Genomic DNA, 56,408 nt, shown 5'->3' with positions numbered 1-56,408 from the left:
GCTGCCGGCTGCGGCGTACGTACCAGTTGGTGAGCATGTCCAGGTAGCTGCGGAGCTCGTCGCAGGCGCCGGAGATGTCGTAGCTGTCCAGCTGGGCGGTCATGTTCCGGACGAGGTCCCCGGTGTTGGCCATCAGGTACTGGTCCAGGGTGTCGGCGTAGCCGTCGTAGCGGAGCTTCGCGTCGTAACCACGCGCTTGCCCTCCAACTGCGTTGGAGGCGTTCGTGTAGAGCGTGAAGAAGCTGTACACGTTCCACAGCGGCAGGATGACCTGGCGGACGCCGTCGCGGATTCCCTGCTCGGTGACCACGAGGTTGCCGCCGCGCAGGATGGGGCTGGACATCAGGAACCACCGCATGGCGTCGGAGCCGTCGCGGTCCAGGACCTCGGAGACGTCCGGGTAGTTCTGCAGGCTCTTGGACATCTTCTGCCCGTCCGAGCCCAGCACGATGCCGTGGCTGATGACGTTGCGGAAGGCCGGGCGGTCGAACAGCGCGGTGGAGAGGATGTGGAGCATGTAAAACCAGCCGCGGGTCTGGCCGATGTACTCGACGATGAAGTCCGCCGGGTTGTGGGTGTCGAACCACTCCTCGTTCTCGAACGGGTAGTGCACCTGGCCGTAGGGCATGGAACCCGAGTCGAACCAGACGTCCAGGACGTCCTCGACCCGGCGCATGACGGACTGGCCCTCCTCCGGAGTGCGGGGGTCATCCGGGTTCGGGCGCGTGAGCTCGTCGATGAACGGCCGGTGCAGGTCCACCTGGCCGTCGTTGTTCAGCGGCAGGCGGCCGAAATCGGCCTCGATCTCGGCCAGGGAGCCGTAGACGTCTGTGCGCGGGTAGTCCGGGTCCGTGGACTGCCAGACCGGGATGGGGCTGCCCCAGTAGCGGTTCCGGCTGATGGACCAGTCGCGGGCATTGGCGAGCCACTTGCCGAACTGGCCGTCCTTGACGTTGCCCGGGATCCAGTTGATGTCCTGGTTGAGCTCGGACATGCGGTCCTTGAACTTGGTGACCTCGACGTACCAGGAGGACACGGCACGGTAGATCAGCGGGTTGCGGCAGCGCCAGCAGTGCGGGTAGCTGTGCTCGTAGCTGGCCTGGCGGACCAGGCGGCCCTGGGCGCGGAGCACTTGGGTGATGGGCTTGTTGGCCTCGAACACCTGCAGTCCGGCGATTTCGGCGAGGTCTCCGTGGCCGAAGAGCGGGAGGAACTTTGCGCCTTCGTCGACCGAGAGTACCACCGGAATGCCGGCCTCTTCACAGATTTTCTGGTCGTCTTCGCCGTAGGCGGGGGCCTGGTGGACGATGCCGGTGCCGTCGGTGGTGGTGACGTAGTCGGCCTCGAGGAAGCGCCAGGCGTTCTCGGTGCCGTACTTTTCGGCATCGTGGAAGTAGTCCCAGAGCGGCTCGTAGCTCAGGCCGTCCAGCTCGGCGCCGGCGTGGCGGGAGGTGATGGCGGCTTCCGCGGCGGCGGCGCCTTCGGCCCCGTCACCGTAGCCGAGGTCCTTGGCGTAGGCGCCCAGGAGGTCCGCGGCGAGCAGGAAGCTGCCTGTGACGGGGGCTTCGGCCGACGCGGCCTTGATCCCGTGCGGGCCGGCCGGCAGGACCACATAGGTGATGGCAGGCCCGACGGCGAGCGCCAGGTTGGTGGGCAGCGTCCACGGCGTGGTGGTCCAGGCGAGCGCCTGCACCCCGGCGAGCTGCCTGGACAGCTCCGACTCCCCCGCCGTGATGGGGAAGGTGACCGTGACAGTCTGGTCCTGGCGGTTCTTGTAGACGTCGTCGTCCATACGCAGCTCATGGTTGGACAGCGGCGTCTCGTCCTTCCAGCAGTACGGCAGGACGCGGTAGCCGTTGTAGGTGAGGCCCTTTTCGTGCAGCTGCTTGAAGGCCCACAGCACGGACTCCATGTACTCGACGTTGAGCGTCTTATAGTCGTTCTCGAAGTCCACCCAGCGCGCCTGGCGGGTGACGTAGCTCTTCCACTCGTCGGCGTACTTCATGACGGAGGCACGGCAGGCGTCGTTGAACTTGTCGATGCCCATGGCCTCGATCTGGGTCTTGTCCGTCATGCCCAGCTGCTTCATGGCTTCCAGCTCGGCAGGGAGGCCGTGGGTGTCCCAGCCGAAGCGGCGCTCCACCCGGCGCCCGCGCTGGGTCTGGTAGCGGCCCACGAGGTCTTTGGCGTAGCCGGTCAGGAGGTGGCCGTAGTGCGGCAGGCCATTGGCGAAGGGCGGACCGTCGTAGAAGACGAATTCGTTGCTGCCGTCCTGGCCGGCGCTACGCTGGTCGATGCTGGCCTGGAAGGTGCCGTCCTGGTCCCAGTACTTGAGGATGCGCTCTTCGATCTCCGGGAACTTCACGGAGGCCGGCACACCAGCGGTGTTGGAAGCCGCGTTGGAGGCGGCGGTGGTGGAACCGGCGGCTGCGGGTGCGGCGGAGGCCTTGGGGTAGTAAGTCATCTCGACATCCTGGGTTGAGCGGCGAACAAATGTATTCATTCAGGATGCGAGGACGGCCCCTGCACTGTCTTTCGACAACACCGGCACCGCGGTACCACCTCACTTACCGCCACCGGTCTGCACCCTTTCGAGAAAGGGCCTGCACCGGCATCGGCCGCTCATTACTGCTGTGACGGGCTTACCCGTCCGGTTCTACTGGCCCTGGCACGCCCGGTGGCGACTGAGTCTCCACCGCACGCGAGGGTGTTCTTCCGGAAGCTCACCGGTGATGGCCGGGTCAAAGCTGATACCACGATGTTACCGGACTTTACGGACGGGGGTTCGTAAAGCCCGGTAACACGCGGAACGCCCGGCCGGGTTAGCCCAAGGTCAGCGTCCGGGCTGCAGTTGGAAGCCCTGCGGCAGCTTCATGCCGGACTCGGTCATGACGTCGCGGAGCTTGTCCGGGTAGTCGGTGATCAGGCCATCGACGCCCATTCCGATCAACGCGCGCATGGTGGGCTTGTCATCGACGGTCCACGGGATAACCTGTATGCCGGCCGCGTGGGCCCGCCGCACCATGTCCGCGGTGACGTACGGGACGTAGTTTGCGTCCGTCACGGTGCCGTTCTGCGGGGTGCCGTGCACAGGGGAAATGGCATTGAAGCCGAGGGAGGCTGCGGCCGCGACAAGGTCGCCGCCGAAGTCGTCGGCGTCGATTCCGCCGAGCCACGGCGACTTGCCGGGCTGGCCGACCTGCAGGAAGTCCTTGTTGGTCAGGGCAACGGTCGGGATTTGCGGCTGACGCTCCCGGACCAGGCGCAGCGAGCCCCAGTCGAAGCTCTCGATCGAGACGCGGCTCTGCATGTGCGCTGCATTGATCTCGCGGAGTGCGACATCCACGAACTGCTCGCGCGGGGCGGTTTCCTGCGGGGCGCCGGCCTCGACCTTTGTTTCGATATTGAACTTCACCTGGCTGGCGCGGTAGGAGTCCGCGAGGGCGAAGACCTCGGCCAGGGTGGGCATCTTGGCGCCCGGCGACGCCTGCTGGCCGGGGAACTCCGGTTGGGTGAGCGAACCGCAGTCCAGGCTGCGGACCTGGGCGAATGTCAGGTCCTTGATGTACTTGCCGACGTAGGGGAACTGGGGGTCGTTCGGAGTGACAGGAGCCGTGTCGAGGCATTTTTTGTCGCTGATCTTGCGGTCGTGGGTGATGACTTCGCGACCGTCTTTGGTGATCTGGAGATCAAGCTCGAGGGTTGAGACGCCGGTCTCGATCCCCTTGGCAAAGGACGCCAGCGTGGACTCGACGGTGAGGCCGATGCCGCCGCGGTGGGCCTGGAGGTCGAAATGGTTGCGGTTGCCTTCGCCGTTGGCGCCGGCGTTGGTGTCCGCCGCCTGGGCCTGGGCAGAGGTGGTGAGCAGCAGGGCTGCGCTGAGTACGGCAGCGCCGAGCTTCATCGGGGTTCGCATGGGGAAGGTTCTCCACTCTGGTGGTGTGCAGTTGCACCAGCCACCGTGCCCCTTCACAGCCAATTCGAGGCTACCGTGGCCTGACCGCTGGGCCACGCCCCGGTGAACGTCCGGCGACGGCGCCCGAAGCTTCTCCGTCAGTCAAGGGCGCCTCAAGGTTTCCCCGCTTAGACTCGGGAGCATGGCAGGACCTACCTTCGGCCGCAATGCGCGGTTGCCGCGGCCTCCCCGTCGCGCCCGTGCGTGGCTCGTCGCGGCCGTGCTGGCCGCGGCACCGGCCGCCGCGCTCTCCGTTTTCCGGGCGGTTCCGGTCGCGTGGCCAAGGCCCGTGGTGCAGGCGCTGTCCTTTACTCCGTGGCTGGTGCTTCCCGCTGCCGTCGGGGTCGCGTGTGCGTCGTTGAGCCGGCGCGCCTGGCTATTCGCGACGACGACGGCGTTGCTGGCCCTGCAGCTGTTCTGGCTCTTCCCGCCGGGCTTCGCCCGCCCGGCGCAGGCCACCGGGACCCGGCGGGTGGAGCTGAAGGTGATGAATATCAATGCCAAGCATGGCGAGGCAGATGCGGCCGAAATTGTCCGGCTGGTCCGTGACAACGGCATCGAGCTCCTTGCAGTTGAGGAATACACGCCCGCCCTGGAGGACCGGCTAGCGGACGAGGGGCTGGCCGGCCTCCTGCCCAACCGGATCAGCCGTCCGGACGCGCGCGCCTCCGGCGCCGCGGTCTACTCCCTGCACCCGATGACGCTCACGGGCGCCGTGCCGGACACGCAGTTCCTGATGCCGACGGTCGGGCTGAATCTGGACTCCGGCAGCCAGTCCGTCTCCCTCGAGGTGACAATCGTGCACGCGAAACCGCCAGTGGATGCCGGTGTTGCGCAGTGGCGGCAGGATCTTGCAGCGCTCGGCAAGGTGGCGGCACGCCCCGGGAACGTGGTCCTGATCGGCGACTTCAACGCCACCTACGATCACGCCGAATTCCGCCAGCTCCTGGCCGGAGCCGGCGGACGGCAGACGGTGGACGTTGGCGTTGCGGCCGGATCGCGGCTGATCCCCACTTGGCCCATGGACGGACTGCCGCTGCCCGGAATCGTGATCGACCACATCGTGACCAACCCGGAGATCACCGGCGGCGCCTACGCGGTCCATCGGGTGCCGGGATCGGATCACGCCGCCGTCGTCGCGACCCTCGGCATCCCGGTGGAGCGCTAGCGGTACTGTCCCGGCAGCTTTGGCCCGGGAGGGCGGGAGCGTGCGGCTAGCCCTTGCGGATCACCTTGAAGTTGGAGGCCTGGGCCACCGGGCGGATCACGATCTCATCCAGGTTGACGTGGTGCGGCACGGCGACGGCGTAGCGGACCACGTCGGCGACGTCGGCGGCCGTCAGCGGCTTCTCGACTCCCTGGTACACCTTGGCGGCCGCGTCCTGATCGCCCAGCCGGTTCAGGGCGAACTCCTCGGTGTAGACCATGCCGGGGGCCACCTCGATCACACGAACGTTGTGCTCGGCCTCTTCGAGCCGCAGGGCGCCGGTCAGGGCGTGCTGGGCGAACTTAGCCGCGTTATAGCCGCCGCCGCCCTCATATGCCGAGAGCCCTGCGGTGGAGGTCAGGTTCAGCACGGTGCCCTCGCCGCAGGCACGCAGCATGGGCAGGAACGCGCGGATCAGCTTCATGCTGCCCAGCACGTTAACCTGGAACATCCATTCCCAGTCCTCGGTCTTTGCCCCGGCAACCTTGTCGGCGCCGCGGGCGCCGCCCGCGATGTTGATCAGCGTGTCGATGCCGCCGGCCCGGGTCACCTCGTCGAGCAGCCGGGCCACATCGGCGTCGTCGGTCACGTCGGCGGGAAGGGCAACGGCGCCGGTTTCGGCGGCGAGCGCCTCGAGCCGGTCGGCGCGGCGGGCGACGGCGAACACGGTCCAGCCTTCTTTGCGGAGTGCACGCACGGTGGCCTCTCCGATTCCGGTGCTGGCACCGGTGACTACTGCTGCTTTGGCTGCAGTGAATTCTTGTGTGCTGTTGTCGATTCCTTCAGTCATGGCACCACAGTAACGGCTATGCCGGGCTCATTTCCCGCTGTACCTGTCTCGCTCCAGGAACTCCTGCAGCACCCGGGCATGGTTGGTCTCCGGGTCCCGGGCGCCGAAGAGCAGCGTCACTTTCCCGTGCTCCGCCGCGAGGTCACGGAGCGTCTGCACGGCCGGATTGGTTTCCAGCTCGGCTTCGTAGGCCTCCCGGAACTGCGCGAACCGCTCCTGCATGTGCGCGAATTCCTTGCGCAGCGGCGGGGAGGGCGCCACGTCCTTGAGCCAGAGCTCCAGCTGGGCCCGTTCCTTGCCGACTCCCCGCGGCCAGAGCCGGTCCACCAGGACTCGGCAGCGGTCGTCGTCAGAAGGGTCGTCGTATATGCGCTTGATCGCGAAGATTCCGGCAGGACCTCCCTGAGAATTCTCCATCTGCGCATGCTACTTCACGTTACTTCCGCTGCTTCCACACCCAGAGAACCCGCCGCCGGCCCCTTCCCGTACATCAGGGGATGTCAGTTAGTGGAAGAATTGGCCCATGGCTGAAGACAATCAGGGTACAGACACGCCCACCACCGCCCCCATCAACGTTCCGGACAAGCCCGCCCTGGAGGGGCTGGAAGACGCGCTCACGCAGCGCTGGCTTGACGAAGGGACCTACAAGTTCAACCCGGACACCACCCGGGAGCAGGTCTACTCGATCGACACTCCCCCGCCCACGGCGTCGGGATCCCTCCACGTCGGACACATGTTCTCCTACACGCAGACCGACGTCCTGGCGCGCTACCAGCGCATGACCGGCAAGAACGTCTTCTACCCCATGGGCTGGGACGACAACGGCCTGCCCACCGAGCGCCGCGTGCAGAACTACTATGGCGTGCGCTGCGACCCCACCGTCACCTACGACGCCGGCTACCGCCCCCCGGCCGAGCCCGCCAAGAACCAGCGCGACTTCGACGTCATCTCGCGCCGGAACTTCATCGAGCTGTGCGAAGAGCTCGCGGTCGAGGACGAGAAGGTCTTCGAGCACCTCTTCCAGACCCTGGGCCTGTCCGTGGACTGGGACCTGACCTACCGGACCATCGATGACAAGTCCCGCGCGATCTCGCAGCGGGCCTTCCTGGCCAACCTGGCCGCCGGCGACGCGTACATGGCCGAGGCGCCCACCCTGTGGGATGTCACCTTCCGCACCGCGGTGGCCCAGGCCGAGCTGGAGGACCGTGAAGTCGCGGGCGCCTACTACCGCTACCCGTTCTTCACCGAAGACGGCGAGAAGATCTTCATCGAGACCACCCGCCCTGAGCTGCTGGCCGCCTGCGCCGCGCTCGTGGCGAACCCCGACGACGAGCGCTACAAGCCGCTGTTCGGCAAGAAGGTCACCTCTCCCCTGTTTGGTGTCGAGGTGGAGGTCAAGGCCCACCCGCTCGCCAAGGCGGACAAGGGCTCCGGCGCCGCCATGGTTTGCACCTTCGGCGACCTTACCGACGTCACCTGGTGGCGCGAACTGCAGCTGCCCACCCGCGCAATCGTGGGCCGCGACGGCCGCATCATCGGCGAGACCCCGGAGTGGATCACCACCGAAGAAGGCCGCGCCAACTTCGCGGCCATCGCCGGCAAGACAGTGTTCAGCGCCAAGGAAGGCGTGGTGGAGCTCCTGGCCGCCGCGGAACTGCTCGACGGCGAGCCCAAGAAGATCATGCACCCAGTGAACTTCTTCGAAAAGGGCGACAAGCCCCTCGAAGTCGTCACCTCGCGCCAGTGGTACATCCGCAACGGCGGCCGCGACGAGGACCGCCGCGAACGCCTGATCGGCCGCGGCAACGAGATCGAGTTCCACCCCGCCTTCATGCGCTCCCGCTACGAGAACTGGATCTCGGGGCTGAACGGTGACTGGCTCGTGTCCCGCCAACGCTTCTTCGGCGTGCCGGTACCGGTCTGGTACCCCCTCGATGCCGACGGCAACCCCGAATACGACGCCCCGATCGTCCCGTCCGACGCCCAACTCCCCGTGGACCCGGCCGCCGACGCCGCCCCCGGCTACGAGGAAGCCCAGCGCGATGTGCCGGGCGGTTTCACCGGCGACGCGGACGTCCTCGACACCTGGGCCACCTCCTCGCTGACGCCTCAGATTGTGGGCGGCTGGAGCACCGACGAGGCGCTCTTCGCCAAGGTCTACCCCTTCGACGTGCGCCCGCAGGGGCACGACATCATCCGGACCTGGCTCTTCTCCTCCGCCGTGCGCGCCGACGCGCTGCAGAAGACCGCACCGTGGAAGCACGCGGCCATCTCCGGCTGGATCCTGGATCCGGACCGGAAGAAGATGTCCAAGTCCAAGGGCAACGTCATTGTGCCCACCGATGTCCTCGAGGAGTACGGCTCGGACGCTGTGCGCTACTGGGCGGCCTCGGCCAAACTCGGTGCGGACACCGCCTACGAGATCGCGCAGATGAAGATCGGCCGCCGCCTGGCCATCAAACTGCTCAACGCCTCCAAGTTTGTCCTGAACCTGGGCGCCACCGAGGACTCCGTCGTTTCCGGCGAAGTATCGGTGCTGAGCAACCCGCTGGACCGCGCCGTCCTTGCCCAGCTCGCCGACGTTGTCGCACAGGCCACCAAGGCGTTCGAGGGCTACGACTACGCCCGGGCCCTGCAGATCACCGAGAGCTTCTTCTGGAACTTCACGGACGACTACGTTGAGCTCATCAAGGACCGCGCCTATGGTGCGGCCGGCGAGGAGCAGCAGGCATCCGTGCTGGCCGCGCTCGCGACGAGCCTGGACACCCTCCTGCGGCTCTTCGCTCCGTTCCTGCCGTTCGCCACGGAGGAGGTCTGGAGCTGGTGGCGCACCGGTTCCGTGCACCGGGCCCAGTGGCCGTCCGCCGTCGCGGTCGACGGCGACACCACCCTCCTGGCCACGGTCGGCACCGCCCTCAGCGGCATCCGCAAGGCCAAGTCCGAGGCCAAGGTCAAGCAGCGCACCGAGGTGCTGTCCGCGACGATCACGGCCTCGGAATCCCTGACGACGCAGCTGAAGGCCGGCCTCGCCGACCTCAAGGCCGCGGCCAACGCGCGTGAACTGGCGCTGGTCGCCGGCGAGGGCGAACTGGCCGTGAGCGACGTCGTACTGGCTCCGGCCGAGGCGCCTGCCCAGGCGTAAGGCCTGCGGCCACGTCGATACCGAGGAAGAGGGCCCTCAGCCCGGCCCAGGCCGGGCCGGGGGTCCTTTTGTCTACCGGGTCTTTGCCGTCCGGGCGCCTCAGATTTTGAAGGACGTCTCGAAGCGCGTCAGCACCGGCGGTGCGGCCAGCAGGGCCCCGTCCAGTGAAGTGCACAGTGAAGGACCTTTCTCCGACACGCAGTGAACCAGTAAGTCGTCCAAGACACCGCGGTGCGTGCAAACGTTAAAGGGTCACACCGCCTTCTGCGGGCTATCCCCCCGATGCAGCAAAGAATCCGGTCATGGATCCCATTTCTCCGGAGGCGGGTGGATTTGCTCCCTGCCGGGAGCATGTGATCGCAGCGGCCTTGTTCGCGTATGAGGCCAAGGCGTGCAGTTCGTCCGGGTTGAGGTCCTGCAGGCGTGATCTGGATGCGCCCCCGAGTACGTCCAGTTGCGCGAGTCCGGAGATCAGTGCGGCCATGAAGGAGTCCCCTGCCCCGACGGTGTCGGTCACGGTGACGGACTCTCCGGGCATCTCCACACGGCAGCGCCGGGTGAGGATCACGGGGCCCTCGGCGCCACGAGTCAGTGCCACCAACGATGGTCCGAGCTCCAGCCAGGCTGCCATCGACTCGTCCTGGGTCCGATCGGGGTAGAGCCAGCGGAGGTCTTCGTCGCTGGCTTTGACGATGTCGGCGACGGCAACGAAGTCTTCTGCCATTTGGCGGGCGACCGCCGGTTCGGGGCTGATGGCGGGCCGGCAGTTGGGGTCGAAGCTGATGGTGGCGTGGGGCCGGGCCGCCTCGATCAGTCCCCGTACCAACGTGCTGCCCGGGGGGAGCGCCGTCGCGATGGAGCCGGTGTGGACATGGAGTGAGCTCTCCACTGCTGACAAGGCCGGGATGGAGGCTCCGTTGATATCCCAGGTGACGGCGAACGAATATTGCGCGGCTCCGGTGGCGTCCAGGGATGCCAGCGCGGTTGATGTCGGCAGCGAACCGCCGACGATGGGACGGACGCCGTTGCTTTCCAGATGCTCGGCGATCATCCGGCCATGGCGGTCTTCGGCGAAGTGGGTGATGAGGCTGGTTCGGAGGTCCAGGCGGGCGCAGCCGACGGCAACGTTCAGGGGACTGCCTCCGGGGTGGGTTTCGGGGGTGGTGGTTCCTCGGCGCGGGTCATCGATGATGTCGACGAGTGATTCGCCGATGACGGTGATCAGGGAGACGTTGTCAGATAGGTCTGGGTGTGGACCGTTCTCGGGTGGTGGCATGTCTGCTTCCTTGCAGGTTTGTGCTGAGCGTGGTTGATGATGTCCCGGAACTGCGGGGCCTAGCGGCCCGGGTAGACGACGGCTTTGAGCTGTCCGGCCTGTTTGCCTGCTTTGAGGGCTTCTTCGGATTCGGCCAGGGCAAACTTGCCGGTGACCAGGATGTCCAGGTCCACCTTCCCGTCCGCGATGAGCTGGATGGCAAGGGGCCAGGTGTTGGTGTAGCGGAAGACGCCGGAGAGCCAGATTTCGCGGTTCTGGATGTAGGAGACGGGGAGTTCGACGTCGTCGGCTCCGAGCCCGACCAGGATGACCCTGCCCGCGGGGCCTACGGCTTTGATTCCGGAACGGACGGCCTGCGGGGCGCCGGAGGCGTCGATGAACGCATCGACGTCGAGTCCTTCGACGGTGTCGGTCCTGGCGTTGAGGGCGTGGGTGGCGCCGTGTTCCAGGGCAAACGCGAGCCGGTCTTCGGCGATGTCGCTGATGTAGATTTCGCTGGCGCCGTAGGCGCGGGCTGCCTGGGCGGCGATGATGCCGATGGGGCCGGCTCCGGCGATCAGGACCCTGCTGCCGGGCTTGATCTGGGCGCGTTCGCAGGCCCAGAGGCCGACGGAGAGCGGTTCGATGAGGGCTGCCGCCTCGTCGCTGACGCTGTCCGGGATGTCGTAGGCGAAGTCGCTCTGGATGGTGACGTATTCGGCGAAGGCCCCGTCGATCGGCGGGGTGGCGTAGAACTCGATGTCGGGGCAGAGGTTGTACCGGCCGGCTTTGCACTGTTTGCATTTGCGGCACGGCCGCTGGGGTTCGACGGCGACCCGCTGGCCGATGCGGGCGCGGTCCACGGCGCTTCCGACGGCGGCGATCCGGCCGGAGAGCTCGTGGCCGAGGATCAGCGGGTGGTCCACGACGTAGTCGCCGATCCGGCCGTGCTCGTAGTAGTGGACGTCGCTGCCGCAGACCCCGACGGCGGCGACCTGCACGAGGACCTGGTCCGGGTCCAGTTGCGGGACGGGCAGGGTTTCCATGGCCATATCGCCCTGGCGCTGGAGGACGGCGGCGCGCATGGTGGCCGGTACTTCGGGATGTCCGGGGGTGCGGGACTGTGCGGTTGATGTTGTCATCGAAGTATTCCTTTTTTCCTGTGCAGATCGAAGGGGAGATGGTCGGTTACTTGACTGCGCCGAGGGACAGTCCCTGGACGAGTTTGTCCTGGGCGGCGAAGCCGGCGAAGAGAACGGGCAGGGAGATCACGACGGCGGCGGCGCAGACCTTCGCGAGGAAGAGGCCCTGGCCGGAGACGAAGCCGGTGAGGAAGACCGGGGCGGTGCCGGCCACGACGCCGGTGAGGACCCGGGCGAGGAGGAGTTCGTTCCAGCTGAAGATGAAGCAGATCAGGGCGGTGGCGGCGATGCCGGGCATCGCCACAGGGGCGATGACCTTCCGGAGCGTCAGCAGCAGGCCGGCCCCGTCGATCTGGGCGGCTTCGAGCATTTCGACCGGCACTTCGGCGAGGAAGGAGCGCATCATCCACACGGCGATGGGCAGGTTCATCGACGTGTACATCAGGGCCAGGAACCAGATGTTGTCCAGCGCGCCGACATTTTTGGCGAAGAGGTAGAGCGGCAGGACGGCGGCGACCACGGGCATCATCTTGGTGGAGAGGAAGAAGAACAGAACGTCAGTCCACTTCTTCACCGGCCTAATCGACAGGGCGTAGGCGGCCGGGATGGCCAGCAGCAGGACCAGGAGGGTGGAGAAGATCGAAGCGGTGGCGGAGTTGATCAGCGACGGCCAGGGGCTGACGCCGGAAGTTGCTCCGAAGAACTCCTTGTAGGCGTCCAGGTTAAGGCCGGCAGTGATGGAGGGCGGGTTCGTCGCGGCGTCAACTTCGGAGTGGAACGAGGTCAGGAACATCCACAGGACCGGCACGGCGAACAGCAGGGCCAGCAGCCAGGCCGCGATGCCGGCGGCTGTGTTGTTGCGCGTGGGGTCCATACGTGACTTGCCCCGGCGCCGGGAACCCGTATTCGGAACGGGCGGGACGGGGACTGATGACCTGGGCTCGGCCGGGGTGAGTGTGCTCATCGTGCTGCCTCCTTCTTGAAGAGCGAGAATACGGTGCGGAGTGCGAAGGTCGCCACGATGATGGTGCCGATGACCACCACGACGCCGGCGGCGGAGGCCAGGCCGTATTCGTTGGCGTAGTAGAACGTCTCATAGATGGCGTAGGGCAGGTTGGCCGTGCCCAGGCCGCCGGACGTGATGACGAAGGTAGCGTCGAAGTTCTGCACGATGTAGATGGCGCCGAGCAATCCGGCGAGCTCCAGGTATTGGCGCAGGTGCGGCAGGGTGAGGTGGCGGAAAATTGCCCAGGGGGTGGCACCGTCCATTTGGGCCGCTTCCACGGTGTCCATCGGGCGGGACTGCAGACCGGCCAGCAGGATGAGCATCATGAACGGGGTCCACTGCCAGACCAGCGACAGAATGATGGCCATCAGCGGCGCCGAGGACAGCAGGTCCGGCTGGGGCGGGGTGTCGGAGCCGAAGAGCGACCAGACCCAGGTGAGGGTGCCGTTGATCAGGCCGTAGACGGGGTTGAGGATGGCGTGCTTCCAGATCAGCGCCGCGGCCACCGGAACGATGAGGAAGGGTGCGATCAGCAGGGTCCGGGCCAGCCCGCGGCCCATGAACTTCTTGTCCAGGAGCAGGGCCAGGCCGAGGCCGAGGAGCAGGCTGGCCAGGACCACCGAGACGGTCTCGATGATGGTGGTGACAATGGCCTGCAGAAAGTAGGGGTCGGTGAGGACCTGGACGTAGTTCTCGAACCCGGCGAATCCGGTCTTGGCCGGGCTCAGGCTGTTCCAGTTCAGGAACGAAATGATCAGGGTCACCACGAACGGGAGCTGGGTGACGATGATGAGGAAAATCAGGGCCGGCAGCAGCGGTCCGCGCCGTGCCCAGGCCACGGCGCGTTCCCGCGCTCTGGCGTTCTTGGAAGGTTTGGCTGTGCTGCTCCCGTGCCGGGAGACGCGCGCCGTTGCGGTAGTCATGATGTTCTCCTGCGGTTCGGTGGTGATTATTCGGAGGTGATTACTTGTACTTGTCGCCGACTTTTTGTGCGGCTTCCTGCCCCTTGGCTACCGCGTCGGCGACCGTGCCCTGGCCGGCAATGGCGGAGCTCACCCCCTGGGACACCCTGGTGCCCAGGGCGGCGAACTCGGGAATGCCGACAAACTGGATGCCGGAAGCCGGACGCGGCTGCACGCCGGGGTTCTTCGGGTCGGCGTTTTCAATGGCAAAGCGTTCGGCCTTGAAGAACGGTGCGGCCTTCTGGAAGTCGGCGTTCTCGTAGGTGGAGATGCGCTTGCCGGACGGGACCTTGGACCAGCCGAGCTTGGCTGCGACCAGTTCCTCATACTTCTTCGAACTGGCCCAGGCGATGAACTTAGCGGCGGCGTCCTGTTTCTTGGAGGCCGCCTGCATGGCCCAGGACCAGGTCCACAGCCAGCCCGAGGACTTGGTCTCCTTTACCGGGGCCTGGGCGTAACCGATCTTTCCTTTCACCGGTGAGTCTTCGGCTTCCAGGGATCCGGCGGCGGAGGTGGCGTCGTACCACATCGCGGTTTTGCTCTGGCTCATGTTGGTCAGGCACTCGGTGAACCCGGCCTGGGCCGCTCCCGCTTCACCGTGGTCGCGCACCAGTTTGGTGTAGAAATCAACTGCCGCGGTGAATTCCGGAGCGTTGACTTTCGCGTTCCAGTCCTTGTCGAACCAGGTCCCGCCAAAAGTGTTCACCACGGTCGTCAGGGGTGCGAAGACCTGGCCCCAGCCGGGCTCGCCGCGCAGGCAGATGCTCTTCATCCCGGGAACCGCGCCGTCAACCTTGGCAGCAAGATCGGCGACCTGGTCCCAGGTGGGCTTCTCCGGCATGGTCAAGCCCTTGGCCGCGAAAATGTCCTTCCGGTACATCAGGAAGGACGATTCTCCGTAGAACGGTTCGCCGTAGAGTTTGCCGTCCTTGCCGGTCAGCGACGCCGTGTAGGCCGGCAGGATGTCCGCCTGGTTGAACTCGGGGTCCTTGGCCAGGGCATCCAGGGGTGCCAGCCAGCCGTTGGCGGAATAGAACGGGATCTCGTAGTTCGACAGCGAGGCAACGTCGTACAGGCCGGCCTGGCTCGAGAACTCCTGGCTGATCTTGGCGCGGACGTCGTTTTCCGGCAGGACGGTGAAGTTGACCCTGATTCCGGTTTCCTTGGTGAAGTTATCAGCGGTGAGCCGCTGCAAGTCCTCCATCTGGGGGTTGTTCACCATCAGGACATTGATACTGTTCGGGTCAGCGGAATTGCCGCCGCCGGCACCCGCACAGGCCGAGGCGCTGAGCGCCACGCACAGGGCGCCTGCCGCCAGGGCGACGCGTATTTTTGCGCGCATTAAGGACTCCTTTGTTCTTCAGGGGGTGCAGTGCGACCTGCGCTCCGACTGCTGTGTCGGGGTGCGGCGCCGAAAGCGGGACCTGGCCTGGAAGCCCGGGTACCTCGCTGATGTTTCCTCAACTTTAGGCCTGTGGGGTAGCACACAACTAGCGCCGTCGTTGCCATTTTCTGATACTTATTTTCCTGACTGGCCCGAAGCCAGGCGCTACCCTAGGTAGAAGACGACCAAAGACGCTGTCCATTTTTCATAAACCCAAGGAGGAACAGGATGAGCGCGGCCGAGCCCAGCGACGGTGCAGACCCCATTGACGGCGCTTCGGCCCGGCTTGCAGAAAGGCTGCTGGGCATGCGTGCGAACCGGGAGGTCATTCCGGAGGACCCGAACCATTCGGTCCGGTGGCATGAGCACGACTATCCCAGTCCGGTGGCGCGCTGGAACTATCACCCTGAGTACGAGATCCACCTGATCCGGAAGGGCAGCGGAAAGTTCATCGTGGGAGACCATATCGGCACGTTCGAGGCCGGACATGTGGCGCTGGTGGGGTCGGGGCTGCCGCATGACTGGGTCAGCGACCTTGAGCCCGGCGAAGTATTGGAGAACCGGGACGCCATCATTCAGTTTGACGGAAAATGGGTCGAGCAGACCGCTTCCCTCGTCCCTGAAATGGCCGAGCTCAAACCCCTGCTCGAACAGTCCGCACGGGGCGTCGAGTTCCTGGGCCGTTCAGCCGCGTCGGCCGCAACGTCCATCGAGGCGATGGGCACCTCCACGGGCTTGGAGCGGCTCCACCACCTCCTGGAGCTATTTACAATTCTGGCGCGGGCGCCCCAAGAGGAACGGCGCTACCTGGCCGACGAATGGTTCCGGCCCCAGCTGGACGGCCAGGCCGCGGCCGTGGTGGACCTCGTCTTGGAGTACGTCTTCACCAATCACGCCGGCAGCGTCAAGATGTCCGAGGCTGCAGCGCTGGTGGGAATGTCGGAGCCGACGTTTTCGAAATACTTCAAGCGCGCCACCGGCCAGAACTTCAGTGACCTGGTCCGCAAACTTCGGCTCGCCCATGCGCGGCGCCTGCTGGAGCACAGCGACACAGCGATCTCCGACATTTGCTATGAAGTGGGCTTCTCGAACCTGTCCAACTTCAACCGGCACTTCCTCAACGACGCCGGCGAAACACCCCGGCAGTACCGGCAGCGCGTCCAAAGCTGACCACACCGCGCCATTCCAAGCTGCGATTAAACCTCCATTCTCGACTAACAGTCCTACCAAACAGGGATACTGATACCTTCAAATCGAGCCCGTTGCGACGTTTGTGAGAAACCGCCCAACACCGTTGCCACAGGGCTTGTTCCTTCGGTCCCGGTCCGCGGGTCGGCCTCAACTGCTATACGCCGAACTCCCGGCTTTGCCGTTCCGCTTGGCTGATCGCCCAGGCCGCGTTGACGAGGCCGATGTGGCTGAACGCCTGCGGGAAGTTGCCCAGGAGTTCACCGCTGTCCGGGGCGACCTCTTCGGCCATCAGGCCAAGGTCCGTGGCGAACGCGGCGGCCCGTTCGAAGACGGCACGGGCCTGTTGGGTGCGTCCGGCCAGGGCAAGGGCGTGCGCCAGCCAGAAGGTGCACAGCAGGAACGTACCCTCCTCCCCCGCCATGCCGTCGTCGGCCAGGTAGCGATACACGAGCCCGCGAGGGTCCGTGAGCCGCTCCTCGATCGCCTCAATCGTGGCGATCATGCCCGGATCGTCCGCCGGCAGGAATCCCACGATGGCCAGCATCAGGGCCGAAGCATCGAGGTCCTCGGAGCCGTACGCCTGGGTGTAGGCGTTCGCCGCCCCGCTCCATCCCTCGGTGCGGATGGAGGCCGCAATCGCGTCCCGCGCCTGGGTCCAGCGCGGAATCTTTTCGGTTGACTGCAGGATTCCGGCGAGCGAAATGGCGCGATCCACGGCGACCCAGCACATCAACTTGGAGTGCACGTAGTGGCGCGGCTCCCCGCGGACTTCCCAGATGCCGTGATCGGCGGACCGCCAGCGCGCGGCGGCCGTGTCCGCGGCGTCGGCCAGGAACCTCCGTGTCTCCGGTGCCAGCTCCGCGAGATATTCCGGCAAGGTCGCGGCGGCGTCGAGAAGCTCGCCGTAGACGTCGAGCTGGCGCTGGTTCCAGGCGCCGTTGCCCACCCGGACCGGGGAACTGGCGCTCCAGCCCGGCAGGTGGCCGAGTTCGCGTTCGGGGAGTTCCCGCTCCCCGCCGATGCCGAACATGATCTGCAGTTCCTCGCCGGCGGCCAGCTGGGAGGCGGCCGCGGTGGCCAGGAACTGGAAGAACTTTCCGGCCTCGTCCGGGCAGGCCGCCACCCAGAGCGCCTGCAGGGTCATGCTGGCGTCCCGGATCCAGCTGTAGCGGTAGTCCCAGTTGCGTGTGCCGCCGGCCACCTCCGGCAGCGACGTGGTCGGGGCGGCCACAATGGCGCCGCTCGGGTAGTAGGTCAGCGCCTGCAGAATCCTACCGCTGCCTGCGACGAGCTCCTGCCACGGGCCGCGGTAGTTCTGGTGCATCGCGGACCAGCTGGTCCAGCCCTGCACGGTGTCCTCGAGCCTGCGTCCAATCTCAGCCTGGCTCCAGAACACCGGGGCGCCGCTCCCGCCGGCGTCTCCGGAGCTGAAGTCGAGGGCAAAGCCTGCGATGTCGCCGGCGCGGAGGGTGAGGCGTGCGTGTGCGGTGTCGGAGCTGAGCTGGAACGCTGCCGGCGTCGAGAACGACAGGACCACATCTCCGGCGCGAACCAGCATGCCGCCGTCGGCGACGCTGACACGGGGCGTGGCGAGGCCGTAGTCGGGTCGGGCGCTGAGGACAATATCGACGTCGACGGTGCCCTGCGTGCAGGACACCTGGCGCAGGAGGGTGCCCGGGGAGTCCGCACCGAGCTCGTGGCCGCGGTGGCCCTCCCCTAGGGCGAGGGCATCCGTGACGGTCACGGACCCCCCGGCGGTGGTGTGGGTGGTTTCCAGGACCAACGTTGGTCCGAGGTAGCGCCGGGTCGAGGAGTGGGCGCCGGCGGGCCGGATCGACCAGAATCCCGCCTCCGGGCCGAGGATCCGTCCGAACACCGAGGGGCTGTCGAAGCGGGGGAAGCAGAGCCAGTCCACGGAGCCGGCGGCACTGACCAGCGCACCGGAGCAGCAGTCGGACAAGAGGGCGTACTCCGCGATGGGTTCACTGCCCTGGACACTCGTCTGCACACTGCGCTGAACACCACTCATGGGGCACACTCTGACGAGTTTTTGGGCAAAGGGGAAGCCCCATCAGCGTTTAGCCGTTGGTGGGGCTTCGACTTTTCGATTGTCACGTGACGTCTTAGACAATCTGGCGGGATCCTTAGACTTTCAGGTCTTCCTACCTCGTCACTGGTAGCCATCATCTGACTTTGCCGAAGGCTGCGTCGGATGAGTGTCACTGAATCTTTGGTTCCTGCGTCCCTCTTCTTTCGAAGTGGGTAAGTTCCATTGTTGTCCCCCGGATGGGCATGCACAAGAGCCCCGGTCGAACTACATCGGAGTAGTTCTACGGGGGCTCTTGGCAGGCCGGGCAGGGTGCGCGGCGTGGTGTCTCCGGGCCTAGTTGAAGACCGGGCTTTCAGTCCGGCTGCGCTTGATTTCGAAGAAGTACGGGAAGGATGCCAGGGTCACCGTGGCGTCCCAGATCTGTCCGGCTTCCTCGCCGCGCGGGATGCGGGTCAGGACCGGGCCGAAGAAGGCCGTGCCGTTGAAGGCGACGACGGGTGTGCCCACGTCCTGGCCGACCAGGGAGATGCCTGCCTCGTGGCTGGTGCGCAGCTGCGCATCGAATTCGTCGCTCTGGCCGGCGGCCGCGAGCTCGGCCGGCAGTCCCGCCTCGGCCAGCGACTTGGCGATGACCTCGTCGATATCCTTGTTGCCTTCGTTGTGGATCTTGGTGCCCATGGAGTCGTAGAGCGGCTTGATGTACTGCGCACCGTGCTGTTCAGCGGCGGCAGTGATGACGCGGACAGGAGCCCACGCCTTCTTCATGAACTCCCGGTACTGCTCGGGCAGTTCTTCGCGGCCCTCATTGAGCACGGCCAGGCTCATCACATGCCACTCGGTCTTGATGTCGCGGACTTCTTCCACTTCGCCGATCCAGCGGGAGGTGACCCAGGCGAAGGGGCACATCGGGTCGAACCAGAAGTCGGCTTTGTTGGTCATGGTTTCAGGCACAGGTGTTCTCCTTAGGGAAGTCTGCTTAGGACAGCGCGCTGACGCAGGTCCAGCGTTGCGGTATTTCCGGCGCTACGGTATTTCCGGCGCTGCGGTCCATCACATGCTGCGGTACACAAAATACAGGCGCGTTTAAAGCCACAGCGACCTGTACGGCTGATTTATTCCGAGTGAGCTTGTTCCGGATGAGGCAGGGCGATCAGGCGGACTTGCGGCGCTTGACGTCGTGGGCGATCATCGTGGGCGCTGCCTTCTTGGTCACGACCTCTTCCGTGATCACGACGCTCGCGACGTCGTCGCGGCTGGGGAGGTCGAACATGACCGGGAGCAGGACTTCCTCCATGATGGCGCGGAGCCCTCGGGCGCCGGTGCCGCGCTCCAGCGCCTGGTCGGCAATGGTGTTGAGTGCCTCGTCCTCGAAAATGAGCTCGACGCCGTCGAGCTGGAACATCTTCTGGTACTGCTTGACGAGGGCATTCTTCGGCGTCGACAGGATCTGGATGAGCGCGGCGCGGTCCAGGTTCGAGACGGTCGTGATGACGGGCAGCCGGCCGATGAATTCCGGGATCAGGCCGAACTTGAGGAGGTCTTCCGGCATGACCTCGCCGTAGGAGTCCGTGGTGTTCTTGACCTCGTTGAGTGGGGCGCCGAAGCCAATGCCCTTGCGTCCGGAACGCGAACCGATGATGTCCTCGAGCCCCGCGAAAGCGCCGGCCACGATGAACAGCACGTTGGTGGTGTCGATCTGGATGAATTCCTGGTGCGGGTGTTTGCGTCCGCCCTGCGGCGGGACCGAGGCCACAGTGCCCTCGAGGATTTTCAGGAGCGCCTGCTGCACGCCCTCGCCGGAGACATCCCGGGTGATGGACGGATTCTCGCTCTTGCGTGAGATCTTGTCGATCTCATCGATGTAGATGATGCCCTGCTCGGCCTTCTTGACGTCATAGTCGGCGGCCTGGATGAGCTTGAGAAGGATGTTCTCAACGTCCTCCCCGACGTAGCCGGCCTCCGTCAGGGCCGTAGCGTCGGCGACGGCGAACGGGACGTTGAGGCGGCGGGCCAGGGTTTGGGCCAGATAGGTCTTGCCGCAACCGGTGGGGCCGATCAGCAGGATGTTGGACTTGGCGATCTCGACGTCGTCGTGGTGCACGCCGTCGGCGAGGTTGCCGCTCTTCGGCGCATGACCGGCCTGGATCCGCTTGTAGTGGTTGTACACCGCAACGGCGAGCGAGCGCTTGGCCGGTTCCTGGCCAATCACATACTCCTGCAGGAAATCAAAGATTTCGCGGGGCTTGGGCAGCTCGAAACTGCCCAGGTCAGCTACTTCCGCGAGTTCCTCTTCGATGATCTCGTTGCAGAGTTCAATGCACTCGTCGCAGATGTAGACGCCGGGCCCGGCAATGAGCTTGCGAACCTGCTTCTGGCTCTTTCCGCAGAAAGAACACTTCAGCAGATCGGTGCTCTCGCCAATCCGAGCCATGTGTGAACCCCTTTAGTAGCTTGCTGCTGCCTGTGACATGTTCCACTCTAGGTCACTTTGGGCCCGTTGGGTGGAAAGCGGACGCCGGTGCGGCCAAGTAAAAGTGCCGCACCGGCGTCGCGAATTGCTGATTAGCGCGCGATTGCCTGGGGCTTGATCTTGCGGGAATCGAGGACCTGGTCAATGAGGCCGTACTGCATGGCCTCGGCCGCCGTGAGGATCTTGTCCCGCTCGATGTCGTTGTTGACCTGTTCCGGCGTTCGGCCGGAGTGCTTGGCCAGCGTGTCCTCGAGCCAGGACCGCATGCGCATGACCTCCGCGGCCTGGATCTCCAGGTCCGAGGCCTGCCCGCCCTGTCCGCCGGACAGTGAGGGCTGGTGGATCAGCACGCGGGCGTTCGGCAGCGCGAGGCGCTTGCCCGGCGTGCCGGCCGCGAGCAGCACGGCGGCGGCGCTGGCAGCCTGGCCGAGGCAGACGGTCTGGATCTCCGGCCGGATGTACGTCATGGTGTCGTAGATCGCGGTCATGGCGGTGAAGGAGCCGCCCGGGGAGTTGATGTAGAGCGTGATGTCGCGGTCCGGGTCCGTGGACTCGAGCACCAGCAGCTGGGCCATCACGTCGTCCGCCGAGGCGTCGTCGACCTGGACGCCGAGGAAGATGATGCGGTCCTCGAACAGCTTGGTGTACGGGTCCTGGCGCTTGAAGCCGTAGGGGGTGCGCTCTTCGAACTGGGGCAGCACGTAGCGGCTGCTCGGCAGGTTACCGGCAGTCGAACCGAAGTTGTAGTTCATGTTCATTGCTCCTGAATTCATTGCTGTCTACCTGCCGGTCAGTTCTCGGTGGCTGTCGCAGCGCCGCCGCCGTTGCCGGAGCCATTGGCGTTGGTTCCGCCGCCGCCGGCCACGGATCCGGCGTGCGCCGCGATCTTGTCGAAGAAGCCGTATTCGAGGGCTTCCGATGCCGTGAACCACTTGTCGCGGTCGTTGTCCTTGAGGATGGTCTCCACGGCCTGGCCGGTCTGGTCAGCGGTCAGTTCGGCCATGACCTTCTTCATGTGCAGGATCAGCTCGGCCTGGATCTTGATGTCAGACGCCGTGCCGCCGATGCCGCCGGAGGGCTGGTGCATGAGGATGCGGGCGTTAGGGGTGGCGTAGCGCTTGCCCTTGGTGCCGGAGGAGAGCAGGAACTGGCCCATGGACGCGGCGAGGCCGGTGGCAACCGTGACGACATCGTTCGGGATGAACTGCATGGTGTCGTAGATCGCCATGCCGGCGGTGACGGAGCCGCCGGGTGAGTTGATGTAAAGGTAGATGTCCCTTTCAGGATTCTCCGCCGAGAGCAGCAGCAGCTGGGAGCAGATCGCGTTGGCGTTATCGTCGCGGACCTCGGAGCCGAGCCAGATGATGCGCTCTTTCAGCAGGCGGTTGTAAATGTAGTTATCCTGGGCTGCCGGATCGACCGTGGCCATCCGGGGTGCCCCTGCTTGCTGTGACATATGTACTTACCTCTCACTGGCGACGGTGACGCCACTGGACGACATCACTGAACTTTCCTACAGCGACACTAACCGTTTTCACGCCCGCTTTGTTCGCTGGCGCAGGGCTGTTCGCTGACGGCGCACGATTGCCGGGACCGCTCAAGCCGGGTCCCGGATGCGCGGCCTTCGCGGCTCTTAACAGTCCGCCGCGACATGGCACGGCCGGCAGGCGCGGACTTAAAACGAACGGCCCCCGGATCGGTGATCCGGGGGCCGTCAGCGCTAGTGCTAGAACTTCACTGCTGCGGGGTCATCGCTCGGCGTGGCCGCGGCGGCTGCATCTTCTGCGGCTGCTTCTTCCTCAACGGACTCGGCGGCCGGGGCAGCCTCGTCGCCGGGGCGGACGAAATCGCTCAGGTCAACCTTGTTGCCCTCGGAGTCGGTAACCTCGGCCTGGCCCAAAACGACGGCCAGTGCCTTGCGGCGGCGGACCTCGGAAACCATCATGGGAACCTGGCCGCTCTGATCGATGATCTGGGCGAACTGGTTCGGGTCCATGCCGTACTGGCTGGCGGTGGTGACGATGTAGTCGATCAGCTCGTTCTGGCTGACGTTGACTTCTTCCTTCTCGGCGATGGCGTCAAGGATGATCTCGTTCTGGAAGGCCCGCTCGGTGTTGGCCTTGACCTCGGCGCGGTGCTCCTCGGTGTCGTGCTCGCCTTCGCCGTGGGCGTTCTCGGCGCTGAAGTGCTGCTCGATCTGCTCTTCGACGACGGAGTCGGGGACGGGAACCTCGACCAGCTCAACGAGCTTGTCCAGGACCTTGTCGCGGGCCTCGACGCCCTGTTCCACGACCTTGGACTCGGCGGCCTGCTTGGCGAGGTCCTCACGGAGTTCGGCCAGGGTGTCGAATTCGCTGGCGAGCTGGGCGAAGTCGTCGTCGGCGACGGGGAGCTCGCGCTCCTTGACGGCCTTGACGGTGACCTTGACCTGGGCGGACTCGCCGGCGTGCTCGCCGCCGACCAGCGTGGTGTCGAAGATGGCGTCTTCGTCGGCGCTGAGGCCGGTGACGGCCTCGTCGAGGCCTTCGAGCATGGTGCCGGCGCCAACCTGGTAGGACAGGCCGGAGGCGGAGTCAACCTCAGCGGCGTCGATCGAGGCTGCGATGTCGATCGTCAGGAAGTCGCCATCGGCGGCCGGACGGTCTACGGACTTCAGCGTGCCGAAGCGGCCGCGGAGCTCGTCCAGGGCCTTGTCGACGTCGGCGTCCGAAGACTCGGCGGCGGCGACCTCAACCTTGATGCCGGCGTAGTCGGGCAGCTCGATCTCGGGGCGGATGTCAACCTCGGCGTGGAACTTGAGTTCACCGTCGGTGGCGGACGGGTCCGGAACCTCGGTGATCTCGACCTCGGGACGGCTCAGGGGGCGGATGCCGGTTTCCTGCACGGCGGCCTGGTACCAGCCGTTGAGGCCTTCGTTGATGGCCGTCTCCAGGACGTAGCCGCGGCCAACGCGCTGGTCAATGAGCTTGGAGGGGACCTTGCCCTTACGGAAACCGGGGACCTGGATCTGCGAAGCAACAGTCTTGTATGCCTCTGCGATGCTGGGCTTCAATTCCTCAAAGGGGACCTCAACATTGAGCTTGACCCGCGTGGGGGTGAGGTTCTCGACAGCGCTCTTCACAGTCTAAGTACTCCTGGTGTGGGGGGTATGGGGTTCTGCATTGCCACGTGCTGGCAGTGCTTGCAGAGTCGGGGTGACAGGATTTGAACCTGCGACTTCCTGCTCCCAAAGCAGGCGCTCTAGCCAAGCTGAGCTACACCCCGTAAGTGCACAGAACAGTCTACGGTCATACTATGCCGATTTGCACATTTGACACCGGGGCCCTGAATTGGGTTTAGTTGTATCCGGCTTGAACAGCCGACCGGAAGTTTTGCTGGAGTTCCAGCAAGTTCCCGGGGACGTAGCTTAATGGTAAAGCCTCAGTCTTCCAAACTGATTACGCGGGTTCGATTCCCGTCGTCCCCTCAGAAATATGACGAAAAAAGCCCCTCTGCGGAGGGGCTTTTGTGTGTCTGCGCTTTTTTGTGTCTGCGCCCGGGGCCACAGCCAGGGTTCTTCGCGTGGGTGCGGTCCGGGGCACGTCGGGTCCAGCCCCGTGATTCATGCTTTTTGGCAGCCCGGACACCAGTACAGTTTCCGGGCACCCAACTCCGTGAGCGCCACGGGCGTGCCGCAGTCACGGCAGTCCAGCCCGTGCCGCCGGTAGACAAAGTGTGCGTGGTCCGGTTCCGGCAGCGCGCTCGGCACGTTGCTCGGCGCGGCGTCGCCGTTCGCGTGGCCGCCCGGCGCGCCCCAGTAGCGCGGTGGCGTCGTGATGATCCGGCCGTCCCGGACGCCGTCGGACATCATTGCCGCGGTTTCGTCCCAGAGCCGGCGGGCCGCGTCCGGTGACAGTTCAGCCCCGGGCAGCCAGGGGTTGAGGCGCTGCCGGAACAGCAGTTCGGCCCGGTAGACGTTCCCGACGCCGGCAATCACCTTTTGGTCCATGAGCAGGCCCGCGAGCGGTGTGCGTTTGGCCGCCACCGTGGCGGTGAATGCGTCCCGGTCGCCGGACCGGTTGCGCAGCGGGTCCGGGCCGAGCCGGGCCAGCACGGAGGCCGCCTCCGCTTCCGTGATCGCCTCGCACGTGGTCGCGCCGCGGAGATCAGCCCAGCCGTGCCTGCCCACCAGCCGGACGCGCACGGCGCCCACCGGTTCCGGCGGCCCTGCGTATGCAGACGACGCTGCGGCCACGACGTCGGCCGGCTCAGCCGCGCTGCCGACGTCGTAAACCTCCCGCTCCCCCACCTTCCGGGGCGCGCCGATGCTGGACGCGCCGCGGAAGCTGGCGTCGCCGCCGAAACTCCAGGCGCCATAGAGGCCTAGGTGGACATGCAGGACCAGCCCGTGCTCGAACTCGAGGAAGAGGTGCTTCCCGTGCGCGGTCGCGGATGTCATGACGTGGCCGTCCAGCACGGCGGCGCCGGGCGCGAACCGGCCCTGCGGGCTGGAGACCGCGAGCCGCTCCCCCGCGAAGACGTCACCGAACTGGCGCGCCAGCCGGTGGACGGAATGCCCTTCCGGCACTAGTCGATGACCTCGCCGGTGCGCTCGTACGTGGCGATCTTGCCGATCCGGCGGACGTGGCGCTCGTCGTTGCTGAACGGCTCCGCCAGGAAGGCCTCGATGATTTCGGTGGCCTCTTCGACGCTGTGCTGGCGGCCGCCGACGGCGACGACGTTGGCGTCGTTGTGTTCGCGGGCAAGCTGCGCCGTGGAGAGGCTCCACGCCAGCGCGGCGCGGACGCCCCTGACCTTGTTGGCGGCGATCTGTTCGCCGTTGCCCGAGCCGCCGAGGACGATGCCCAGGGCGTTGGTTCCGGCTTCCTGGTCGGCGACGACCGCGAGGGCGGCGTTGATGCAGAACGACGGGTAGTCATCCAGGGCGTCGTAGGCCTTGGGCCCGTGGTCCACCACCTCGTAGCCCTTGGCGCTGAGGTGGCTGACAAGGTGGGCGCTGAGCTCCATTCCGGCGTGATCAGTGGCAATGTGCACGCGGGGGAAGTCAGAAATGGTCACGGCTGTTCCGTTCAGTTGCGGCGCCAGACGGCGGCCGGGGGCGGTTGGGGTCTGGTCCAAGCGTACTAGGCCGAGTCTCCCGGGACGGCGCTCCAGCTGCCCGGATGCCTGACGGGACCGTCGTGTTACACGGCGGGCGTCTCGCCGTTCCGCCGGGCCCTGTCCGCGACCCGGGAAAGCGTCCGGGCAATGTTGTCCGCCGCGGTGGCGCTTCCGCCGCTCACCGCCAGCCGGCGCCCGTCCGAGCGGTCGATGACCACCGCGGGGCCGCTGCCGACCAGCATCGCCGTGGTGTTGCCGTGGGTCCGGTAACCCCACCCGCCATACTCCGCCGCGGTGACGTCCCTGGGCGTGGCGGAGTCGATGGCCGCGGCCGGAACATCCATGACCCGGACGAAGCCGGCCGCGAAGACGTGCAGGCCGCTGCGGTCAACCCGGATCCGGGCAACCAGGAACGCCGCGGCCACCAGGGCCGCGGCCACCAGGAGGGCGGACAGCCACGGCACGGCAATGGTGAGGATGGCGGCTGGCAGAAGCGTCGCAATGCCCAGCATGACGAAGATCGAGCTGCGGGCATGGACCCAGAGGCTGACCCGGTCCCTGGCCAATTCCGGATCCTGTTCGCGCTCAAGGGCCTGGCGGACGGCGACGTCGTCATCCACCGACCAGCGTTCGTCGGCCTTGAACACGCAACCCATGACGACGCCCAGGGCGAGGGCCGCGCCGCTGCCGAGGCCCAGGACTGAGCCGTCCACATGGGATCCCCTCGCATCGGGCAATCCCAGCTGGCCCACGAGCACGGCGGCGAGGACGGTGGTGACGAAGAGGCTCATGGACAGGCCGGCGCCCATCATGATGCGGCGCATCATCGCGGGGCGGGACAGCGGCACGGCCTGCAGCAGCACGGCCCAGCCGATCACCACGATCAGCGAGGCACCGGCTCCGGCGACTGCGGTGAACGGCGCGAAGTCGACGGCACCGGCGTCGGTCCAGCGGACGGCCAGCGGCTCGGGCAGCTCCGGGCGCACCAGAAGCGCACACACCACGAATCCGGCCGCCAGCATCAGGGGGAACCCGATGGCAAAGCGCATCGCCCTTGCATCGACTGAGTCCCCGAACTTTCCCATACCCCAACGCTACCCCGGCCGCACGTGCCGCGACTGGGAAGCCGTGCCGGGCGGCCCCGGCGCCGAACCGGGTGTTGGCCCGGTGCCGAATCTGGTGCCGCATCTGGTTACTGGAGCCGGGCCGGTGAGTGACACTGTGATCGGGCTAACTTGCCACCCGCGGCTGACGTGAAAGAATAATTTCACAGTATCGCCGGCGGCTGCGGCCGGCCGGCAGTATCCATCTTCTTCTGGAGGCCCCTTTGCCCGGTATGAACCTGACCCGCGCCGAAGCCCGCGAGCGCGCCGCCCTGATAGACGTCGACTCCTACGAGGTCAGCCTTGACCTGACGCGCGGCGAGAAAGTCTTCGGGTCCACCACGGCCGTGAAGTTCAGGGCCAAGCCGGGGTCTTCGACCTTCATCGACGCCGTGACTCACGCCGTGCACAGCGTGAGCCTCAACGGCCGCGAACTGGATCCGGCCGAGGTCTCCGACGGCGTCCGGATCCAGCTCCCGGACCTGGCGGCCGAAAACCACCTGCTCGTGGTCGCCGACGCGCCCTACATGAACACCGGCGAAGGCCTGCACCGCTTCGTGGATCCGGTGGACAACGAGGTCTACCTGTACACCCAGTTCGAGGTCCCGGACTCGCGGCGCATGTTCGCCGTTTTCGAACAGCCCGACCTCAAGGCCAGCTTCACCTTTACCGTCACCGCCCCCTCGCACTGGGACCTCGTGTCCAACTCCCCCACCCCGGTGCCGGTCGAGACCATCCCCGGCGCGGACGGGGGCGCCCGCTCCGTCTGGGAGTTCACGCCCACTCCGCGGCTCTCCTCCTATGTCACCGCGCTGATCGCCGGGCCGTACCAGTCGGTCCGCAGCGAGGTCACGTCCGCGGAGGGCCGGGTCACTCCGCTGGGCATCTTCGCCCGCAAGTCGCTCATGCAGTACCTCGATGCCGACAACATCTTCGAGCTCACCCGGCAGGGCTTCGAGTTCTTCGAGGCCCAGTTTGGCTGCCCGTACCCGTTTGAGAAGTACGACCAGCTCTTCGTGCCGGAGTTCAACGCCGGTGCCATGGAAAACGCCGGGGCCGTCACCATCCTGGAAGGCTACGTCTTCCGCGGCAAGGTCACCGACGCCCAGGTGGAACGCCGCGCCATCACCGTGCTGCACGAGCTCGCGCACATGTGGTTCGGTGACCTCGTGACGATGCGCTGGTGGAACGACCTCTGGCTCAACGAGTCCTTCGCCGAATACATGTCCCACCTGGCCGCGGTGGAGAACACCGAGTTCGACCACGCCTGGACCACCTTCGCCTCCGTGGAGAAGTCCTGGGCGTACCGGCAGGACCAGCTGCCCACCACGCACCCGATCTTTGCCGAGATCAACGACCTCCAGGACGTCGAGGTGAACTTCGACGGCATCACCTACGCCAAGGGCGCCTCGGTGCTGCGCCAGCTCGTCGCCTGGGTTGGCCCGGAGGAGTTCATGTCCGGGGTGCGCGAATACTTCAGCAAGCACGCCTGGCAGAACACCGAGCTGAGCGACCTCATGGCCGAACTCGAGAAGGCCAGCGGCCGTGACCTTGAAACGTGGGGCCGGCTCTGGCTGGAGACCGCCGGCGTCAACACCCTGACGCCGGAGATCTCGGCGGACGCGGACGGCACCATCGGCTCCTTCGCCATCGTGCAGTCGGCGATCGAGAGCGAGCCGACGCTGCGGCCGCACCGCCTCGCCGTCGGGTTCTACAACCTCAACGGCGCCGGCAAGCTGGAGCGCGTGCACCGCGAGGAGCTCGACGTCGACGGCGAGCGCACCGAAGTTCCGGCCCTGGCCGGCCTGGCCCAGCCGGACCTGATCCTGCTCAACGACGACGACCTCGCCTATGCCAAGGTCCGCCTGGATCCGAAGTCCCTCGCCACCGCAACGGTCCACCTGAAGGACTTCAGCCAGAGCCTCCCCCGCACCCTCGTGTGGGGCTCGGCCTGGGACGCGGCGCGCGACGGCGAGTCCCCGGCCCGCGGGTACGTGGACCTGATCCTGGCCAACATTGCCGAGGAATCCGATTCCTCCGTGATCCTGGTCCAGCTCCGGCAGCTGGCCACCACGCTGACCTTCTACGTGGCCGAAGAGCACAAGGAGGCCACCGCCGTGGCCGCGACCGATACGCTCTGGGATCTCGCCTCGGCCGTGCCGGCCGGCTCGGACGCCCAGCTGCAGTTCGTGAAGTCCTACGCCCTGCTGGCCCGCAGCGCCGGGCAGCTGGACACGGTGTCCGGGCTGCTGGACGGCTCGCTCACCCTCGACGGGCTGACCGTGGACCAGGACCTGCGCTGGGAGCTGCTGGCGTCCCTCGTGGCCGGCGGCCGCGCCGGGCAGGAGCGGATCGACGAGGAACTGGCGCACGACAACACCTCCAACGGCCAGAACGCCGCAGCCCTGGCCAAGGCCGCCATCCCCACTCCGGAGGCCAAGGCCGAAGCCTGGGAATCGGTTGTGGTAAAGGGCGATCTGTCCAACGCCCTGCAGGGCTCCGCAGTGGCCGGTTTCACCCGGGTCCTGGACACGTCCCTGCTGGAGCCGTACGCCGAGAAGTACTTCGAGGCCGTCCCGGGCATCGTGGCCAACCGCACCCATGCGCTGGCCTCGCAGATCGTCGTCGGGCTCTACCCGGCCCAGCTGACCACGCAGGCCACCGTGGACCGCACCGACGAGTTCCTGGCCTCGCTGCCGGAGGACAGCTCGGCGCTGCGCCGGATGATGCTGGAGAACCGCGACGGCGTGGCCCGCTCCCTGCGGGCCCGCCAGGCCGACGTCGGGTAGGACGCCGCCCCACGGGAAGCCCGCTCAACCAGCCCGCAGCAGGGGCCGTTTTGGACGTCCAGAACGGCCCTTTGCTGCGAGTTGGCCGGGCAGGGATGTGCCCTAGGCTGGAGTCATGAGCCTTGACGAACACCGCTATGCGCTGACTGTCCGCTGGACCGGGAACCTCGGGGCCGGGACGTCCACGTACCGCGGTTACTCACGCGACCACGACGTCGAGATCCCCGGACTGCCGGTGTTGCGCGGCTCGGCCGATCCGACGTTCCACGGGGACCGGGAGCGCTACAACCCCGAACAGCTGCTCCTGGCCGCGCTCTCGCAGTGCCACATGCTCTCGTTCCTGCACGTGGCCGTGAAGCACGGCGTGGTGGTGACGGCCTATGAGGACCGGGCCGAGGGCCTGATGCGGACCAACCGGGACGGCAGCGGGCAGTTCGAATCGGTCACGCTGAAGCCCAGGGTGACCGTGGCGGGACCGGCGGCCCCGGATCTTCTGGAGGAGCTTCACGTCGAGGCCAACAAGGTCTGTTTCATCGCCCGCAGCGTCAACTTCCCGGTACTGCACGAGCCCACGGCTGTGGTGGAGGGCCAGGCGGACTGAACAACTTCAAGCGGCACCGTCAGCCGGGCCCGGCTGAGGCCTCCGCCCTGTACGCGGACACGATCCGGCGTTCCGTTTCCGGGCTCATCCCTGCCTTGCGTTCGCGGCGGAGTCCGCGGCGGCGTTCATCCGCCAGGGTGTCCCGCAGCGTGTCCATCCAGGGCCGCAGCCGCAGCCCGGCCGCCCGGGCAGCGTCATTGCTGCGGGTCGCGAAGCCCTCGTGGCCTGGCGGCAGCCACAGCGGCAGCGAGTCCGGACCGGCCCAGTAGTTCGCGCCGTGGGACGCCAGCCAGTCCTCGGGAGCGACAACGACCTCCGAGTCGGCGTCGGCGAGCTGACGCGATTCCTCCAGGTAGGCAGCAAAGGGCACTGGCTCACCGACGGCGTTCAGCGCCCCGGTGGTCCCGCTTTCGGCGGCGGCCAGGATCCAGGCCGCGAGGTCGCGGACGTCGATGATCTGGGTGGCATCGGTGGGGATGTCCGGGACCAGGACGGGATCATTGTCCCGGGCAAAACGGGCCGGCCAGTACCCGTAACGGTCGGAGCCGTCCCCCGGTCCGCCGATCAGGCCGGCGCGGCAGAGGTGCGCCTTGTTTCCTGCCAGTTCCCGGGTCCAGTGCTCGATCGCGGACTTGGCTTCGCCGTAGTTGTCCATGGTCAGTTCCGTGCCCGGAGCCAGCGGCGGCAGCAGCTGAGCGTCTTCGGCGGCGCCGGCCACGGAGTGGTCCGCGTAGACCGAGCAGCTCGAGATGAAGGTCCAGTGCCGGGCCGGGCCGGCCAGCGCCTCGAGCGCCTCCCGCGCCTGGTCAGGGTCCCGGGAGACGTCGACGACGGCGTCCCACCCGCCGCTGCAGGCGGCCTCCTCGTAGGCGGCCTTCCCCTGCGAGCGGTCCGCGCGCAGCCAGGTGGCGCCGTCGGGCGGCGGGGAGGCGGTACCTCGGGCCAGGCACGTGACGTCGTGGCCCGCGGCCAGGGCCTGCCGGGCTATTTCCGCTGACAGGAAGATCGTCCCGCCGAGAACCAGGATGCGCATGGGGCCACGCTACGGCGCTAATGTTGAAGTAGACCAGAGTGTTATGCGCCCGGCGAACGCCGGGGGCCTATCCGGACGCCCAGCCCTGCTGCCGGCCTGCAGCAGGGACGCAGCAACAAGGAGTTTCCCCCGCCGATGATCAGCCTGAGCACCATCGAACCAATCACCCCTGAAGACATCGCAGCCGTCAACCTGCCGGGTGCCCTGATCAGCCTGGGGGTCGGCGTCGCCGTGTGGCTGGTGGCATCCTTCGTGATCGCCGGGATCACCAAACGCGTCGCCTCGGGCAGCACACTCTTCAAGGGGGCGCACTTCCGCTGGGTGGCTCCGGCCTTCCGCGCCCTGGACCACGAACGCCGGGTCCAGCGGGCCCACACAATTGGCGCACTGCTCAATAGCGTGGTCGGCGTCATGGTGGCCGTGCTCACCATCGTGTACGTGCTCAAGAACCTGAACGTGGACGTGGCTCCCATCCTGACCAGCGTCGGCATCCTCGGCGTGGCCATCGGCTTCGGTGCCCAGCAACTGATCCGGGACTTCCTCGCCGGCATCTTCATCACGATCGAGGACCAGTACGGCATTGGCGACATCATCGAGACCTCCGAGGTGGTGGGCACGGTCGAGGCCATGAACCTGCGGCTCACCCGCGTCCGGGCCGACGACGGCACCATCTGGTACCTGCGCAACGGCGAAATCCTGCGCGTGGGCAACCGCTCGCAGGGCACCTACATCCCGGACGAGACGCCCCCGGCGGACGAGGCCGACAGCGCACCCCAGCAGATGGCCGGAGAATAGAGCAATGACGATTCCCAGCGCTGGCGAACCCAGCCAGCCCAGGCAGTTGCTGCAAAACGATCCGTTCAGCCAGCCCGGCTACACGGACAACTTCTATGACGCGGTGGGCGGCCACAAGACTTTTGTGAAGCTCATCGACGTCTTCTACGACGGCGTCGCAACCGATGCGCTGCTGCGCGCCATGTACCCGGAAGAGGACCTTGGCCCGGCCAAGCGGCGCTTCCTGATGTTCCTGGAGCAGTACTGGGGCGGGCCCACCACGTACGGCGAGGAGCGCGGGCATCCGCGGCTGCGGATGCGCCACATGCCGTTCCGGGTGACGCCGGAGGCCAAGGAACGCTGGCTGTTCCACATGCGCGCCGCAGTGGATGCCCTGGAGCTGCCGCCGTTGTACGAGGGAACGCTCTGGGACTACATGGAGCGGGCAGCCCTATCCATGGTGAACAGCCCGTCGGGGACCTGATCCCGGCGGCGCCGGGGCTTTCTAGAGCCCGGTGCCGGTCCGGACCAGCACGTGGCCGCGGGTGCCGCTGAGCCGGAACCAGCGCCCGGCCCGGTAGAGCCGTTGTTCGCCGTCGGCCAGAAAGCCCAGGGTGAGCGCGGCGAACGCGGTCCCGGCCGGCAGGCCGCCGGCGTCGGGCAGTTCCCGACCCCAGACCGTCGCCCTGGCGTTGTTCACGATCAGGGCCCCCGGCTTGTCCGGGATGATCGCGGCGATTTCCCGGATGCCGGCTTCGGCGGCGGCCCGCAGGACATGGTCCTGGACGGTGCCGAGCAGTTCCCAGCCGGACCGCGGCGCACCGATCCCGGCCCACGACTCGCTGACGGTCACCGGCGGGACGGGAAGTTCGACGTCGTGCTCCCCCGCCCGTGCCAAACGGTCCAGCACTGCGGACAGCGGCACTGTGACGTCAGTGTCGGCCGGCTGTGCCAGTGCCATGGTCCGCAGGCCCAGGATGGTGGGGGTGGATTCGCCCAGGAGCCGGGGCCGCAGGACGCAGACATAGGCGGCCAGGACCGGGCCCGCGGCCTGGAGCCGGATGGCGCCGTCGTCAATGGACTTGGCGCGCGTGGCGAAGGTGCGCAGGTCGTCGAGGTCGCGGGGATCGGAGAACTGCAAGGGCTGGGTTAGGACATCAGACACACTACCGACTCTACCGGCTGCGCTTCTTTGGAGCGGCGCCGTCTTTTGAGCAGTGTCCGCCTTTTGAGCAGTGTCCGGCTTTTGGGCAGTGTCCCTGTGCCGTCTAGAGTCAGACCATGACTGAAGCCGAAGCCGGACTGCTGGGCCTCCCGACCCAGGACCCCACCTCCTCGCTCATCCAACTTCTCAACCTCGGCGAGCTCGAGGGCGCGCGGACGGACGAGGACATTTTCATGGGTCCCTCCCAGCAGCAGCCGCAGCAGCGCGTTTTCGGCGGCCAGGTGCTGGCGCAGTCCCTGATAGCCGGCAGCCGCACGGTCGACCCGGACCGCAGCGTGCACTCCATGCACGGCTACTTCCTCCGGCCGGGAGACGCCAACAAACCGATCACCTTCGGGGTGCAGCGACTGCGCGACGGCCGGTCCTTCTCGGCCCGCCGGGTCCACGCCTACCAGGAGGGCATGCCCATCCTGTCGATGATCGCGTCCTTCCAGGCCGAGGACGAGGGGATCGAGCACCAGTCCGAGATGCCCGTCGGGATCCCGGACCCCGAATCGCTGCCCAGCACCGCGGACCTGCTGGGCAAGTTCGATCACCCTGTGGCCCGGCACTGGGCGTATGAGCGGCCCTTCGATATCCGCCACGTCGATCCGGCGCTCTATGTCTCGGCGAAGGGGCCCAAGGAGGCACGCAACGCCGTCTGGATGAAGACCTTCGGACCGATCCCCGACGACGCCGGCCTGCACCGGGCCGCCCTGGCCTACGCCAGCGACTACACCCTGCTGGAGTCGGTCCTGCGCAGGCACGGGATGAGCTGGATTACGCCCGGGATGTCCGTGGCGAGCCTGGACCACGCCATGTGGTGGCACCGGCCGGTCCGCGTGGACGAATGGCTGCTCTATGTCCAGGAATCCCCCAGCGCCCAGGGCGCGCGGGGTCTCGCCACCGGCAAGATCTTCAGCCGCGACGGCCGGCACGTGGCGACGGTGGCCCAGGAAGGCATGATCCGCGTCCCGAACGACCTGAAGAACTAAGTCACGGGCGCCGACCGGTCCCAGGCCCGGCAGCACCAAATGCGCAAGGCCGAGGGCAGCCAGCACGCCTGTACGCTGGCTGGCACAAAAACTTCACGGCACACAAAAAGCCGGCTCCCCGCGCGGGGAGCCGGCTTTTTGGTGGTGCTTGCGGGGCTTAGTCGCGGGTGAGGCGGCGGTGCGTCACGCGGTGCGGCTTGGCCGCGTCCGGGCCCAGACGGTCCACCTTGTTCTCCTCGTAGGACTCGAAGTTGCCCTCGAACCAGTACCACTTGGACGGGTTCTCCTCGTCGCCTTCGTAGGCCAGGATGTGGGTGGCCACCCGGTCCAGGAACCAGCGGTCGTGCGAGACGACAACGGCGCAGCCCGGGAATTCGAGCAGGGCGTTTTCGAGGCTGCTGAGGGTTTCGACGTCGAGGTCGTTAGTCGGTTCGTCGAGCAGCAGCAGGTTGCCACCCTGCTTGAGGGTCAGCGCCAGGTTGAGGCGGTTGCGCTCACCACCGGAGAGTACCCCGGCCTTTTTCTGCTGGTCCGGGCCCTTGAAGCCGAAGGCGGCCACGTAGGCGCGGGAAGGCATTTCGACGTGGCCGACCTGGATGTAGTCGAGGCCGTCGGACACGACTTCCCACAGGGTCTTGTTCGGGTCGATGCCGCCGCGGCTCTGGTCGGCGTAGGAGATCTTGACGGAGTCGCCGATCTTCAGTTCGCCGCCGTCGAGCGGTTCCAGGCCCACGATGGTCTTGAAGAGCGTGGACTTGCCGACGCCGTTGGGCCCGATGACCCCGACGATGCCGTTGCGGGGCAGGGTGAAGGACAGTCCGTCGATCAGGGTGCGGTCATCGAAGCCCTTCTGGAGATCCTTGGCTTCCAGCACGAGTCCGCCGAGGCGCGGTCCCGGCGGGATCTGGATCTCTTCGAAGTCGAGCTTGCGGGTGCGGTCCGCCTCGGCAGCCATTTCTTCGTAGCGGGCCAGACGGGCCTTGGACTTGGTCTGGCGTCCCTTGGCGTTGGACCGGACCCATTCGAGTTCCTCGGTCAGGCGCTTGGCCTGCTTGGCGTCCTTCTTGCCCTGGACTTCCAGGCGGGCGCGCTTCTTCTCCAGGTACGTGGAGTAGTTGCCTTCGTACGGGTAGAGGTGGCCGCGGTCCACTTCGGCGATCCACTCGGCCACGTGGTCAAGGAAGTACCGGTCGTGGGTGACGGCCAGGACGGCGCCGGAGTAGCTGGAGAGGTGCTGCTCAAGCCACAGCACGCTCTCGGCGTCGAGGTGGTTGGTGGGCTCGTCGAGCAGCAGCAGGTCCGGCTTCTGCAGCAGGAGCTTGCACAGCGCGACGCGGCGGCGCTCACCACCGGAGAGCAAGGTGACATCGGCATCGGCCGGTGGGCAGCGCAGTGCGTCCATGGCCTGTTCCAGCTGGGAATCGATATCCCAGGCGTCAGCTGCGTCGATCGCTTCCTGCAGCTGTCCCATTTCCTCGAGGAGGGCATCGTAGTCAGCATCAGGGCTGGCCATTTCCTCGGAGATCTCGTTGAAGCGCAGGATCTTGCCGTAGATTTCGCCGACGCCTTCCTGGACGTTGCCCAGGACGGTCTTGTCTTCGTTCAGCGGCGGCTCCTGCAGCAGGATGCCTACCGTGTAGCCGGGGCTGAGCCGGGCCTCACCGTTGGAGGGAGTGTCCAGGCCCGCCATGATCTTCAGAATGGTGGACTTACCGGCACCATTCGGGCCGACAACGCCAATCTTGGCCCCCGGGAAGAAGGACATGCTTACGTCATCAAGGATGAGTTTCTCGCCGACAGCCTTACGGGCCTTGGTCATTGTGTAGATAAATTCCGCCATGCCTACAAATCTAGTGGTTCGGCCGGGATAACTCACATTTTGTGAGCGGCGATGCGCCCCCGGACGGCCCGGTTGCCCGAGCCATTGCCCCTGTAGTTGCCTCAGTGGCCCCCGGGCTGCACCCGCAGGCATGCCCGGCCATGGGCGGATCGGTTCAGTCCTGAATGCCGACGAGGCATCCGCCCGAGGCCAAGACAGGCAGCACGCTGACCGCGACGCCGCCGTTGCGGATCTGGGCAACGATGCAGTTGCCGCCGTCGCGCACGCCGGCCTCGACGGCGTCGGCAGCCAGGCCGGTTGGCGTCCGGCCGGCAGTGACTTCCACGGCGCCGGCCGCAATCCCGGCGTTTACCAAAGACTCGCGGATGCTCGCTGTCTGGGGCTGGCCCCCGCCGCGGACGGCCGCATTCAGGATGGACTCGACCTTGGATTTCATGTCGGGTCCGGATGCCCCTGTCCCGGCGGCACGCGTCGGCCCAACCGGCGCCGGCGGCGCAGCGTAAGGCGCGCCTTCAGGATGCCCGGCTCCAGAGGCCCCGGCGCCGCTGCCACCGGCCGGCGCCGCACAAGCGGAGGCCGCGAGCAGGAGCACCACGGTTGCGACCGCCGGAACGGGCCGGCCGCGGCGGCGTGCGGCCCCGCCCGCGGCGGTAGCAGCGGGCGCCGCTCCCGCAGCGGTGGCCGCCGCCGCGCGTCCTGCGACGATCCTGGGGTGTTGCATCCGGCAATTCTGCCACGCTGTGGTGCCCCGATCCGGTGTCCCCCGGCATTGCCCGCCGGTCCCCCGGGATTCAGGCTGCGGCGCCTTTCAGTTCGCCGGTTTCCTGGTCCACCTCCTCTTCCTCACCGCTCGCGTCATCGATGAAGGTCACATGGCTGTCGGCGCCGCCGTCGCCGTCCCCGCCGGCATCCCCGCCTGTATCTCCGGACTGGCTCTGCGGTCCGGCGTCGTCGCCGTCCCCGCTACCGGGCGTACCAGGGGCACCGGATCCGGCGGCCGCCTGGCTTCCGGCCGCGGCTGAGCGGGTGAAGTTGGCCGACCCCCACATGAGGTCGTGGCCGACTGACTCCGCATCAATTTCGGCGACGTGGTAGACCCTTCCGTCCTTTTCCCAGCTGCGCATCTTCAGCCTGCCGACGACGATGACCCGCTGGCCTTTCTTGACGCTGCAGCCGATATTGCCGGCCAGTTGCCGGTATCCCTGGACAGTGAACCAGTTGGTGTTGCCATCCACCCAGGTGCTGGAGCCGCGGTCGTAGCGGCGCTCAGTGGCGCCGAGCCGGAAGGACGCGGTGGCCACGCCACCGGGGGTGGTCGCACTTCTAATCTCCGAGGCGACGAAGCCACGGACCGTAATGTTGTCGCTCATTCTCATGTCCTGTCTCGAATTGTCGTGCCCTGCCGGGCAGTTCCAGCTTCCCGCCGCGGACCGCCGCCGGGGAGGGCCCGTCTATGCCATGTGGAAAACTGGCGGCCTGCAGTGGCGTGGCCCTGTTGGGGAGTGGTCCGGGCCGCAGGACCGGCCGCCGGCCAGCGTTGACCCCCACCGGCCGTCCGGCACTGTAAACTTTTTGAGGCGTCCCCGGCAGCAGCCGGTGGGTGCCACCGTGCCCCAGTAGCTCAGGGGATAGAGCAGCGGCCTTCTAATCCGCCGGTCGGGGGTTCGATTCCCTCCTGGGGCACAAGAGAGCGGCTCTGACCTGCGACAACGCAAGGTCAGGGCCGCTTCTTATTTCAACCTGGGCGTCAGATCCACTTGTTGTGTTTGAACGTCAGGAACAGAATCCCGCCCATGCCGATCATGAGCGCGAGTGCCATCGGATAGCCGAAGATCCAGTCGAGCTCGGGCATCGCGCGGAAGTTCATGCCGTAGATCGACGCGATCAACGTCGGTGCGAACAGGATGGCAGCCCACGACGAGATCCGCTTGACCTGCTCGTTTTGGGCGAAGCTCGATTCCGTCAGGAGCCGCATTTCGTCGTTCTGCCGCTGGGCAACGAGGGCTGCGTTGACGGCCAGCGCGTTTTGCAGCAGCGCACGGAAGGCAGACACCCGCTCCCCCAGCCGGATGGCGTGGTCCAGGACGTCCCGGAAATGGTCCTGCAGTTCGACATCCGGCACCCCGTCCGGTCCGCTGCCCATGAGGGTCTGCAGGATTCCGGCAAGAGGGGCTGTCGCACGCTGGAACGTGATGACTTGGCGGGAGAGTTCATAGATCCTGCGCGAAACGCCGGGATCGGCAGCGAACAAGTCGTCTTCGATTTCATCGATGTCGTTTTCAAGCCCCGCGGCCACCGGCTCGTACTCGTCCACCACCTGGTCCAGAATCGCATACAACACCGCATCCGGTCCGAGTGCCAGGAACTCCGGCTCGGATTCCATCCGCCGGCGCACCCGCGCCAGATCGGGAGACTCCGCCCGGCGGACAGTCACCACAAAGTCCGGGCCGGCGAACACATGGATCTCGCCGAACTCGACCTTCTCCACCTCGTCCAGGTACCGGGCAGGCCGCAGCACCAGGAACAACGTCTCGCCGTAGTGTTCCAGCTTGGCCCGCTGGTGGCCCGCGAGCGCGTCCTCCACGGCCAGGCGGCTCAGGTCAAATTCCTCGGCCACCGAGCGCAACTCGTCAGGTTCGGGCCGGTATAGCCCGATCCAGGCCATGCCCTGGCGCTGCCGGAGGAGGAAATACGTCTCCTCGAGGTCTTCCGGGTCGGCGGTCCGGTGACCGTGCACATAGACGGCGTTGTCAATAATGGTCACGGCTGCGCCTCCTCTTCAAGGCAATCCCATGGCTGTGACGTTATACCGTGCCCGGGCCGGTGCCAACAGCCCGATTCCCGGACACCCCGCCAGCCATCAGCACGCTTAGTCATCAGCACGCTTAGTATTGAGTTGACGGGCAGCCCGCCAGGGGAAGTTTGTGCGCCCCGCCCGCAATCGAAAGGTACGGCCGCTATGACCGAGACACCCCGCAGGTTCGATCCCAACAGTCCCGACGATGCCCTGACGACCCAGTCCCAGGGCGCCGCTGACGCCACATCCGGGCCCGGTTCCGGGTCCGGGACCGCCGAGGCTGGCGACTACACCGAAGCCCCGTCGAGCAGCCCCGATCTTGTTTCGGGGGCACCTTCGGGGGCGCCCGCTGCCGCACCGGCGGCGCGCACTGAAACTTCCCGTGCAGAGGCACCCGCGGCGCAGGGCCCTGCCCCGGAACCGCGCAAGGTCACCCGCACGGGAATGGTCTGGGTCGCGGTTGCCTGTGCGCTGGTGGTGTTGATCCTGCTCATCGCCTTCATCCTGCAGAACCAGGAATATGTGCAGGTGAAGTTCTTTGGCCTCGAAGGGTCGGTCCCGCTCGGCATGGCATTGTTCATCGCGGCCGTCGGCGGCGGCGTGCTGGTCGCCATCGCCGGAGCCGCCCGGATCATTCAACTGAGGCTCGCCGCGCATCGTGTCCGCCGACAGGCCAGCACGCGCACGCGCTAAAGCCGCCAGGCGCTACCCTCTTTCCATGGGCGAAGCACAACCCCGGCGGCAGGCAGCCATTATCACCGCCGCGGCGGACTGGCCCGACGTCGAGCGCCTCTTTGGCGTCCGCGGCGAACCCTCACGCTGCTGGTGCCGGTTCTTCGCCTTGACCGGCGCCCAGTGGTCCGCGTCGACCCCGGAGGAGCGGAAGGTCCAGTTGCGGGACAAGTTCGACGCCGGCCAGCCGGCGCCCGGAGTCCTGGCCTTCCGCGACGGGAATCCAGTGGGCTGGTGCGCCGTCGAGCCCCGCGGATGCTATCCGAGGATCCTGCGCTCGAAGGTTCTGACGTCGACCCCTGACGTGGCCCGGGATCCTGGCGGGAACCAGTTGTGGTCGGTCAGTTGTTTCGTCGTCTCCCCCGGCCAGCGCCGGACCGGCGTGGCGGGGGCGCTGCTTGCAGCCGCCGTCGAGCACGCCTTCGCCCACGGCGCCGCGGTGGTGGAGGGGTATCCGGTCGATCCCGTGCAACGGCCCAAGGCGGGGCCGGCAGACCTCTATCACGGCACGTTGGGCCTCTTCCTGGCGGCGGGGTTCACAGCGGTCAGCGGCGCCGTGCCGGGACGCGCCGTCGTCCGCCTGACGGCGCCCGGTCCGGCGCCCACCGCGGGCCCTAGGGCAGTGTCAGGGTCACGGGCCCGTCCCCGGTGACGGCCACGGTGTGCTCGCTGTGCGCGGCTCGGCGACCGTTCGCTGAACGGAGGGTCCATTCGTCGTCGTCATGGTAGTAATCGTCCTTGCGGCCGAGAATCAGCATCGGCTCGATGGCGATGACCAGGCCCTCGGTCAGTTTGATGCCGCGGCCGGGCCGCCCGTCGTTGGGCACGTGCGGCTCGGCGTGCATGGTCCGGCCGATCCCGTGGCCGCCGTGGTCGGCAAGCAGCCCGTAGCCAGCCCGGCGCGCTGCCCCGCCAATCGCGTAGGCGAGGTCCCCCATCTTGTTCCCGATCCTCGCCGCGTCGATCCCCCGGGCCAGCGCGGCGTCCGTGGCGTCGATGAGGGCCTGGTCCACCGGGTCCGCGGTCCCCACGATGAAGCTGACGGCGGCATCGCCGCACCAACCGTCCAGGAACGCGCCGCAGTCCACGCTCAACAGGTCCCCGTCCTGCAGCCTGTACTCGTTGGGGATGCCGTGCACGACGGCGTCGTTGACGCTCGTGCAGATGACCCCGGGAAACGGCACTGACGCCCACCGCGGCCGGTAGTTCAGGAACGCCGGCGTGGCGCCGGCGTCGGCGATGGACGCCGCGGCGACCTCGTCCAGTTCCTTGAGCGAGACGCCAACGGCGGCGGCCTCCCGGACCCGCCCCAGCGTGTTGGCGACCACCCGGCCCGCCTCGCGCATCAGTGCGATTTCTTCAGGACTCTTGATCATGGACATGGGATTCCTTCCGACGCGGAGCCGCGGCCTGCAGGCTTCAACTCTAAAGCCCGGCGCAGGATGTCTGCAGCGGCACTGGGACGAACTCGCCCGCGCTCCCGCAAAGAGGCGCTGGGGAACCTGTTGGCCTAGATGATCGGCCGCGTGGTGACCGGCTCCTCCGACTTGCTGAACAGCAGCTTGGTCTTCGGGTCCAGGAAGATCAGGTACAGGGCAAACAGCAGGGCGATGATCGCCGCGGCGTTGCGGGCCAGCGCCAAGGCCAGGCCCAGGTCCGCGGTCTGCAGGTACGGGAAGACGTCCAGCTGGTCCGAGATCGCGTACACCATGAAGAAGGACACGATGAAGTAGAGCGCCTTGACCTGCCAGTCGTCGCGGATGCCGGTGACGGCAAAGAGCGGGATGAGCCAGACGATGTACCAGGACTGGATCATCGGGGACAGGAGCACGACGGCGGCGAACGCCAGGGTGAGCCGGCGCATCAGGCGGTCGTAGTCACCGCGGAAGATCTGCCAGGCGACGATCCCGACGGCGAGCAGTTTGCCGGCGTCGAACGCCCACTTGGCCAATCCCCAGCCGTCGAGCCCGAAGGCGTTGGCGATGGAGGCCACGATCAGGCCCATCAGGCCAACGGGCGCGTACCAGATCCAGATGCTGCCCGGGGCGGACAGCCCGTTGATCCAGCCGAAGCCGAAGCCGTTGACCCGGCTCATGAGGTACAGCAGGGCCAGGCTGATGCCGGCCGTGAGGGCCCAGAAGACGAACTTGCGCGGCCAGCTGGCGCCCTTGCCCGCCCAGAGCAAACCGATGAACGGCAGGAAGACGACCGTGATCGGCTTGACCGAGATGGACAGCGTGACCAGCACGATCCCGAGGATGACCCGGCGGGTGGCGCAGTAGTAGAGGCCGGCCAGGGCAAGGCCGATCATGAGGGAGTCGTTGTGGACGCTGGCGATGAAGTTGGTGAGGAACAGCGGGTTGGCTGCCGTCAGCCACAGGGCCCGGTTCGGGTTCACGCCGTGCAGCTCGGCCAGTTTCGGCACGTAGATTACGCACAGGACGACGCCCACGAGTGCGGCCACCCGGAACAGCATGATGCTGCCTTCGGGGTGCACGTTGGTGGCCCAGACCACGAACTGTTCGATCCACAGGAACAGCTGGCCGTACGGGACGGGTGCCTCGGTCCACATCCTGTCGGCGCCCAGCTGGAAGTAGTTGGACAGCGCCGAGATGCCGTTTTCGTAGGGGTTGAAGCCCTCCACCATGAGCCGGCCCTGGCCGATGTACGCGTAGACGTCGCGGCTGAACAGCGGCACGGAGAACATCAGCGGCAGGCCCCAGGCCACCGTCGCCTGGAGCGTGGCCTTGCGGGCGCCGGCTCCCCACACCCGGACGCGCTGGCCGAGCCGCAACCAGGCGCGGACCAGCAGCATGCCGCCGAAGGCCAGCAGGACAATGGACAGGGCGACGCCGAGTGCCTCGGTGCGCATCCAGATGAACAGTGGAACGCGGCGAAGCTCGGATGCCGGTGCCAGCCAGCCGACGCCCATCGAACCGATCGTCATGAACAGCGATCCGAGGAACCCGGCAAGGATCGGGGACCGGGGGTTGTCGACGTCGCCAACGGCACCGTCCCCCAACGGGGTGAGCGCAGCCGGGCCGGGCGCAGGCCGGCTGGAGGCAGAGGGGCGGGTCGTGGACGTGCGGGACGTACCGGCAGCCGTTTCCCCCGCCGCAGGCACAGGCGCCGTCATGTCAGGATCGTCCAATCTGTTGGGGCCATGTTTCCGCCCACAGCCGGCCGCATAGTCCGGCCCGGGGCGCCGCGTTTGCGAAATAAGTTGACGAAATAATTCGACGGCCGCGTATCCGAAATCCTAGCACCGGACGGCTCTGTGGCGTCGGAACGGTAGGCTGGGCGGGTGCCTATTACTAACGAACGCATCGTCTGGATCGACTGCGAAATGACCGGCCTGGACACCAAGAATGACGCCCTGATCGAGGTGGCCGCCCTGGTGACCGATTCGGAGCTCAACATCCTGGGCGACGGCGTCGACGTCGTGATCAAGCCCGACGACGCCGCGCTGGCCCAGATGAACGACTTTGTCCGCGACATGCACACGCGGTCCGGCCTCCTTGAAGAGCTCCCGCACGGCAAGACCATGGCCGAAGCGCAGGCAGCCGTGCTCGACTACATCAAGAAGTGGGTGCCGGACCCCAGGAAGGCCCCGCTCGGCGGCAACTCCGTGGGCACCGACCGCGTGTTCCTGGTCCGCGATATGCCCGAAGTGGTGGAGCACCTGCACTACCGGGTCATCGATGTGAGCACCATCAAGGAACTCTCCCGCCGCTGGTTTGCCCGGGCCTACTTCCAGTCCCCCGCCAAGCTGGGCGGGCACCGGGCCCTCGGCGACATCAAGGACTCGATCGACGAACTCCGGTATTACCGCGAGGCCGTGTTTGTCCCCGCGCCGGGCCCGGACAGTGCCACGGCGCAGCGAATCGCCAAGCGCGTCATGGGCGGCGAAGCAGCCGCGCCCACCCCAGCGGAGTAGCGGCACGCCGCCGCCAGCACCTGCACCGCCGGCACCCCGCAGGGACGTGGCGCAGAAAAGTAATCTGCGCCACGTTTCGCGGAAATTTTGGGGAAAATCGCAAAAGTGGCAAAACCATCCCCAAAGAACAGGTAAGCTATTTGTCGTTGCCTTTCCAGCCAGCCGGTTCGCCGGAGGGCCTGATACGGCACATGGTGGGCGTAGCTCAGTTGGCAGAGCGCCTGGTTGTGGTCCAGGAGGTCGCGGGTTCAACCCCCGTCGCTCACCCTCATGAAGGACGGCAGTGATTGTCCGACCTTTTCCAAAGGCCGCACCGGATATCCGGTGCGGCCTTTGTTGTCTGTACCGTCTTTTGTGTCTGTGTCCGTGTCTGTGCCGGTGCTCGATCGCCGCTGTACGGGCCGGCCGTGGAGGATTGGGAATACGGCGCAGTTGTCCCGGGATCTGTCATTGGAAGGAAACGCAGTGAAGCGCAAGCTCTTTGAAGAAGACCACGAGATGTTCCGTGAGATGGCCGCCGAGTTCAACCTGCGCGCGGTTGCCCCGCACTACGCCCAGTGGGACGAAGACCACATGATGTCCCGGGAACTGTGGTCGGCGGCCGGCGAACAGGGCCTGCTGGGCCTCGCCGTGCCGGAAGAGTTCGGCGGCATGGGAATGTCCGACTTCCGCTTCCGGGCAGTGCTCGACGAAGAATTCGCCAAGAGCAACCACCTCGCGGTCGGCCTCGCGTTCCACCTGCACGACGACCTGGTCCTCCCCCACCTGCTGGCCTACGGCTCCGATGACCTCAAGGCCCGCTGGCTGCCGGGCATGGTCTCCGGCGACAAGGTAACCTCGATCGCCTGGACCGAACCGGGGGCCGGCTCTGATCTGCGCGGCATCCGTACCAAGGCCGTGCGCGACGGCGACGAGTGGCTGATCAGCGGCCAGAAAACCTTTATCGGCAACGGCATCTCCGGCGACGCCTCCCTGGTCCTGGCCCGCACCGACGGCGGCACCGGACGCGGAAGCCACGACTCGTTCTCGCTCTTCATGGTTCAGAAGGGCGAGGGCTACAACACCGGCAAGCAGCTGGACAAGATGGGCCTCAAAGCCTCCGACACGGCTGAACTGTTCTTCGACAACGTCCGCGTCCCGCACGCCGATCTCGTGGGCGAGGAAGGCAAGGGACTGCAGTACGCTGCCGAACAGCTCCCCCAGGGCCGCCTGGCGATCGCCGTGGCCAGCTCCGCCGTCGTGCGCGCCACCTACGAGGCGACCGTCCGCTACGCGAAGGACCGCAACGCGTTCGGCGAGCGGATCATCGACTTCCAGAACAGCCGTTTCGAACTCGCTGACATCCTCACGGAGGTTGAGGTCACCGAAACCTACGTGGACCAGGCCATCCTCGCATTCAACGCCGGGGAGCTCGACGCCGCAGGCGCTGCCCGCGCCAAGCTGTGGGCATCCGAGCGCGCCAAGTCCGTCACGGACCGCTGCCTGCAGCTGCATGGCGGCTACGGCTACATCCTGGAATACCCGGTGGCCCAGGCCTACCTCGCCGCCCGGCTGCTGACGATCTTCGGCGGCACCAACGAAATCATGCGCGACGTCGTCGGCCGCACCATCGCCGGCTGAGACGCCGCGTCTCCAACAGCACCTGAGGAACCCCCTGACATGACCGTCCTGCCCATCACGATCTGGGGCGAGCCCGTGCTGCACCGCCGGGCCGCGGAAGTCGAAGTCTTCGACGACGAGCTCCGCACCCTGATCGCCGACATGTTCGAGACCAACGACGCCGCCAACGGCGTTGGGCTGGCCGCTCCCCAGGTGGGGGTCGGCAAGCGGCTCTTCGTGTACAAGTACGACAACGACGACGGCGCCCCGCCCACCGGCGTCGTGGTCAATCCCGTCCTGACACTTTCCAAGATCTCCGGCGCGCTGCCGGACCCCGACGAGGAAGAGGAAGGCTGCCTGTCCTTCCCAGGCGCCCAGTATCCGCTCAAGCGGGCGGAGTGGGCGAGGGTCCAAGGCTTCGACGGTGACGGCAAGCCGGTGGAATTCGAGGCGACCGGCTGGTTCGCCCGGGTCATCCAGCACGAGTACGACCACCTCGACGGCAAGCTCTACGTGAACCGGCTGATCGACCGTTATTCGCGCAAGGCCATGAAGCAGGCCAAGCGCAGCGGCTGGGGCGTTCCGGGCCTGACCTGGATGCCGGGCGTGGATCCGGACCCGTTCGGCCACTGACGGCAGCCAGGCGGGGCTGCACGCGGATTTTCCCCACCTTTGACGCCTAAGCGCAGGAAATCGCCGGCGGTTTGGCGGGACGCGCCGGCGGCGGGTCCCAAAGGTGGGGAATTTCGGCGGAATCCTCGGTTCTGCAGTGACGTGGCCGGCTAGTTCCCCGCGGTGCGATCCACGGCGGCCAGGATGGCGGCGCCGAGCTCGGCGGGTTTGGTGAACTGCGGCCAGTGACCGGTGGGCAGGTCCACGTATTCGACGTCGCGGATCCGTGCGAGCTCCGCCACATACGGGTGGCCCCCGGCAATCATTTCCCTCAGCATCGAGGAGGGGAATTCGCAGGCGATGACGGTGGCCGGGACCTCGAAACGGCGTTCATCCCTGAGCTGCTGCCGGTCCCGGGCCACGCCCCGAGGCTGCGGGACGGCGCGGGCCCGGAACATGGCGCGCAGGTCGTCAGTCAAGTCGGTGAGGTCCGCGTCTTCGAAGAAGTCCCACGGCGGCAGCGGCACGTCCTCGCCGTCGGCCGGGAGTTCGTCGTTGATGAGACCACCGTCGGCGAGCGGACCGCTGTCCACGTAGATGGCCCGGGCCACCCGGTCCGGGCGGGCATCGACGGCGCCGTGGATGATGGCACCGCCGCCGGAGTGGCCCACAAGGACCACGGGCGCATCGAAGGAATCGATCTTCGCCGCGACGGCGTCGATGTGGGTGCGCAGGCCGATGCCGGCGCGCGGCGCATCGGCCGACTCCAGACCCGGCAGCGTCAGCGGGTAGACCATATGCCCGGCCGCGGTGAGCGGCGGGGTGACCTCCTCCCACGACGAGGCGTCCAACCAGAATCCGGGTACGAGGATGACGTCCATGCCGGTACCCTACCGCTCGAGTACCAGCTCCACCACCTGATAGGGGTCCTCAGCTGGGACGACGTTGTGCATGGTGATGCGTCCGCCCTGGCCCTCCCCCGGGTCGATGTGGATCTGCCAGCCCCAGTCCGGGCCGGTCGGCGCCGCGTAGGAGCCGTTGAGCCGGAGCACACCGTCCCCGTCCACGGTCCCGGAGAACTGCATCAGTGCCCTGCCCGTGTGCCAGGAGTCCACCCACACCGCAGTCGCGGGCTCGGCGTCGGACGGTCCGCCGGCCAGGAGCAACAGGCCTTCTTGTGGGCTGTCGCCGTCCGACCAGGTGTAGGCGAGGCTCGCGAAGTGCGCCGCGGCCACCTGCACTGTGGCGGTGGCCGCCGAGTCCTTGTAGTCGTCCGTGGGCATGATCCGGGAGCGGTTTTGTCCCTGCCAGGTGCCAAGCAACGGCTTTATGTATCGCACAATGTCCATGCTGCAGTGTACTGAGCAAGTCAATTGAGTACCCTCACCCAAGCCACGCCGCGCCCCGGTGGGTGTTCGCCTCCCGCTCAGTCCTCGGCCGGCTTTTCCAGGCTTGCCGCGAAGTCCGGGACATAGCGGAACAGTTCCCGCGGCGGGCGCGTGTAGTTGACGGCCTTCGGCCGCTCCGGCAAGGTCACCGGCTCTGTCCGTACTTCGCTGTATTCGATGCTGGAGAGCAGGTGGGCGATGAGGTTGATCCTTGCCCGGCGTTTGTCTTCGGCTTCCACCACGTACCACGGTGCTTCCGCGGTGTCCGTCTGCACGAACATGTCGTCCTTGGCCCGCGAGTAGTCTTCCCACCGCAAGATTGCCTCCCGGTCCATCGGCGAGAGCTTCCATTGCCGCATGGGATCATCCAGGCGGGATTTGAACCGCCGCTCCTGTTCCGCATGGCTGATCGAGAACCAGTACTTGAAGAGCAGGATGCCGTCCTGGATGAGGAGCCGTTCGAAAACCGGGCACTGCGCCATGAAGCGTTTGTGCTCCGCCGGGGTGCAAAAGCCCATGACGTGTTCGACGCCGGCGCGGTTGTACCAGGAGCGGTCCATCAGGACGATTTCCCCGGCGGCGGGGAGATGCGTCACATAGCGCTGGAAGTACCATTCACCGCGTTCGCGCTCCGTCGGCGCCGGCAATGCGACTATCCGGGCAAACCGCGGATTTAGATATTCGGTGACCCGCTTGATCGCGCTTCCCTTGCCGGCGGCGTCCCGACCCTCAAAAATGACCAGGACCCGCGCCCCGGTGCTCCGGACCCACTCCTGGAGGGCAACCAGTTCTGCTTGGAGCCGGAGAAGTTCGGCCTCGTAGATTCCGACGTCGAGCCGGGCCGGCCGCCGTGCGGAGCCCTTCTTGTGCCCGGCGTGCCCCTTGCCAGAACCGTCTGTGCGATGTGCCATGGTTTCCGTTCCAGTATTCCGGCGGGCGGTTGTCCCGCCGCGCCCATTCTCGCCCGGTAGCAGAACGGCTACAAGGGTCCCCCAGCCCGGAAGCCGCGACGGGCGGAACCCGTTTGCTTAGGGCCATGAATCCCTCCGCAGGGGACGGCAGGACAGGACACGGTGCCGTCACCGGGGAACGATCGTCCGTTGCTCGGGGCACGAGGTGAGGATCCGTTTCATCGCCTCCTTCTCCGCGGGAGTGACCCACAGCCGGTAGGCCGCCTTGACGGAAATCTGGCGGGCCACGTAGTGGCAGCGGAATGCCTTGTTGGGCGGCAGCCAGGTGGCGGCGTCGGAGGCGCTTTTATCCTGGTTGGCGGGACCGTCGACGGCGATCAGGTTGAGGGGATCGTTGGCCAGGTGTTCGCGCTGCTGCGCGGTTAGCTGCTGGGCGCCCTTTTGCCACGCGTCGCCCAGGGCCACGACGTGGTCGATCTGCACCGCTGCGCTGGTCTCGGCGCCGCGCCGGAAAGCGATCATGCGGCCGGTGTAGGGTTCCTGGAATGTGCCGCCGGCCACCTGGCACCGGGAGCCGCTGACGAATTCGGCGGCCGTTAGGTCCCGGCGGAGGATATCGTTGCGCGTATCGCAGCCGTTGCGGTCGACGTCGAGCCAGGCCTGGCCGAACGCGCCCCGGTCATAGTTGTCCTTGGCCGACCGCCCCTTGACCGCGAGGGTGTCGAGCACGCCGGCGGCACGTCCCTCCGGCACGGCCAGGACGGGGTCCACCGCGTTCATCCATCGGCCGGCAAGCACAGGGGCCTCGCTGGGGCCCCTGGTCTGCGGCTCCGCGGCGGCAAACTGGCCGGCGGTGAAGAACCAGGCCAGGCCGCCGAGGACGGTCAAGCCGGCCGCGGCCAGGACAATCCACGCCTGGCGGGAGCGGCGCCGGGCGCGGCGGAATTCCGTCCACGTGACGGTCATGAGGGCGGCCGCTGGCGGCGTTCTGGCTGCACGCCCTGAGCCTACGCGGGCCCTCCGACACCCGGGAGGTCGTCCACAGTGTTGGGGACAGGTGGCGGAATTCCGGGGCTATTGTTCCCGCGTGACCCGTTTCAGGTCTTCGTTGGCCAGATCCAGCAGGTCCTGGAGCTGGCTCACCCTGTCGTCGTTGACTTCACCGGCCCCGCGTTTGACGATCGCGTCGTCCAGCAGCCGCTTCGCTTCCTTCGCGTTGCGCCGTGCGACATCCAGCGCGTGTTCCAGTGTGGTCTCGTGTTCAAGAGCCGGGTTCTGTTCCATGGCTCCATTGTGGTTCCCTTTCCCGGCCGATTCCAGTGCATCGGCCGGGAAAGGAGGACCATGTCCCGGTCAGGGGCATCGAGCCCGCGGACTAGACCTCTACGGGCAGCCCGGCGGCCTCGAGGATGGAGGCGGCGTCCTTGGCGGGGAACGACGGCGGGTTGACCCCGGCCATTTCCTCCATTACGCGGACCACCTGGCAGCTGTAGCCGAACTCGTTGTCGTACCAGACATAGAGCACGAGGTTCTTGTCGTTGGAGATCGTGGCCAGGCCGTCGACGATGCCTGCCCGGCGCGAGCCGACGAAGTCCGTGGAGACGACCTCGGGCGAGTCGATGTAGTCGATCTGCTTGCGCAGCTCGGAGTGCAGCGACATTTCCCGCAGGTAGTCGTTGACTTCGTCCTTGGTGGTGCCGTTTTCCAGGTTCAGGTTCAGGATGGCCAGCGACACGTCCGGGGTGGGGACGCGGATGGAGCTGCCCGTGAGCTTGCCGAGCAGTTCCGGCAATGCCTTGGCGACGGCCTTGGCGGCACCGGTCTCGGTGATCACCATGTTCAGCGCGGCCGAACGTCCACGGCGGTCGCCCTTGTGGAAGTTGTCGATCAGGTTCTGGTCGTTGGTGAAGGAGTGGACTGTCTCCACGTGCCCGTGCACCACGCCGTAGCGGTCGTTGATCGCCTTGAGCACGGGGGTGATGGCGTTGGTGGTGCAGGAGGCCGCCGAGACGATCGTGTCCGAGCCGGCGATGGTGCCGTGGTTGATGCCGTGCACGATGTTCTTCAGCTCACCCTTGCCCGGGGCGGTGAGGAGAACGCGGGCAACACCCTTGCTCTGCAAGTGCTGGGACAGGCCCTCGGCGTCGCGCCAGCGGCCCGTGTTGTCCACGACGAGCGCGTCGTGGATGCCGTAGGCGGTGTAGTCCACCGTGGAAGGGTTGTCCGAGTAGATGACCTGGATCTGGACGCCGTTGGCTGTGATGGTGTCGTTTTCGAGGTCCACCTTGATGGTGCCTTCGAAAGAGCCGTGGACGGAGTCGCGGCGCAGCAGGCTCGCGCGCTTGCTGAGGTCGTTGTCGGAACCGCGGCGGACCACGATGGCGCGCAGGCGCAAGCCGTGGCCGCCGCCTGCCTTTTCGATCAGGAGCCGGGCCAGGAGCCGGCCGATGCGGCCGAAGCCGTAGAGGACGACGTCGGTGCTGGTGCGGTCGTCGCCGCCGCGCTTGCCGACAACCTCGGCGAGTTCCTCGCGGAGGAATGCATCCAGGCTGGCGCCGTCGCCCTCGGCGCGGTACTTCTCGGTGAGGCGGGCAATATCGATGGCCGCTGCGCCGAGGTCCAGCTTGGTCAGGGCCTCCAACAAGGGGGCCGTTTCCTCGAGGCGCAGTTCTTCCTTGCTCATCCGGCGGGCGAAGCGGTGGGCCTTGAGGATATTCATGGTGGACTTGTTGATCAGGCTGCGTCCGTGGATGGAGGTCACCACGTTGTTCTCGCGGTACAGCCGGCCGATCACGGGGATCATGGCCTCGGCGAGTGCCTCACGGCCCATCCACGTATCAAGACAAGAATCTGACGTCTGGCTCACAGAACTACCTTCCTAGAATCCACCCCCTACGTCCTCGTAGGGGGAAGTCGGCCGCCGGAGGGTGTCCGGTACCGGGCACCGGCGGGGATTCGGTCCACCCCGGGCGCCTCATCGAGCGCAAAGAAAAATCCGCCGGCTGCGAACGCAGACCCGGCGGCAGAACTTCTACGTTCACCATCAATTCTACGGGCGGCCCGGCAGGGTGAGGTGCCCTGTTGCGCGTGAAATGACTCACACAGAGTCTGGGGACCTATAGGAGCGGGCGAAACCACCCACGCCGGGTGTCAGCGTAGCTGCGTCTTCGAGGATCATGTCGACGGCTTTTTCCGCGATCATGATGGTGGGCGCCTGCGTATTGGCACTGATCAGGCGGGGCATGATCGAGGAGTCAACCACGCGCAATCCCTCCAGCCCATAGACCTTCAGCCGCGGGGAGACGACGGAATCATCGGTGGTACCCATGGCGCAGGTGCCGACCGGATGGTAGGAGGTCCGTCCGTAGGAACGCACGAAATTCACGTACTCGTCGCGGGATGTAACCCGTGAGCCGTCGCCGATGTGCTCCTTCTTGATGAAGACTGCCATCGATGACTGCTCCATGATCTGGCGGCTCTGCTGCACGCCGGCGATCGTCATCTCGAGATCGTAGTCGTCCGCGAGGAAATTCGGATCGATGAGCGGTGTCATTGTGGGGTCTGAGGACGCGACGCGAACTGTCCCCCGGCTGCGGGGGCGCAGGAAGTACGAGTTCAGCGTCGCCCCGAATCCGGGTCGCAGCGACGCTATGCCCGGCTCCGACCTCGCCGCCGGCAGGAAGTGGAACTGCAGGTCCGGGGTCTTCTCGTTTTTGTTGGCATAGCTGAAGCCACCGGCCTCGACAAGGTTGGACGCGAACGGTCCCGAGCGGAAGGTCAGGTACTCGAGGCCGGCCAGAACCGTCGCCGGGCGGACGCGATTGAACCGGTCCAGGCTGTGGTCGTTGGTGAGTTCGTAGATGATGTCCAGGTCCAGGTGGTCCTGCAGGTTCTTCCCGACGCCCGGCAGCGCATGGAGAACGTCAATGCCGGCGGCAGCAAGGTCTGCCGGGTCGCCAATACCTGAAAGCTGTAGCAACTTCGGAGATCCAAAAGCGCCGCTGGCGACGATCACCTCACGCCGTGCGGTGTAGGTTCGCGCCACTCCACGTTCGATCGCCTGGATGCCGACGGCGCGGCCATTCTTGATGACCACCTTTGAGACGGTCACATGGACGCGAACAGTGAGATTGGACCGCTTGCGCGCGGGTTTCAGATAGGCGACGGCTGCGCTGCACCGGCGGCCGTTCTTGGTGGTGGTCTGGTAGAAGCCGACGCCGAGCTGCTCGGCACCGTTGAAATCGCTGTTGTAGGGCAGCCCGAACTGCTGGCCTGCCTGCACGAATGCCGCCGAGAGCGTGTGCGGACGCCGGAGGTCCGAGACGCCGAGCGGTCCTTGAGTTCCGTGGTGGGGTCCTGAGAGTCTGGAGTTTGACTCCGAGCGGACGAAATACTTGGACACCTCGGCGGCGGACCAGCCCTCGCACCCGTAGTCCGCGACCCAACCGTCGTAGTCCTCGTGCACGCCCCGGGTGAAGACCTGGGAGTTGATGGACCCGCCGCCGCCGAGCCCCCGGCCTTGAGGGAGCGGGATGCTACGGCCGTTGCTGTGCTTTTGCGGAACGCTGTTGTACGCCCACTGATATGGGCCTCCCTTCAGTCTCGGGAAGCCCGCGGGCACGTGGATGAAGGGATGGCGGTCGGATCTGCCTGCCTCGAGCAGAAGCACGCTAACTGAGGGGTCTTCACTCAGTCTGCCGGCCAAGACGCTGCCGCCGGTCCCACCCCCGGCGATGACGTAGTCGTACGATGCGTCGTTCGGCACGTTGGCTCCTCAACCATCAATCATTGCACCGATGTGAAGCGTTCATTGAAGTCTCTGCTCCCGCCGAAATGATGTCAAGCATTCATTTCAGCCTGGATCTCGCATGCTGGCGGCTCGCGGCGGGGCGGACAGGGCTGCCGGGAGTGTGTGTGGATGGGTTGACCGATACGCCGGGTTCTGTGTTCCCGCGCTGTTACCGGCGCGGGAGTAGCGGCCATCCATCTACGGACGCCGTTGCCGACGCCCTCCAGCGGCCTACCCGAACACTCGGGCGAGCAGCCCTCAAACGTGTCCTGTCTGGCCTTGCTCCGGGTGGGGTTTACCTAGCCTTCCCGGTCACCCGGGAAGCTGGTGGTCTCTTACACCACCGTTTCACCCTTACCTGCCCTGCGGCCTGTGCAAGCACACGCCGCACGCAGGCGGTCTGTTCTCTGTGGCACTGGCCTGCGGGTTACCCCGAGTGGGCGTTACCCACCACCCTGCTCTGCGGAGCCCGGACGTTCCTCGAGCCACTTGCGTGACGCGCGGCCGCCTGGTCAACCCATCCGCTGTTCATTCTACGTTCTCCCGGCCGGCGCAGCCGCACCGCGGCCTTTTGGGGCGGTCGGTGGGAGAATAGGAGCAGGACTCCTGCTAGTCAAGGAAGAGATCCCGATGAACTGGACCGCCATCATCATCTGGCTGCTCGCGATCATCCTGGTGGTTGTTATCGCCAAGATGTCGATCAAGATTGTGCGCCAGTACGAACTAGGCGTCCTGTTCCGGCTGGGCCGGGTGGTCGCGGTCCGGGTGCCCGGCCTGCGGTTCATCATCCCGGTGGTGGACCGGCTTGAGCTGGTGAGCCTTCGGATCGTGACCATGCCGATCCAGTCGCAGGGCATCATCACCCAGGACAACGTCAGCGTCGACATCTCGGCAGTGGCCTATTACAGGGTGGTGGACGCCGTGAAGTCAGTCGTGGCGATCGAAGACGTGGCGGCGGCCATCAACCAGATCGCCCAGACCACCCTCCGGAAGGTCGTGGGCCGGCACAGCCTGGACCAGACGCTGTCGGAGACCGAGCGCATCAACAGCGACATCCGGATAATCCTGGACGCCCTGACCCTGGAATGGGGCGTCGAAGTGACCCTCGTCGAACTCAAGGACATCCAGCTACCCGAGAGCATGAAGCGGGCGATGGCCCGGCAGGCGGAGGCCGAGCGGGAGAAGCGGGCCAAGATCATCGCGGCCGAAGGAGAGGCGATCGCCGCCGTGGCGCTCGGCGCGGCATCTGACACGATGATGGCCCACCCCGTCGCCCTGCAGCTGCGGAATCTGCAGTCCCTCGTGGAGATCGGGGTGGACAAGAACTCAACCGTGGTCTTCCCGGCTCCCCTGATGAGCACCATCGCCGAACTGGCCGCCTTCCTGGCCCGCGAGGACCACGTGGCCAAGACGGCGATGACAGCGACGGCTGCGACGGCGGTGCCAGAGGCACCGACAACGACGCCGGCGCCACCGATCAAGGCCGCGTAGCGTCTGGGCCACTGCGCCTATTATCGAGGAATGGACCAGTCTGCCCTGACCCGGCGCCGGCTGTTTGAGTTAGCAGGAATCGGCCTTGGCGCGTCCGCCCTCACCGCCTGCACTGACGGCATAGCGCCTCCCGAGACGTCTCCGCCGGTGCCAGCCGGCCCGACGCCGACAGCGCCGCCGGCTCCCGCTGCCCCTTTGGCAGTCCGGACCGGCTCAGGTTCATTCGTCTCGGCTTTCCGCCCCGGGATCGCCAGCCATTGGTCCCTGGCTGCACCCGTATTGCCGCCCGGCGGCAGGCCGCCCGAATTTCCCGTGGCCGTCTTCCTTCACGGACTGGGCGGCAGCCACACCGTCCTGCTTGAGGACTTGGCGGCTCATGAAGCCCTCCAACGGCACCTCGACGCCGGCGGCGCGCCCTTCGCGATTGCTGCAGTGGACGGCGGCAACACGTGGTGGCACGCCCGCGCCGACGGCAGCGACACCCAATCGATGCTGGTGAAGGAGTTTGTACCGTTCCTGGGCAGCCAGGGCTACGACCTTGGCAGGATCGGCCTCTTCGGCATCTCCATGGGGGGCTTCGGTTCCCTCCTGCTCGCCTCGCAGGGCCGGCTGCCCGGAGTCCGCGCCGTCGCGGCCATGAGTCCGGCGGTCTGGGACCACTACGACCCACGCGAGGGATCCGCCTTCGACGGGCCGGCCGACTTCGCGGCCCATGATGTGTTCGCGCTCCGGCCCCGCCTCGCGGCGGTGCCCAAGCGGATCGACTGCGGCACCGCGGACGACCTTGCCGCCACGGTTCGTGCATACCGCGCAGGACTGCCTGGCGACCTCGAGGGTGGTTTCCGGCCCGGCGGTCACGACTACGGCTACTGGCGCTCCGTCCTGCCCGCCGTGGTGTCATTCTTGGGCTACAACCTCGCCTGAACCCGCCGCCGCGGACCCCGCCGAACGGCGGCAGCCGCTGAACCCGCCGCCGGTAAGATCGTACGGTGCTAATTCTGCTGCCGCCCTCCGAGGGCAAGACTCCCGCGACGCGCGGGGACGCCGCCGACTGGACCGCCTTGAGCTTTCCCGCCCTCAACAGCTCCCGGGCCAGGGTCCTGGACGCGCTCGGCACGGTCAGCGCCCACGAGGACGCCCTGGCGCTGCTGGGCGTCGGCGCCTCGCTGAGTGCGGACGTCGAACGCAACACCCGCCTGCACGCGGAACCTGCCGCCCCGGCCCACCAGGTGTATTCCGGGGTGCTCTTTGACGCCCTGGGCTACAACTCGCTGACCCCGGCGCAACGGAGGAAGGCCGACGCTTCGGTGCTGGTGGTGTCCGCCCTGTGGGGTGCCATCCGCTTCGCCGATCGCGTGCCCGCCTACCGGCTGTCGATGGGGATCTCGCTGCCCGACGTCGGGCGGCTCGCCTCGTTCTGGAAGCCGCAACTGGGCGACGCCCTGGCGGCAGCCACCACGGGTGAGCTGTTAGTGGACTGCCGGTCCAGCACCTACGCCGCGGCCTGGACTCCCCCGCCGGAACAGACGGTGGCCGTGAACGTCTTCACCGAGACCGCCGGCGTGCGCAAGGTGGTCAGCCACTTTGCCAAGCACACCCGGGGCGAGCTGGCACGGCATTTGCTCAGCCGCAGGGGCAAGGCGCCCCAAACCCCGGCGCAGCTGCACAGGGCCGCGGCCGAGAAATGGGATGCGGAACTTATCGAGGGCACGGCCCGGAAGCCGCACACCCTGAACATCATCCTGCCGGGCTAGGAACCGCTCAGGCCCACTCCGCCGAGCGGACCAGGATGCAGCCGGAGTCCGGGCAGAACACGATGTCGTCCTCGGCCGCGGCCTTGATCTCGGCCAGATCGCCGGGGCTGAGGTGCATGCCGGAGCCTTCCGAGGTGCCGTGGAAGAGCCGGGCAGCGCCGACGCCGCGCTTGGCCAGGGTCTTCTCGTAGACGGCGAGCATTCCGGCGTCGAGTTCCGCGGCGAACTCGGCGCGCTGCCCGCGCACGACGGTGGCTTCGGCGGCGATCTCGGCCAGCTGCTCGTCCAGCTCGGCACGGATGGAGCCGAAGGAGCCCTGGATGTCGTCCACGATCTGCTGCTGCGCCCCTTGGCGGGCGCGGAGCGAGTCGAGCCGTTCGAGGACTTCGAGCTCGACGTCCTCGA

50 protein-coding genes, 4 tRNA genes and 1 other RNA gene (2 of these 55 cut by a window edge) are annotated in these 56,408 nt (G+C 66.7%); 19 read left to right on the top strand and 36 right to left on the bottom strand.

All coding sequences use genetic code 11. The features are described 5' to 3' along the window. Positions 1-2,464, bottom strand: the 5' portion of a protein-coding gene (gene ileS / locus BLQ10_RS09995) for an isoleucine--tRNA ligase (protein ID WP_175558558.1). The gene continues 917 nt to the left of window position 1, outside the view; the window shows 2,464 of its 3,381 coding nt (coding positions 1-2,464); its start codon is at positions 2,462-2,464; the stop codon falls past the left edge of the window. A gap of 369 nt (positions 2,465-2,833) precedes the next feature. Beyond that, positions 2,834-3,916: a glycerophosphodiester phosphodiesterase gene (locus BLQ10_RS09990; protein WP_091561320.1), complete on the bottom strand. Its 1,083-nt coding sequence runs from the start codon at positions 3,914-3,916 to the stop codon at positions 2,834-2,836. A 181-nt stretch (positions 3,917-4,097) separates the two neighbouring features. Here BLQ10_RS09990 and BLQ10_RS09985 point away from each other — a divergent pair, with 181 nt between their 5' ends. Beyond that, the gene (locus BLQ10_RS09985; protein WP_175558557.1) at positions 4,098-5,123 is read left to right on the top strand and encodes an endonuclease/exonuclease/phosphatase family protein; all 1,026 of its coding nucleotides are present in this window, start codon (positions 4,098-4,100) and stop codon (positions 5,121-5,123) included. A gap of 46 nt (positions 5,124-5,169) precedes the next feature. Here the strand turns inward: BLQ10_RS09985 and BLQ10_RS09980 are convergent, their stop codons facing one another. Then, positions 5,170-5,952 (bottom strand): SDR family oxidoreductase, encoded by a 783-nt coding sequence (locus BLQ10_RS09980; RefSeq protein WP_091561309.1) that lies wholly within the window; start codon positions 5,950-5,952, stop codon positions 5,170-5,172. Between the two features lie 27 nt (positions 5,953-5,979). Then, positions 5,980-6,369 (bottom strand): DUF488 domain-containing protein, encoded by a 390-nt coding sequence (locus BLQ10_RS09975; protein WP_091561307.1) that lies wholly within the window; start codon positions 6,367-6,369, stop codon positions 5,980-5,982. A gap of 106 nt (positions 6,370-6,475) precedes the next feature. On the opposite strand from BLQ10_RS09975, the gene valS reads away from it, so the two are divergent. Beyond that, the gene (valS, locus tag BLQ10_RS09970) at positions 6,476-9,094 is read left to right on the top strand and encodes a valine--tRNA ligase (protein ID WP_091561303.1); all 2,619 of its coding nucleotides are present in this window, start codon (positions 6,476-6,478) and stop codon (positions 9,092-9,094) included. Between the two features lie 271 nt (positions 9,095-9,365). Here valS and BLQ10_RS09965 read toward each other — a convergent pair whose 3' ends face one another. From BLQ10_RS09965 to BLQ10_RS09945, 5 genes are read right to left on the bottom strand one after another with little or no spacing between them, the layout of a single operon-like run. Beyond that, positions 9,366-10,370: a carbohydrate kinase family protein gene (locus BLQ10_RS09965; protein WP_091561302.1), complete on the bottom strand. Its 1,005-nt coding sequence runs from the start codon at positions 10,368-10,370 to the stop codon at positions 9,366-9,368. A 59-nt stretch (positions 10,371-10,429) separates the two neighbouring features. Beyond that, complete coding sequence (locus BLQ10_RS09960; RefSeq protein ID WP_091561301.1) at positions 10,430-11,491, bottom strand: NAD(P)-dependent alcohol dehydrogenase; 1,062 nt, start codon at positions 11,489-11,491, stop codon at positions 10,430-10,432. Between the two features lie 46 nt (positions 11,492-11,537). Continuing rightward, a complete protein-coding gene (locus BLQ10_RS09955) occupies positions 11,538-12,455 on the bottom strand; it encodes a carbohydrate ABC transporter permease (RefSeq protein WP_091561300.1) in 918 nt (305 codons plus the stop codon). Next, positions 12,452-13,420: a carbohydrate ABC transporter permease gene (locus BLQ10_RS09950; RefSeq protein ID WP_091561287.1), complete on the bottom strand. Its 969-nt coding sequence runs from the start codon at positions 13,418-13,420 to the stop codon at positions 12,452-12,454. The genes BLQ10_RS09955 and BLQ10_RS09950 overlap by 4 nt, the downstream gene beginning before the upstream one ends. A gap of 40 nt (positions 13,421-13,460) precedes the next feature. After that, complete coding sequence (locus BLQ10_RS09945; protein ID WP_091561282.1) at positions 13,461-14,801, bottom strand: ABC transporter substrate-binding protein; 1,341 nt, start codon at positions 14,799-14,801, stop codon at positions 13,461-13,463. A 270-nt stretch (positions 14,802-15,071) separates the two neighbouring features. Between BLQ10_RS09945 and BLQ10_RS09940 the strand changes: the two genes are divergently transcribed. Further along, a complete protein-coding gene (locus BLQ10_RS09940; protein ID WP_091561281.1) occupies positions 15,072-16,013 on the top strand; it encodes an AraC family transcriptional regulator in 942 nt (313 codons plus the stop codon). Positions 16,014-16,188: 175 nt separating this feature from the next. Here BLQ10_RS09940 and BLQ10_RS09935 read toward each other — a convergent pair whose 3' ends face one another. The 7 genes from BLQ10_RS09935 to BLQ10_RS09905 all read right to left on the bottom strand — a co-directional run bounded on the left by BLQ10_RS09935 (position 16,189) and on the right by BLQ10_RS09905 (position 23,818). After that, positions 16,189-18,063, bottom strand: a complete 1,875-nt coding sequence (locus tag BLQ10_RS09935; protein WP_091561278.1) for a glycoside hydrolase family 15 protein — start codon at positions 18,061-18,063, stop codon at positions 16,189-16,191. Positions 18,064-18,417: 354 nt separating this feature from the next. Beyond that, on the bottom strand, positions 18,418-19,023 hold the full coding sequence (locus BLQ10_RS09930; protein ID WP_091561521.1) for a mycothiol-dependent nitroreductase Rv2466c family protein: 606 nt from the start codon (positions 19,021-19,023) through the stop codon (positions 18,418-18,420). Positions 19,024-19,234: 211 nt separating this feature from the next. After that, positions 19,235-20,515 carry an ATP-dependent Clp protease ATP-binding subunit ClpX gene (gene clpX / locus BLQ10_RS09925; RefSeq protein WP_091561277.1) on the bottom strand — a complete coding sequence of 427 codons (1,281 nt, stop codon included), beginning with the start codon at positions 20,513-20,515 and terminating at the stop codon, positions 19,235-19,237. A gap of 131 nt (positions 20,516-20,646) precedes the next feature. After that, positions 20,647-21,306 carry an ATP-dependent Clp protease proteolytic subunit gene (locus BLQ10_RS09920; protein ID WP_026266422.1) on the bottom strand — a complete coding sequence of 220 codons (660 nt, stop codon included), beginning with the start codon at positions 21,304-21,306 and terminating at the stop codon, positions 20,647-20,649. A 38-nt stretch (positions 21,307-21,344) separates the two neighbouring features. Then, positions 21,345-21,983, bottom strand: a complete 639-nt coding sequence (locus tag BLQ10_RS09915; protein ID WP_091561274.1) for an ATP-dependent Clp protease proteolytic subunit — start codon at positions 21,981-21,983, stop codon at positions 21,345-21,347. Between the two features lie 297 nt (positions 21,984-22,280). Next, entirely contained in the window at positions 22,281-23,675 is a 1,395-nt protein-coding gene (tig, locus tag BLQ10_RS09910) for a trigger factor (RefSeq protein WP_091561271.1), read from the bottom strand. 68 nt (positions 23,676-23,743) lie between these two features. Then, positions 23,744-23,818 (bottom strand) — tRNA-Pro (locus tag BLQ10_RS09905). 131 nt (positions 23,819-23,949) lie between these two features. Here BLQ10_RS09905 and BLQ10_RS09900 point away from each other — a divergent pair. Then, positions 23,950-24,020, top strand: a tRNA-Gly gene (locus tag BLQ10_RS09900). A gap of 135 nt (positions 24,021-24,155) precedes the next feature. Here BLQ10_RS09900 and BLQ10_RS09895 read toward each other — a convergent pair. From BLQ10_RS09895 to BLQ10_RS09885, 3 genes are all read right to left on the bottom strand, one after another. Continuing rightward, a complete protein-coding gene (locus BLQ10_RS09895; protein WP_091561268.1) occupies positions 24,156-25,121 on the bottom strand; it encodes an Fpg/Nei family DNA glycosylase in 966 nt (321 codons plus the stop codon). After that, entirely contained in the window at positions 25,121-25,612 is a 492-nt protein-coding gene (locus BLQ10_RS09890) for a ribose-5-phosphate isomerase (protein WP_091561520.1), read from the bottom strand. Before BLQ10_RS09890 ends, BLQ10_RS09895 begins: the two co-directional genes overlap by 1 nt. Positions 25,613-25,737: 125 nt before the next feature. Beyond that, positions 25,738-26,739 carry a hypothetical protein gene (locus BLQ10_RS09885; protein WP_091561266.1) on the bottom strand — a complete coding sequence of 334 codons (1,002 nt, stop codon included), beginning with the start codon at positions 26,737-26,739 and terminating at the stop codon, positions 25,738-25,740. A gap of 251 nt (positions 26,740-26,990) precedes the next feature. Between BLQ10_RS09885 and pepN the strand changes: the two genes are divergently transcribed. Next, the gene (gene pepN / locus BLQ10_RS09880; RefSeq protein WP_091561263.1) at positions 26,991-29,546 is read left to right on the top strand and encodes an aminopeptidase N; all 2,556 of its coding nucleotides are present in this window, start codon (positions 26,991-26,993) and stop codon (positions 29,544-29,546) included. 115 nt (positions 29,547-29,661) lie between these two features. After that, entirely contained in the window at positions 29,662-30,147 is a 486-nt protein-coding gene (locus BLQ10_RS09875; RefSeq protein ID WP_091561261.1) for an OsmC family protein, read from the top strand. 19 nt (positions 30,148-30,166) lie between these two features. Here BLQ10_RS09875 and BLQ10_RS09870 read toward each other — a convergent pair whose 3' ends face one another. Beyond that, on the bottom strand, positions 30,167-31,180 hold the full coding sequence (locus BLQ10_RS09870) for an NAD-dependent epimerase/dehydratase family protein (protein WP_091561259.1): 1,014 nt from the start codon (positions 31,178-31,180) through the stop codon (positions 30,167-30,169). 135 nt (positions 31,181-31,315) lie between these two features. On the opposite strand from BLQ10_RS09870, the gene BLQ10_RS09865 reads away from it, so the two are divergent. Both BLQ10_RS09865 and BLQ10_RS09860 read left to right on the top strand, forming a co-directional pair. Next, positions 31,316-31,975 (top strand): mechanosensitive ion channel family protein, encoded by a 660-nt coding sequence (locus BLQ10_RS09865; protein WP_091561256.1) that lies wholly within the window; start codon positions 31,316-31,318, stop codon positions 31,973-31,975. Between the two features lie 4 nt (positions 31,976-31,979). After that, positions 31,980-32,438, top strand: coding sequence for a globin (locus BLQ10_RS09860; protein WP_091561253.1), 459 nt, complete (start codon positions 31,980-31,982; stop codon positions 32,436-32,438). Positions 32,439-32,459: 21 nt separating this feature from the next. Here BLQ10_RS09860 and BLQ10_RS09855 read toward each other — a convergent pair whose 3' ends face one another. Continuing rightward, a complete protein-coding gene (locus tag BLQ10_RS09855) occupies positions 32,460-33,119 on the bottom strand; it encodes a DUF8185 domain-containing protein (RefSeq protein ID WP_091561251.1) in 660 nt (219 codons plus the stop codon). A gap of 116 nt (positions 33,120-33,235) precedes the next feature. Here BLQ10_RS09855 and BLQ10_RS09850 point away from each other — a divergent pair, with 116 nt between their 5' ends. Then, the gene (locus tag BLQ10_RS09850) at positions 33,236-34,153 is read left to right on the top strand and encodes an acyl-CoA thioesterase (RefSeq protein ID WP_091561250.1); all 918 of its coding nucleotides are present in this window, start codon (positions 33,236-33,238) and stop codon (positions 34,151-34,153) included. 157 nt (positions 34,154-34,310) lie between these two features. Here the strand turns inward: BLQ10_RS09850 and ettA are convergent, their stop codons facing one another. The 3 genes from ettA to BLQ10_RS09835 form a co-directional block, all read right to left on the bottom strand. Continuing rightward, on the bottom strand, positions 34,311-35,993 hold the full coding sequence (ettA, locus tag BLQ10_RS09845) for an energy-dependent translational throttle protein EttA (RefSeq protein ID WP_091561249.1): 1,683 nt from the start codon (positions 35,991-35,993) through the stop codon (positions 34,311-34,313). A 154-nt stretch (positions 35,994-36,147) separates the two neighbouring features. Continuing rightward, positions 36,148-36,714 (bottom strand): DUF6993 domain-containing protein, encoded by a 567-nt coding sequence (locus BLQ10_RS22725; RefSeq protein WP_254785495.1) that lies wholly within the window; start codon positions 36,712-36,714, stop codon positions 36,148-36,150. Between the two features lie 70 nt (positions 36,715-36,784). Further along, positions 36,785-37,363, bottom strand: coding sequence for a single-stranded DNA-binding protein (locus BLQ10_RS09835; RefSeq protein ID WP_091561244.1), 579 nt, complete (start codon positions 37,361-37,363; stop codon positions 36,785-36,787). Between the two features lie 240 nt (positions 37,364-37,603). Here BLQ10_RS09835 and BLQ10_RS09830 point away from each other — a divergent pair. After that, positions 37,604-37,676 (top strand) — tRNA-Arg (locus tag BLQ10_RS09830). A gap of 64 nt (positions 37,677-37,740) precedes the next feature. Here the strand turns inward: BLQ10_RS09830 and BLQ10_RS09825 are convergent. Next, positions 37,741-38,757 carry a magnesium and cobalt transport protein CorA gene (locus BLQ10_RS09825; RefSeq protein ID WP_091561241.1) on the bottom strand — a complete coding sequence of 339 codons (1,017 nt, stop codon included), beginning with the start codon at positions 38,755-38,757 and terminating at the stop codon, positions 37,741-37,743. A gap of 195 nt (positions 38,758-38,952) precedes the next feature. On the opposite strand from BLQ10_RS09825, the gene BLQ10_RS09820 reads away from it, so the two are divergent. Continuing rightward, the gene (locus tag BLQ10_RS09820) at positions 38,953-39,483 is read left to right on the top strand and encodes a LapA family protein (RefSeq protein ID WP_091561239.1); all 531 of its coding nucleotides are present in this window, start codon (positions 38,953-38,955) and stop codon (positions 39,481-39,483) included. A 25-nt stretch (positions 39,484-39,508) separates the two neighbouring features. Then, entirely contained in the window at positions 39,509-40,174 is a 666-nt protein-coding gene (locus tag BLQ10_RS09815) for a GNAT family N-acetyltransferase (RefSeq protein WP_091561236.1), read from the top strand. On the opposite strand, the gene map is transcribed toward BLQ10_RS09815, so the two are convergent. Together map and mptB are read right to left on the bottom strand one after the other, a co-directional pair. After that, entirely contained in the window at positions 40,137-40,904 is a 768-nt protein-coding gene (map, locus tag BLQ10_RS09810) for a type I methionyl aminopeptidase (protein WP_091561233.1), read from the bottom strand. The genes BLQ10_RS09815 and map overlap by 38 nt on opposite strands. Before the next feature lie 128 nt (positions 40,905-41,032). Further along, entirely contained in the window at positions 41,033-42,658 is a 1,626-nt protein-coding gene (gene mptB / locus BLQ10_RS09805) for a polyprenol phosphomannose-dependent alpha 1,6 mannosyltransferase MptB (protein ID WP_175558556.1), read from the bottom strand. 168 nt (positions 42,659-42,826) lie between these two features. Between mptB and orn the strand changes: the two genes are divergently transcribed. The 4 genes from orn (at position 42,827) to def (ending at position 45,691) form a co-directional block, all read left to right on the top strand. Next, positions 42,827-43,459 carry an oligoribonuclease gene (gene orn / locus BLQ10_RS09800; protein WP_091561231.1) on the top strand — a complete coding sequence of 211 codons (633 nt, stop codon included), beginning with the start codon at positions 42,827-42,829 and terminating at the stop codon, positions 43,457-43,459. 194 nt (positions 43,460-43,653) lie between these two features. Continuing rightward, positions 43,654-43,726: transfer RNA gene (locus BLQ10_RS09795), tRNA-His, on the top strand. Between the two features lie 198 nt (positions 43,727-43,924). After that, the gene (locus BLQ10_RS09790) at positions 43,925-45,079 is read left to right on the top strand and encodes an acyl-CoA dehydrogenase family protein (protein ID WP_175558555.1); all 1,155 of its coding nucleotides are present in this window, start codon (positions 43,925-43,927) and stop codon (positions 45,077-45,079) included. 39 nt (positions 45,080-45,118) lie between these two features. After that, on the top strand, positions 45,119-45,691 hold the full coding sequence (def, locus tag BLQ10_RS09785; protein ID WP_091561229.1) for a peptide deformylase: 573 nt from the start codon (positions 45,119-45,121) through the stop codon (positions 45,689-45,691). Between the two features lie 149 nt (positions 45,692-45,840). Here the strand turns inward: def and BLQ10_RS09780 are convergent, their stop codons facing one another. From BLQ10_RS09780 to rnpB, 8 genes are all read right to left on the bottom strand, one after another. After that, on the bottom strand, positions 45,841-46,551 hold the full coding sequence (locus BLQ10_RS09780; protein ID WP_091561227.1) for an alpha/beta fold hydrolase: 711 nt from the start codon (positions 46,549-46,551) through the stop codon (positions 45,841-45,843). Positions 46,552-46,560: 9 nt separating this feature from the next. Next, positions 46,561-47,019 (bottom strand): DUF1579 family protein, encoded by a 459-nt coding sequence (locus BLQ10_RS09775; RefSeq protein ID WP_091561225.1) that lies wholly within the window; start codon positions 47,017-47,019, stop codon positions 46,561-46,563. Between the two features lie 77 nt (positions 47,020-47,096). Beyond that, positions 47,097-47,969 carry a polyphosphate kinase 2 gene (ppk2, locus tag BLQ10_RS09770; RefSeq protein ID WP_091561222.1) on the bottom strand — a complete coding sequence of 291 codons (873 nt, stop codon included), beginning with the start codon at positions 47,967-47,969 and terminating at the stop codon, positions 47,097-47,099. 168 nt (positions 47,970-48,137) lie between these two features. Next, entirely contained in the window at positions 48,138-48,935 is a 798-nt protein-coding gene (locus BLQ10_RS09765; protein WP_091561221.1) for an HNH endonuclease family protein, read from the bottom strand. Between the two features lie 108 nt (positions 48,936-49,043). Further along, complete coding sequence (locus BLQ10_RS09760; RefSeq protein WP_091561218.1) at positions 49,044-49,253, bottom strand: hypothetical protein; 210 nt, start codon at positions 49,251-49,253, stop codon at positions 49,044-49,046. Positions 49,254-49,344: 91 nt separating this feature from the next. Next, positions 49,345-50,835: a glyceraldehyde-3-phosphate dehydrogenase gene (locus tag BLQ10_RS09755; RefSeq protein ID WP_091561217.1), complete on the bottom strand. Its 1,491-nt coding sequence runs from the start codon at positions 50,833-50,835 to the stop codon at positions 49,345-49,347. A 231-nt stretch (positions 50,836-51,066) separates the two neighbouring features. Then, positions 51,067-52,734, bottom strand: a complete 1,668-nt coding sequence (locus BLQ10_RS09750; RefSeq protein WP_091561215.1) for a GMC family oxidoreductase — start codon at positions 52,732-52,734, stop codon at positions 51,067-51,069. A gap of 150 nt (positions 52,735-52,884) precedes the next feature. Further along, positions 52,885-53,278: RNase P RNA component class A (gene rnpB, locus BLQ10_RS09745), an RNA gene on the bottom strand. A 110-nt stretch (positions 53,279-53,388) separates the two neighbouring features. On the opposite strand from rnpB, the gene BLQ10_RS09740 reads away from it, so the two are divergent. The 3 genes from BLQ10_RS09740 (at position 53,389) to yaaA (ending at position 56,003) form a co-directional block, all read left to right on the top strand. Next, a complete protein-coding gene (locus BLQ10_RS09740) occupies positions 53,389-54,249 on the top strand; it encodes an SPFH domain-containing protein (protein ID WP_091561213.1) in 861 nt (286 codons plus the stop codon). 30 nt (positions 54,250-54,279) lie between these two features. Continuing rightward, positions 54,280-55,173, top strand: coding sequence for an alpha/beta hydrolase (locus BLQ10_RS09735; protein ID WP_091561211.1), 894 nt, complete (start codon positions 54,280-54,282; stop codon positions 55,171-55,173). Positions 55,174-55,238: 65 nt separating this feature from the next. After that, positions 55,239-56,003, top strand: a complete 765-nt coding sequence (gene yaaA / locus BLQ10_RS09730; RefSeq protein ID WP_091561209.1) for a YaaA family protein — start codon at positions 55,239-55,241, stop codon at positions 56,001-56,003. A gap of 7 nt (positions 56,004-56,010) precedes the next feature. On the opposite strand, the gene BLQ10_RS09725 is transcribed toward yaaA, so the two are convergent. Beyond that, positions 56,011-56,408: the 3' portion of a zinc ribbon domain-containing protein gene (locus BLQ10_RS09725; protein ID WP_091561207.1), read on the bottom strand. The gene runs 340 nt beyond the window's last position; only the last 398 of its 738 coding nucleotides appear in the window; the start codon falls outside the window, past its right edge — the gene reads right to left on this strand; its stop codon occupies positions 56,011-56,013.

This window comes from Arthrobacter sp. ok362, from assembly GCF_900102785.1.
In the GTDB taxonomy this organism is placed as follows: domain Bacteria; phylum Actinomycetota; class Actinomycetes; order Actinomycetales; family Micrococcaceae; genus Arthrobacter.
This window is presented reverse-complemented; position numbering and strand designations above follow the sequence as displayed.

Coding starts and splice junctions, on each gene's coding strand:
- BLQ10_RS09990 (WP_091561320.1), bottom strand. CDS start 3,916: ATGCGAACCCCGATGAAGCTCGGCGCTGCCGTACTCAGCGCAGCCCTG.
- BLQ10_RS09985 (WP_175558557.1), top strand. CDS start 4,098: ATGGCAGGACCTACCTTCGGCCGCAATGCGCGGTTGCCGCGGCCTCCC.
- BLQ10_RS09980 (WP_091561309.1), bottom strand. CDS start 5,952: ATGACTGAAGGAATCGACAACAGCACACAAGAATTCACTGCAGCCAAA.
- BLQ10_RS09975 (WP_091561307.1), bottom strand. CDS start 6,369: ATGGAGAATTCTCAGGGAGGTCCTGCCGGAATCTTCGCGATCAAGCGC.
- valS (WP_091561303.1), top strand. CDS start 6,476: ATGGCTGAAGACAATCAGGGTACAGACACGCCCACCACCGCCCCCATC.
- BLQ10_RS09965 (WP_091561302.1), bottom strand. CDS start 10,370: ATGCCACCACCCGAGAACGGTCCACACCCAGACCTATCTGACAACGTC.
- BLQ10_RS09960 (WP_091561301.1), bottom strand. CDS start 11,491: ATGACAACATCAACCGCACAGTCCCGCACCCCCGGACATCCCGAAGTA.
- BLQ10_RS09955 (WP_091561300.1), bottom strand. CDS start 12,455: ATGAGCACACTCACCCCGGCCGAGCCCAGGTCATCAGTCCCCGTCCCG.
- BLQ10_RS09950 (WP_091561287.1), bottom strand. CDS start 13,420: ATGACTACCGCAACGGCGCGCGTCTCCCGGCACGGGAGCAGCACAGCC.
- BLQ10_RS09945 (WP_091561282.1), bottom strand. CDS start 14,801: ATGCGCGCAAAAATACGCGTCGCCCTGGCGGCAGGCGCCCTGTGCGTG.
- BLQ10_RS09940 (WP_091561281.1), top strand. CDS start 15,072: ATGAGCGCGGCCGAGCCCAGCGACGGTGCAGACCCCATTGACGGCGCT.
- BLQ10_RS09935 (WP_091561278.1), bottom strand. CDS start 18,063: ATGAGTGGTGTTCAGCGCAGTGTGCAGACGAGTGTCCAGGGCAGTGAA.
- BLQ10_RS09930 (WP_091561521.1), bottom strand. CDS start 19,023: ATGACCAACAAAGCCGACTTCTGGTTCGACCCGATGTGCCCCTTCGCC.
- clpX (WP_091561277.1), bottom strand. CDS start 20,515: ATGGCTCGGATTGGCGAGAGCACCGATCTGCTGAAGTGTTCTTTCTGC.
- BLQ10_RS09920 (WP_026266422.1), bottom strand. CDS start 21,306: ATGAACTACAACTTCGGTTCGACTGCCGGTAACCTGCCGAGCAGCCGC.
- BLQ10_RS09915 (WP_091561274.1), bottom strand. CDS start 21,983: ATGGCCACGGTCGATCCGGCAGCCCAGGATAACTACATTTACAACCGC.
- BLQ10_RS09885 (WP_091561266.1), bottom strand. CDS start 26,739: ATGGGAAAGTTCGGGGACTCAGTCGATGCAAGGGCGATGCGCTTTGCC.
- pepN (WP_091561263.1), top strand. CDS start 26,991: ATGAACCTGACCCGCGCCGAAGCCCGCGAGCGCGCCGCCCTGATAGAC.
- BLQ10_RS09875 (WP_091561261.1), top strand. CDS start 29,662: ATGAGCCTTGACGAACACCGCTATGCGCTGACTGTCCGCTGGACCGGG.
- BLQ10_RS09870 (WP_091561259.1), bottom strand. CDS start 31,180: ATGCGCATCCTGGTTCTCGGCGGGACGATCTTCCTGTCAGCGGAAATA.
- BLQ10_RS09865 (WP_091561256.1), top strand. CDS start 31,316: ATGATCAGCCTGAGCACCATCGAACCAATCACCCCTGAAGACATCGCA.
- BLQ10_RS09860 (WP_091561253.1), top strand. CDS start 31,980: ATGACGATTCCCAGCGCTGGCGAACCCAGCCAGCCCAGGCAGTTGCTG.
- BLQ10_RS09850 (WP_091561250.1), top strand. CDS start 33,236: ATGACTGAAGCCGAAGCCGGACTGCTGGGCCTCCCGACCCAGGACCCC.
- ettA (WP_091561249.1), bottom strand. CDS start 35,993: ATGGCGGAATTTATCTACACAATGACCAAGGCCCGTAAGGCTGTCGGC.
- BLQ10_RS22725 (WP_254785495.1), bottom strand. CDS start 36,714: ATGCAACACCCCAGGATCGTCGCAGGACGCGCGGCGGCGGCCACCGCT.
- BLQ10_RS09835 (WP_091561244.1), bottom strand. CDS start 37,363: ATGAGCGACAACATTACGGTCCGTGGCTTCGTCGCCTCGGAGATTAGA.
- BLQ10_RS09820 (WP_091561239.1), top strand. CDS start 38,953: ATGACCGAGACACCCCGCAGGTTCGATCCCAACAGTCCCGACGATGCC.
- BLQ10_RS09815 (WP_091561236.1), top strand. CDS start 39,509: ATGGGCGAAGCACAACCCCGGCGGCAGGCAGCCATTATCACCGCCGCG.
- map (WP_091561233.1), bottom strand. CDS start 40,904: ATGTCCATGATCAAGAGTCCTGAAGAAATCGCACTGATGCGCGAGGCG.
- mptB (WP_175558556.1), bottom strand. CDS start 42,658: ATGACGGCGCCTGTGCCTGCGGCGGGGGAAACGGCTGCCGGTACGTCC.
- def (WP_091561229.1), top strand. CDS start 45,119: ATGACCGTCCTGCCCATCACGATCTGGGGCGAGCCCGTGCTGCACCGC.
- BLQ10_RS09780 (WP_091561227.1), bottom strand. CDS start 46,551: ATGGACGTCATCCTCGTACCCGGATTCTGGTTGGACGCCTCGTCGTGG.
- BLQ10_RS09775 (WP_091561225.1), bottom strand. CDS start 47,019: ATGGACATTGTGCGATACATAAAGCCGTTGCTTGGCACCTGGCAGGGA.
- ppk2 (WP_091561222.1), bottom strand. CDS start 47,969: ATGGCACATCGCACAGACGGTTCTGGCAAGGGGCACGCCGGGCACAAG.
- BLQ10_RS09765 (WP_091561221.1), bottom strand. CDS start 48,935: ATGACCGTCACGTGGACGGAATTCCGCCGCGCCCGGCGCCGCTCCCGC.
- BLQ10_RS09760 (WP_091561218.1), bottom strand. CDS start 49,253: ATGGAACAGAACCCGGCTCTTGAACACGAGACCACACTGGAACACGCG.
- BLQ10_RS09740 (WP_091561213.1), top strand. CDS start 53,389: ATGAACTGGACCGCCATCATCATCTGGCTGCTCGCGATCATCCTGGTG.
- BLQ10_RS09735 (WP_091561211.1), top strand. CDS start 54,280: ATGGACCAGTCTGCCCTGACCCGGCGCCGGCTGTTTGAGTTAGCAGGA.